The 53,485-nt window shown below is 71.4% G+C and carries 62 protein-coding genes (1 of these 62 cut by a window edge); 27 read left to right on the top strand and 35 right to left on the bottom strand.

Annotated elements, in window-relative coordinates; translation table 11 throughout:
- Nucleotides 1-659 carry the 3' portion of an SUKH-4 family immunity protein gene (locus ACWC5C_RS11345; RefSeq protein ID WP_450875209.1) on the top strand. 2,857 nt of this gene lie to the left of the window's left edge, so the window shows 659 of its 3,516 coding nt (coding positions 2,858-3,516); its start codon lies beyond the left edge, outside the window; the stop codon is at nt 657-659.
- A 212-nt stretch (nt 660-871) separates the two neighbouring features.
- Nucleotides 872-1,783, top strand: a complete 912-nt coding sequence (locus ACWC5C_RS11340; RefSeq protein WP_450875208.1) for a cellulose-binding protein — start codon at nt 872-874, stop codon at nt 1,781-1,783.
- 19 nt (nt 1,784-1,802) lie between these two features.
- Here ACWC5C_RS11340 and ACWC5C_RS11335 read toward each other — a convergent pair whose 3' ends face one another.
- On the bottom strand, nt 1,803-3,434 hold the full coding sequence (locus tag ACWC5C_RS11335; RefSeq protein WP_450875207.1) for an MFS transporter: 1,632 nt from the start codon (nt 3,432-3,434) through the stop codon (nt 1,803-1,805).
- 336 nt (nt 3,435-3,770) lie between these two features.
- On the opposite strand from ACWC5C_RS11335, the gene ACWC5C_RS11330 reads away from it, so the two are divergent.
- Both ACWC5C_RS11330 and ACWC5C_RS11325 read left to right on the top strand, forming a co-directional pair.
- Nucleotides 3,771-4,559 carry an ABC transporter ATP-binding protein gene (locus ACWC5C_RS11330; RefSeq protein ID WP_385448374.1) on the top strand — a complete coding sequence of 263 codons (789 nt, stop codon included), beginning with the start codon at nt 3,771-3,773 and terminating at the stop codon, nt 4,557-4,559.
- Entirely contained in the window at nt 4,556-7,135 is a 2,580-nt protein-coding gene (locus ACWC5C_RS11325) for an ABC transporter permease (protein ID WP_450875206.1), read from the top strand. Before ACWC5C_RS11330 ends, ACWC5C_RS11325 begins: the two co-directional genes overlap by 4 nt.
- A 129-nt stretch (nt 7,136-7,264) precedes the next feature.
- Here ACWC5C_RS11325 and ACWC5C_RS11320 read toward each other — a convergent pair whose 3' ends face one another.
- Nucleotides 7,265-7,681 (bottom strand): NUDIX hydrolase, encoded by a 417-nt coding sequence (locus ACWC5C_RS11320; protein ID WP_450875205.1) that lies wholly within the window; start codon nt 7,679-7,681, stop codon nt 7,265-7,267.
- 93 nt (nt 7,682-7,774) lie between these two features.
- On the opposite strand from ACWC5C_RS11320, the gene ACWC5C_RS11315 reads away from it, so the two are divergent.
- Nucleotides 7,775-8,764, top strand: a complete 990-nt coding sequence (locus ACWC5C_RS11315; protein ID WP_450875204.1) for an aldo/keto reductase — start codon at nt 7,775-7,777, stop codon at nt 8,762-8,764.
- On the opposite strand, the gene ACWC5C_RS11310 is transcribed toward ACWC5C_RS11315, so the two are convergent.
- Both ACWC5C_RS11310 and ACWC5C_RS11305 read right to left on the bottom strand, forming a co-directional pair.
- Nucleotides 8,754-9,386 (bottom strand): hypothetical protein, encoded by a 633-nt coding sequence (locus ACWC5C_RS11310; protein ID WP_450875203.1) that lies wholly within the window; start codon nt 9,384-9,386, stop codon nt 8,754-8,756. The genes ACWC5C_RS11315 and ACWC5C_RS11310 overlap by 11 nt on opposite strands.
- Nucleotides 9,387-9,395: 9 nt before the next feature.
- Nucleotides 9,396-10,451, bottom strand: a complete 1,056-nt coding sequence (locus ACWC5C_RS11305) for a MerR family transcriptional regulator (RefSeq protein ID WP_450875202.1) — start codon at nt 10,449-10,451, stop codon at nt 9,396-9,398.
- Between the two features lie 112 nt (nt 10,452-10,563).
- On the opposite strand from ACWC5C_RS11305, the gene ACWC5C_RS11300 reads away from it, so the two are divergent.
- Nucleotides 10,564-10,965 carry a VOC family protein gene (locus ACWC5C_RS11300; protein ID WP_450875201.1) on the top strand — a complete coding sequence of 134 codons (402 nt, stop codon included), beginning with the start codon at nt 10,564-10,566 and terminating at the stop codon, nt 10,963-10,965.
- Nucleotides 10,966-11,025: 60 nt separating this feature from the next.
- On the opposite strand, the gene ACWC5C_RS11295 is transcribed toward ACWC5C_RS11300, so the two are convergent.
- Genes ACWC5C_RS11295 through ACWC5C_RS11285 form a run of 3 tightly spaced genes read right to left on the bottom strand, consistent with a single transcriptional unit; the run spans nt 11,026 to nt 12,323 of the window.
- Nucleotides 11,026-11,229, bottom strand: a complete 204-nt coding sequence (locus ACWC5C_RS11295; RefSeq protein WP_450875200.1) for a DUF397 domain-containing protein — start codon at nt 11,227-11,229, stop codon at nt 11,026-11,028.
- 13 nt (nt 11,230-11,242) lie between these two features.
- Nucleotides 11,243-11,455 carry a DUF397 domain-containing protein gene (locus ACWC5C_RS11290; RefSeq protein WP_450875199.1) on the bottom strand — a complete coding sequence of 71 codons (213 nt, stop codon included), beginning with the start codon at nt 11,453-11,455 and terminating at the stop codon, nt 11,243-11,245.
- Between the two features lie 13 nt (nt 11,456-11,468).
- A complete protein-coding gene (locus tag ACWC5C_RS11285) occupies nt 11,469-12,323 on the bottom strand; it encodes a helix-turn-helix domain-containing protein (protein ID WP_450875198.1) in 855 nt (284 codons plus the stop codon).
- Nucleotides 12,324-12,489: 166 nt separating this feature from the next.
- Here ACWC5C_RS11285 and ACWC5C_RS11280 point away from each other — a divergent pair, with 166 nt between their 5' ends.
- Complete coding sequence (locus ACWC5C_RS11280; protein ID WP_450875197.1) at nt 12,490-12,825, top strand: hypothetical protein; 336 nt, start codon at nt 12,490-12,492, stop codon at nt 12,823-12,825.
- Between the two features lie 4 nt (nt 12,826-12,829).
- On the opposite strand, the gene ACWC5C_RS11275 is transcribed toward ACWC5C_RS11280, so the two are convergent.
- From ACWC5C_RS11275 to gvpO, 8 genes are all read right to left on the bottom strand, one after another.
- Nucleotides 12,830-13,108: a gas vesicle protein K gene (locus ACWC5C_RS11275; RefSeq protein ID WP_450875196.1), complete on the bottom strand. Its 279-nt coding sequence runs from the start codon at nt 13,106-13,108 to the stop codon at nt 12,830-12,832.
- On the bottom strand, nt 13,105-13,329 hold the full coding sequence (locus tag ACWC5C_RS11270; protein WP_055548419.1) for a gas vesicle protein: 225 nt from the start codon (nt 13,327-13,329) through the stop codon (nt 13,105-13,107). The genes ACWC5C_RS11275 and ACWC5C_RS11270 overlap by 4 nt, the downstream gene beginning before the upstream one ends.
- Nucleotides 13,326-14,117 carry a GvpL/GvpF family gas vesicle protein gene (locus ACWC5C_RS11265; protein WP_450875195.1) on the bottom strand — a complete coding sequence of 264 codons (792 nt, stop codon included), beginning with the start codon at nt 14,115-14,117 and terminating at the stop codon, nt 13,326-13,328. Before ACWC5C_RS11265 ends, ACWC5C_RS11270 begins: the two co-directional genes overlap by 4 nt.
- Before the next feature lie 106 nt (nt 14,118-14,223).
- Complete coding sequence (locus ACWC5C_RS11260) at nt 14,224-14,574, bottom strand: gas vesicle protein (protein ID WP_450875194.1); 351 nt, start codon at nt 14,572-14,574, stop codon at nt 14,224-14,226.
- Nucleotides 14,567-14,803 (bottom strand): gas vesicle protein GvpG, encoded by a 237-nt coding sequence (locus ACWC5C_RS11255; RefSeq protein ID WP_385447334.1) that lies wholly within the window; start codon nt 14,801-14,803, stop codon nt 14,567-14,569. The genes ACWC5C_RS11260 and ACWC5C_RS11255 overlap by 8 nt, the downstream gene beginning before the upstream one ends.
- Nucleotides 14,791-15,543, bottom strand: a complete 753-nt coding sequence (locus ACWC5C_RS11250; protein WP_450875193.1) for a GvpL/GvpF family gas vesicle protein — start codon at nt 15,541-15,543, stop codon at nt 14,791-14,793. Before ACWC5C_RS11250 ends, ACWC5C_RS11255 begins: the two co-directional genes overlap by 13 nt.
- Before the next feature lie 3 nt (nt 15,544-15,546).
- On the bottom strand, nt 15,547-16,032 hold the full coding sequence (gvpJ, locus tag ACWC5C_RS11245; protein WP_450875192.1) for a gas vesicle protein GvpJ: 486 nt from the start codon (nt 16,030-16,032) through the stop codon (nt 15,547-15,549).
- Between the two features lie 30 nt (nt 16,033-16,062).
- Entirely contained in the window at nt 16,063-16,413 is a 351-nt protein-coding gene (gene gvpO / locus ACWC5C_RS11240; protein WP_450875191.1) for a gas vesicle protein GvpO, read from the bottom strand.
- A gap of 220 nt (nt 16,414-16,633) precedes the next feature.
- Between gvpO and mfd the strand changes: the two genes are divergently transcribed.
- The 3 genes from mfd to ACWC5C_RS11225 all read left to right on the top strand — a co-directional run bounded on the left by mfd (nt 16,634) and on the right by ACWC5C_RS11225 (nt 20,921).
- Nucleotides 16,634-20,170: a transcription-repair coupling factor gene (gene mfd / locus ACWC5C_RS11235; protein ID WP_450875190.1), complete on the top strand. Its 3,537-nt coding sequence runs from the start codon at nt 16,634-16,636 to the stop codon at nt 20,168-20,170.
- An 80-nt stretch (nt 20,171-20,250) separates the two neighbouring features.
- Entirely contained in the window at nt 20,251-20,529 is a 279-nt protein-coding gene (locus ACWC5C_RS11230) for a hypothetical protein (RefSeq protein ID WP_450875189.1), read from the top strand.
- Nucleotides 20,526-20,921 carry a type II toxin-antitoxin system VapC family toxin gene (locus ACWC5C_RS11225; protein WP_450875188.1) on the top strand — a complete coding sequence of 132 codons (396 nt, stop codon included), beginning with the start codon at nt 20,526-20,528 and terminating at the stop codon, nt 20,919-20,921. Before ACWC5C_RS11230 ends, ACWC5C_RS11225 begins: the two co-directional genes overlap by 4 nt.
- Here the strand turns inward: ACWC5C_RS11225 and ACWC5C_RS11220 are convergent.
- Both ACWC5C_RS11220 and ACWC5C_RS11215 read right to left on the bottom strand, forming a co-directional pair.
- On the bottom strand, nt 20,911-21,063 hold the full coding sequence (locus ACWC5C_RS11220; RefSeq protein ID WP_450875187.1) for a hypothetical protein: 153 nt from the start codon (nt 21,061-21,063) through the stop codon (nt 20,911-20,913). The genes ACWC5C_RS11225 and ACWC5C_RS11220 overlap by 11 nt on opposite strands.
- A 452-nt stretch (nt 21,064-21,515) precedes the next feature.
- A complete protein-coding gene (locus ACWC5C_RS11215) occupies nt 21,516-23,018 on the bottom strand; it encodes a helix-turn-helix domain-containing protein (protein WP_450875186.1) in 1,503 nt (500 codons plus the stop codon).
- Nucleotides 23,019-23,087: 69 nt separating this feature from the next.
- Between ACWC5C_RS11215 and ACWC5C_RS11210 the strand changes: the two genes are divergently transcribed.
- Complete coding sequence (locus ACWC5C_RS11210) at nt 23,088-23,441, top strand: hypothetical protein (protein ID WP_450875185.1); 354 nt, start codon at nt 23,088-23,090, stop codon at nt 23,439-23,441.
- Nucleotides 23,442-23,501: 60 nt separating this feature from the next.
- Here the strand turns inward: ACWC5C_RS11210 and ACWC5C_RS11205 are convergent, their stop codons facing one another.
- The gene (locus ACWC5C_RS11205; protein ID WP_450875184.1) at nt 23,502-25,316 is read right to left on the bottom strand and encodes a gamma-glutamyltransferase family protein; all 1,815 of its coding nucleotides are present in this window, start codon (nt 25,314-25,316) and stop codon (nt 23,502-23,504) included.
- A gap of 559 nt (nt 25,317-25,875) precedes the next feature.
- Between ACWC5C_RS11205 and ACWC5C_RS11200 the strand changes: the two genes are divergently transcribed.
- A complete protein-coding gene (locus tag ACWC5C_RS11200) occupies nt 25,876-26,262 on the top strand; it encodes a helix-turn-helix domain-containing protein (protein WP_450875183.1) in 387 nt (128 codons plus the stop codon).
- On the opposite strand, the gene ACWC5C_RS11195 is transcribed toward ACWC5C_RS11200, so the two are convergent.
- Nucleotides 26,259-27,146, bottom strand: coding sequence for an alpha/beta fold hydrolase (locus ACWC5C_RS11195; protein WP_450875182.1), 888 nt, complete (start codon nt 27,144-27,146; stop codon nt 26,259-26,261). The genes ACWC5C_RS11200 and ACWC5C_RS11195 overlap by 4 nt on opposite strands.
- Before the next feature lie 34 nt (nt 27,147-27,180).
- Nucleotides 27,181-28,422, bottom strand: coding sequence for an MFS transporter (locus ACWC5C_RS11190; RefSeq protein WP_450875181.1), 1,242 nt, complete (start codon nt 28,420-28,422; stop codon nt 27,181-27,183).
- 88 nt (nt 28,423-28,510) lie between these two features.
- On the opposite strand from ACWC5C_RS11190, the gene ACWC5C_RS11185 reads away from it, so the two are divergent.
- The gene (locus tag ACWC5C_RS11185) at nt 28,511-29,506 is read left to right on the top strand and encodes an AraC family transcriptional regulator (protein ID WP_450875180.1); all 996 of its coding nucleotides are present in this window, start codon (nt 28,511-28,513) and stop codon (nt 29,504-29,506) included.
- Nucleotides 29,507-29,517: 11 nt separating this feature from the next.
- On the opposite strand, the gene ACWC5C_RS11180 is transcribed toward ACWC5C_RS11185, so the two are convergent.
- From ACWC5C_RS11180 to ACWC5C_RS11160, 5 genes are all read right to left on the bottom strand, one after another.
- Nucleotides 29,518-30,123, bottom strand: a complete 606-nt coding sequence (locus ACWC5C_RS11180) for a ClpP family protease (protein WP_450875179.1) — start codon at nt 30,121-30,123, stop codon at nt 29,518-29,520.
- Between the two features lie 4 nt (nt 30,124-30,127).
- A complete protein-coding gene (locus tag ACWC5C_RS11175) occupies nt 30,128-30,769 on the bottom strand; it encodes an ATP-dependent Clp protease proteolytic subunit (RefSeq protein ID WP_450875178.1) in 642 nt (213 codons plus the stop codon).
- A gap of 139 nt (nt 30,770-30,908) precedes the next feature.
- The gene (locus tag ACWC5C_RS11170) at nt 30,909-31,700 is read right to left on the bottom strand and encodes an endo alpha-1,4 polygalactosaminidase (protein ID WP_450875177.1); all 792 of its coding nucleotides are present in this window, start codon (nt 31,698-31,700) and stop codon (nt 30,909-30,911) included.
- 55 nt (nt 31,701-31,755) lie between these two features.
- Nucleotides 31,756-32,658 (bottom strand): phosphorothioated DNA-binding restriction endonuclease, encoded by a 903-nt coding sequence (locus ACWC5C_RS11165; protein ID WP_450875176.1) that lies wholly within the window; start codon nt 32,656-32,658, stop codon nt 31,756-31,758.
- Between the two features lie 38 nt (nt 32,659-32,696).
- Nucleotides 32,697-33,833, bottom strand: a complete 1,137-nt coding sequence (locus ACWC5C_RS11160) for a substrate-binding domain-containing protein (RefSeq protein ID WP_450875175.1) — start codon at nt 33,831-33,833, stop codon at nt 32,697-32,699.
- 383 nt (nt 33,834-34,216) lie between these two features.
- Between ACWC5C_RS11160 and ACWC5C_RS11155 the strand changes: the two genes are divergently transcribed.
- Genes ACWC5C_RS11155 through ACWC5C_RS11140 form a run of 4 tightly spaced genes read left to right on the top strand, consistent with a single transcriptional unit; the run spans nt 34,217 to nt 38,348 of the window.
- On the top strand, nt 34,217-36,829 hold the full coding sequence (locus ACWC5C_RS11155) for an ATP-binding protein (RefSeq protein WP_450875548.1): 2,613 nt from the start codon (nt 34,217-34,219) through the stop codon (nt 36,827-36,829).
- On the top strand, nt 36,810-37,286 hold the full coding sequence (locus tag ACWC5C_RS11150) for a roadblock/LC7 domain-containing protein (protein WP_385447300.1): 477 nt from the start codon (nt 36,810-36,812) through the stop codon (nt 37,284-37,286). The genes ACWC5C_RS11155 and ACWC5C_RS11150 overlap by 20 nt, the downstream gene beginning before the upstream one ends.
- A gap of 32 nt (nt 37,287-37,318) precedes the next feature.
- Complete coding sequence (locus tag ACWC5C_RS11145) at nt 37,319-37,780, top strand: DUF742 domain-containing protein (RefSeq protein WP_450875174.1); 462 nt, start codon at nt 37,319-37,321, stop codon at nt 37,778-37,780.
- A complete protein-coding gene (locus tag ACWC5C_RS11140) occupies nt 37,728-38,348 on the top strand; it encodes a GTP-binding protein (RefSeq protein ID WP_450875173.1) in 621 nt (206 codons plus the stop codon). The genes ACWC5C_RS11145 and ACWC5C_RS11140 overlap by 53 nt, the downstream gene beginning before the upstream one ends.
- Before the next feature lie 10 nt (nt 38,349-38,358).
- Here the strand turns inward: ACWC5C_RS11140 and ACWC5C_RS11135 are convergent, their stop codons facing one another.
- Entirely contained in the window at nt 38,359-39,579 is a 1,221-nt protein-coding gene (locus ACWC5C_RS11135) for an MFS transporter (RefSeq protein WP_450875172.1), read from the bottom strand.
- 99 nt (nt 39,580-39,678) lie between these two features.
- Here ACWC5C_RS11135 and ACWC5C_RS11130 point away from each other — a divergent pair, with 99 nt between their 5' ends.
- From ACWC5C_RS11130 to ACWC5C_RS11115, 4 genes are all read left to right on the top strand, one after another.
- Complete coding sequence (locus ACWC5C_RS11130) at nt 39,679-40,059, top strand: ArsR/SmtB family transcription factor (protein WP_450875171.1); 381 nt, start codon at nt 39,679-39,681, stop codon at nt 40,057-40,059.
- Nucleotides 40,060-40,122: 63 nt separating this feature from the next.
- Nucleotides 40,123-40,863, top strand: a complete 741-nt coding sequence (locus ACWC5C_RS11125) for an MBL fold metallo-hydrolase (RefSeq protein WP_450875170.1) — start codon at nt 40,123-40,125, stop codon at nt 40,861-40,863.
- Nucleotides 40,860-41,378: an NUDIX domain-containing protein gene (locus tag ACWC5C_RS11120; RefSeq protein ID WP_450875169.1), complete on the top strand. Its 519-nt coding sequence runs from the start codon at nt 40,860-40,862 to the stop codon at nt 41,376-41,378. Before ACWC5C_RS11125 ends, ACWC5C_RS11120 begins: the two co-directional genes overlap by 4 nt.
- Before the next feature lie 132 nt (nt 41,379-41,510).
- Nucleotides 41,511-41,969 carry a DUF3515 domain-containing protein gene (locus tag ACWC5C_RS11115; protein ID WP_450875168.1) on the top strand — a complete coding sequence of 153 codons (459 nt, stop codon included), beginning with the start codon at nt 41,511-41,513 and terminating at the stop codon, nt 41,967-41,969.
- Between the two features lie 6 nt (nt 41,970-41,975).
- Here the strand turns inward: ACWC5C_RS11115 and ACWC5C_RS11110 are convergent, their stop codons facing one another.
- Nucleotides 41,976-42,647, bottom strand: a complete 672-nt coding sequence (locus ACWC5C_RS11110) for a TetR/AcrR family transcriptional regulator (protein WP_450875167.1) — start codon at nt 42,645-42,647, stop codon at nt 41,976-41,978.
- A 98-nt stretch (nt 42,648-42,745) separates the two neighbouring features.
- Between ACWC5C_RS11110 and ACWC5C_RS11105 the strand changes: the two genes are divergently transcribed.
- Nucleotides 42,746-43,153 (top strand): cupin domain-containing protein, encoded by a 408-nt coding sequence (locus ACWC5C_RS11105; RefSeq protein WP_450875166.1) that lies wholly within the window; start codon nt 42,746-42,748, stop codon nt 43,151-43,153.
- A 2-nt stretch (nt 43,154-43,155) separates the two neighbouring features.
- On the opposite strand, the gene ACWC5C_RS11100 is transcribed toward ACWC5C_RS11105, so the two are convergent.
- A complete protein-coding gene (locus ACWC5C_RS11100) occupies nt 43,156-44,097 on the bottom strand; it encodes an aldo/keto reductase (RefSeq protein WP_450875165.1) in 942 nt (313 codons plus the stop codon).
- Nucleotides 44,098-44,143: 46 nt separating this feature from the next.
- On the opposite strand from ACWC5C_RS11100, the gene pdxR reads away from it, so the two are divergent.
- Nucleotides 44,144-45,622, top strand: coding sequence for a MocR-like pyridoxine biosynthesis transcription factor PdxR (gene pdxR, locus ACWC5C_RS11095; RefSeq protein ID WP_450875164.1), 1,479 nt, complete (start codon nt 44,144-44,146; stop codon nt 45,620-45,622).
- A 236-nt stretch (nt 45,623-45,858) separates the two neighbouring features.
- Here pdxR and ACWC5C_RS11090 read toward each other — a convergent pair whose 3' ends face one another.
- On the bottom strand, nt 45,859-46,131 hold the full coding sequence (locus ACWC5C_RS11090; protein ID WP_450875163.1) for a hypothetical protein: 273 nt from the start codon (nt 46,129-46,131) through the stop codon (nt 45,859-45,861).
- Nucleotides 46,128-46,475: a hypothetical protein gene (locus ACWC5C_RS11085; protein WP_450875162.1), complete on the bottom strand. Its 348-nt coding sequence runs from the start codon at nt 46,473-46,475 to the stop codon at nt 46,128-46,130. The genes ACWC5C_RS11090 and ACWC5C_RS11085 overlap by 4 nt, the downstream gene beginning before the upstream one ends.
- Nucleotides 46,476-46,929: 454 nt before the next feature.
- Between ACWC5C_RS11085 and ACWC5C_RS11080 the strand changes: the two genes are divergently transcribed.
- Nucleotides 46,930-48,117, top strand: a complete 1,188-nt coding sequence (locus tag ACWC5C_RS11080; RefSeq protein WP_450875161.1) for a sporulation protein — start codon at nt 46,930-46,932, stop codon at nt 48,115-48,117.
- Between the two features lie 6 nt (nt 48,118-48,123).
- On the opposite strand, the gene ACWC5C_RS11075 is transcribed toward ACWC5C_RS11080, so the two are convergent.
- Nucleotides 48,124-49,038 carry a phosphotransferase enzyme family protein gene (locus ACWC5C_RS11075; RefSeq protein WP_450875160.1) on the bottom strand — a complete coding sequence of 305 codons (915 nt, stop codon included), beginning with the start codon at nt 49,036-49,038 and terminating at the stop codon, nt 48,124-48,126.
- Nucleotides 49,039-49,122: 84 nt separating this feature from the next.
- Nucleotides 49,123-49,476 (bottom strand): hypothetical protein, encoded by a 354-nt coding sequence (locus ACWC5C_RS11070; RefSeq protein WP_450875547.1) that lies wholly within the window; start codon nt 49,474-49,476, stop codon nt 49,123-49,125.
- 392 nt (nt 49,477-49,868) lie between these two features.
- Between ACWC5C_RS11070 and ACWC5C_RS11065 the strand changes: the two genes are divergently transcribed.
- The 3 genes from ACWC5C_RS11065 (at nt 49,869) to ACWC5C_RS11055 (ending at nt 52,551) form a co-directional block, all read left to right on the top strand.
- On the top strand, nt 49,869-50,003 hold the full coding sequence (locus ACWC5C_RS11065) for a hypothetical protein (protein ID WP_450875159.1): 135 nt from the start codon (nt 49,869-49,871) through the stop codon (nt 50,001-50,003).
- Between the two features lie 821 nt (nt 50,004-50,824).
- A complete protein-coding gene (locus tag ACWC5C_RS11060) occupies nt 50,825-51,631 on the top strand; it encodes an SDR family oxidoreductase (protein ID WP_450875158.1) in 807 nt (268 codons plus the stop codon).
- A gap of 26 nt (nt 51,632-51,657) precedes the next feature.
- Nucleotides 51,658-52,551, top strand: a complete 894-nt coding sequence (locus ACWC5C_RS11055) for a helix-turn-helix transcriptional regulator (RefSeq protein ID WP_450875157.1) — start codon at nt 51,658-51,660, stop codon at nt 52,549-52,551.
- 85 nt (nt 52,552-52,636) lie between these two features.
- On the opposite strand, the gene ACWC5C_RS11050 is transcribed toward ACWC5C_RS11055, so the two are convergent.
- From ACWC5C_RS11050 to ACWC5C_RS11040, 3 genes are all read right to left on the bottom strand, one after another.
- Nucleotides 52,637-52,849, bottom strand: coding sequence for a hypothetical protein (locus tag ACWC5C_RS11050; RefSeq protein ID WP_450875156.1), 213 nt, complete (start codon nt 52,847-52,849; stop codon nt 52,637-52,639).
- Nucleotides 52,849-53,208 (bottom strand): hypothetical protein, encoded by a 360-nt coding sequence (locus ACWC5C_RS11045; protein ID WP_450875155.1) that lies wholly within the window; start codon nt 53,206-53,208, stop codon nt 52,849-52,851. Before ACWC5C_RS11045 ends, ACWC5C_RS11050 begins: the two co-directional genes overlap by 1 nt.
- Nucleotides 53,209-53,289: 81 nt before the next feature.
- Nucleotides 53,290-53,485: N-acetyltransferase family protein (locus tag ACWC5C_RS11040; RefSeq protein ID WP_450875154.1), on the bottom strand; the 196-nt coding region annotated here is incomplete at its 5' end.

Raw genomic sequence — 53,485 nt, 5'->3', positions numbered from 1 at the left:
GCGAGCTGCACCAGGTGGCCGACGGTCCGGCCCGCCCGGCGCCCAACCGGGTGCCGCTGCCGCACCCCAGCCAGGTGCAGCCGATCCCGCCGGTGCCGCCGGAGGGGCTGGCGCACGAGCTGGGCCAGGCGTTCGGGCCGCAGGCCATCGTCCGGTTCGACCAGCGCGCGGTGTCGCGGCAGGGCGTACCGGACGTGGTGGCGCAGACCCTCGTATGGGCGGGGCTCCCGGCGGACTTCGGCCCGTTCTTCTGGGCTCAGGCGCAGCAGGGCCGCCCGGTGCCGACGCTCGCCGAACTGGCGGCGGAGCGCGGCGTACAGCCCGCGGCCGACGCGGGGTCGTACCTGGTGATGGGCAACGACTTCGGCCGCCAGCTGTGCGTGCAGTACGGCACGGCGCACATCGTGGCCGTGCCGCTGGAGGCGGCGCCGCAGCCGGTGCCCGCGCAGTTCGTCAACACCGGTCTGCCGGAGTTCGTGCGCTGCATGGGGCTGCTGGGCCGGATGTGGCGGCTGCGGTACGGGCTGACGCCGGACCAGGCGGGCCGCTGGACGGTCGACTTCCAGGCGCAGCTCGCCGCCCTGGACCCGGCGGCGCTGTCCGCGCCGGACAACTGGTGGGCGGTGCTGCTGGAGCAGATGTGGGACGGTCTGCTCTGAACCCATCCCGCATGAATTCCGCCGGAGCGCGCTGAGCGCGTGCCCCATCGAGGCGCCTGACCCCCGTGACGGGGGCGGGCGCCTTGTCGTTGTGGTACCCGGGCGGGCCCCGGCCGGGGAGATGGGCGGAGTGTCGCGTTATGGGCGATAAGACCCTATCCATCAAGATGTGCGCCGGAGCGCGTTGCCTACCGGACAAAGGGGTTCCAAGGATGGGCGCATCGGTGTCACGTCATGGCTTCACCATCGGCGGACGGGGCCGCGGCTACCGCCCCGCGCAGGTCGACCGCTATGTGGCGGAGCTGTCCGAGGCGCGGGACGCGGCGTGGGAGCGCGCCGCGCGCCTCACCGTTCTCGCCAACGAGCTGGCCGCCGACGCCGAACGGCTGCGCGAGGTGATCGCTCAGTTGGCCCCGCAGACGTACGAATCGCTGGGTGACCGCGCGCAGCTGATCCTCATGGCGGCCGAGGAGGAAGTCGGCTGCCTGCGGGCCGCGGCCGAGGCGGCGGCGCAGGAGGAGTGGGAGGCCGCGCAGGGCGCCGCCCGGCTCGTCCGGGATGCCGCCCGCGACGAGGGCGAACGGGTGCGGGAGGCCGCCGAGGCGTCGGCGCGCAGCACCCTGGAGGCGGCCCAGGCGCAGGTGGAGGAGTTGCGCGCGGCCTCGCGCCGGGACGTCAAGGAGTGGCGCGGCGAGGCGCTGGCGGCGCTGAAGGACATGCGCGGTCGTACCGCCGCGCTCCTCGCCGAGCAGGAGCGCGAGCAGGCGGACCGGTGGGAGGCGGCTGGTCATGAGCTGGTCGAGCGCGACGCGGCGATGACCGCGCGGCTGGTCCAGATGGAGGAACACGCCCAGGCGAGGCTGGCGGACGCCAAGCGGGAGTACGCGATGGCGGATCAGGCGGCGCGGCTGCGGCAGGAGGACGCCCAGGCGCAGTCGGCGGAGATCATCGCGCAGGCCCGGGCCCGGGAGGAGCGGCTGGCCCGGGAGACGGAGCGGACGCTGCGCGAACACGTGGAGCGGCGCGAGGAGCTGAAGGCGCACCTGGAGCACGTACGCGGCAGCCTGGCGGCCCTGACGGGCAAGCCGGTCGTGGAGGACGCGGCTCCGCACCCCGAGAACTGACCCCTGCCGCGCAGCGGGTTCAGCTCTCCCGGGCGGGGTTCGCCGTCAGCTGGTCGGCGGCGGACCCCGTTCCCGTACCACCCTCAGGCCCCGCCTCGGCGCGGACCGGGAAGCGGCGCGGGGCGAGGAACAGCAGGACCAGGAGGGCGAGCACCGCGGCTCCGGCGGCGCCCAGGTAGACGCGGTCGACGGCGGTGTCCACGGCGCGCCGCAGATAGTCGGCGGCCTCGGCGGTGAGCGCGCCGGGGCTGTCGAGGGCGTGGGAGACCGAGTCGAGGTCACCGGGGAGGCCGTCGCGGATGCCGGACGGGGCGGCGGCGAGCCGGGTGGCGAGGGTCGCGTTGGCGACGGCGCCGAACAGGGCCGCGCCGATGGACTGGCCGACCTGGCGGCAGAAGAGGATCGAGGCGGTCGCGGTGCCGCGCTCGTCCCAATCGACGGACGACTGCACGCCGATGATCAGCGGAAGCTGGAAGAGCCCGAGGGCGGCGCCCAGCAGCAGCATGATCAGCGCGGGCTGCCAGGCGGCGCCGGGGTAGGGGAGGAGGGGGAAGGCGGCCAGGATGAGCGCGGCGGCGCCGATGCCGATGATGGAGCAGTTCCGGAAGCCGACGCGGTTGTAGACGCGGCTGCTGAGCGCGGCCGAGATGGGCCAGCTCAGGGTCATCACGGACAGTACGAACCCGGCGGGTATCGGCCCGAGTCCCAGCACCGACTGGGCGTAGGTGGGCAGGAAGACGGTCGGGGCGATCATGAGCAGGCCGAGCGCGCCGAGCGCGAGGTTGACCGCCGAGATGGTCCGCCGCCGCCACACCCACCCCGGGATGATGGGCTCGGCCGCGCGCCGTTCGATCCATACGGTCAGGGCCGCGCACGCGGCGCTCGCCGCGAACAGCGCGAGGGAGGGCGCGGAGAGCCACGCCCAGGCCACGCCGCCCTGGACGAGCGCGGTCAGCAGCAGCCCGCCGCAGCCGAAGATGGCCAGGGCACCCGCCCAGTCGATACGCGGCCGGGTCGCCCGGGGCCGTACCGGCTCGTGCAGGTGACGCACGATGAGGAGCAGGGCGAGCGCCCCGACCGGCAGGTTGATGAGGAAGATCCAGCGCCAGTCGGCGTATCCGGCGAGCACACCGCCGAGGGCCGGGCCCGTCACCGCGGACAGCGCCCAAACGGAGGACAGCCGGGCCTGGATCTTGGGGCGTTCCTTGAGCGGATACAGATCGGCGGCGACCACCTGGATGGTGCCCTGGAGCGCCCCGCCGCCCAGCCCCTGGACGACGCGGAAGGCGATGAGGGAGGCCATGTCCCAGGCCCCGGCGCACAGCAGCGATCCGATGAGGAAGACGATGGTGCCCGCCACCAGGATGGGCTTGCGGCCGAAGGTGTCGGAGAGCTTCCCGTACACCGGCAGGGTCACGGTGACGGCGAGCAGATAGCCGGAGAACAGCCAGGAGAAGACCGAGAAGCCGCCGAGATCGCCGACGATCTGCGGAACGGCCGTCGAGATGATGGTGGAGTCGAGCGCGGTCAGCGCCATGCCCAGCATCAGCGCGGCGACGACGGGGCGGCGGCCGCGGGGAGTGGGGTTCTCCCGGGGAGGGGAATTCTCGGGGACGGGGGATATGCCAGACCCTTCTGCGGTGCCGCCCACCGTGACGCACTCCCTCCGCCGGTCGCGCGCGCCGACTCTGGTGTCCAGTTCTTGTACGACCCACCATTCCATGCGGCCTCGGGGCAGGGGAAGAACGCATCAGGGCTGTTGAGGCGGCGGACCCCCGCCTTCCGCCCCGTCCGGGTTCAGGGTCGGCCCCGAGACGTGCTCCACCCCGAGGCCTACTCCCCTAGGGGATGGGGTGCCTTTCCTCCTACCCGGGGTTCGTCCCGGGGAAGGACGAGCCGGGGCGTACCGCTCCTTACTGTTGTTACCGCCGGTCGGATACGTACGATCATCTCGGATCCGACATAGACGAAAAAAGAGGAGCACACCGTGACAACGGCCGTATCGATTCCCAAGACCGGGGGCAGCGGAGGACATACGGCCGTCGCCGCCCGGGCACGCCAGGTGGTCAAGGCCTACGGCTCCGGCGAGACCCGCGTGGTCGCGCTGGACCACGTCGACGTGGACATCGCCCGCAGCCAGTTCACCGCGATCATGGGCCCGTCCGGCTCCGGCAAGTCGACGCTGATGCACTGCCTCGCGGGTCTGGACACCGTGTCCTCGGGGCAGATCTTCATCGACGAGACCGAGATCACCGGGCTCAAGGACAAGAAGCTGACGCAGCTGCGCCGGGACCGGATCGGCTTCATCTTCCAGGCGTTCAACCTGCTGCCGACGCTCAACGCGATCGAGAACATCACGCTGCCGATGGACATCGCGGGCCGCAAGCCCGACCGGGGCTGGCTGGACCGGGTGGTGCAGACCGTGGGCCTGAGCGACCGGCTGAGGCACCGTCCGAACCAGCTGTCCGGCGGTCAGCAGCAGCGCGTCGCGGTGGCCCGCGCCCTGGCCGCCCGCCCCGAGATCATCTTCGGTGACGAGCCGACCGGGAACCTGGACTCCCGGGCCGGTGCCGAGGTGCTGGGCTTCCTCAAGCGGTCCGTGGACGAGCTGGGCCAGACGATCGTGATGGTCACCCACGACCCGGTCGCCGCCTCGTACGCCGACCGGGTGCTGTACCTGGCCGACGGCCGGATCGTGGACGAGATGCACCACCCCACCGCGGAGCTGGTCCTTGAACGGATGAAGAGCTTCGACGCGCGCGGACGGGTGTCATGACCGTCCTCAAGACCTCCCTGCGCAACTTCGTCGCCCACAAGGGACGGATGGCGCTGTCCGCGATCGCCGTCCTGCTGTCCGTGGCGTTCGTCTGCGGCACGCTCGTCTTCACCGACACCACCAACGCCACGTTCGACAAGCTCTTCGCGAGCACCGCGTCCGACGTCACGGTCAGCCCGAAGGGCGCCAGCGACAACGACACCCGGCAGGGCCGCATCCGTACCCTGCCCGGGGCGGACCTGGCGAAGCTGAAGCAGGTCGACGGCGTCAAGTCGGTGACCGGCGACGTCACCAGCCAGTCGGTCACCGTGACCGGCCCGAACGGCAAGAACATCGGCCCGAGTTCCGGCGCCCCGACCATCGGCACCAACTGGGACACCACCGAGCACCGTTCGGTGAAGATCACCTCCGGTCACGCGCCGCGCGGCCCCACCGAGGTGATGGTCGACGCCGACACCGCCAAGAACAAGAAGCTCAAGCTCGGCGACGAGCTGCGGACCATCGCCATCCCCGGCGAGTTCCGCGCGAAGATCGTCGGCATCGCCACGTTCCAGGTGACCAACCCCGGCGCCACCATCGTCTACCTGGACACCGCCACCGCGCAGCGCCAGCTGCTCGGCGCGCCCGGCGCGTACTCCAGCTACGCGATCACCGCCCAGCCCGGAGTCGGCAACGACCAGCTCAAGAAGGCCGTCGTCGCGGACCTCGGCGCCGGTCACAAGGTGCAGACGAAGGCCGAGGCCAGCAAGGAAGCCGAGAGCGACATCGGCTCGTTCCTGGACGTCATGAAGTACGCGATGCTCGGCTTCGCCGGGATCGCCGTCCTGGTCGGCATCTTCCTCATCGTCAACACCTTCTCCATGCTGGTCGCCCAGCGCACCCGCGAGATCGGCCTGATGCGCGCCATCGGGTCCAGCCGCAAGCAGATCAACCGGTCGGTGCTGATCGAGGCGCTGCTGCTCGGCGTCGTCGGCTCGATCCTCGGCGTCCTCGGCGGCGTCGGGCTCGCGGTCGGCCTGATCAAGATCATGGGCAACGCGGGTCTGCATCTGAGCACCGACCAGCTGACGGTGAAGCCGACCACGCCCATCATCGGCCTCACCATCGGCATCATCGTCACCGTCATCGCCGCGTACATCCCCGCCCGCCGGGCCGGGAAGATCTCCCCGATGGCGGCCCTGCGCGACGCGGGCACCCCGGCCGACGCCCGCGCCGGACGGATCCGGGGCGCGATCGGCACCCTGCTCACCGCGGGCGGCGCGGCGGCCCTGGTCCTCGCGGGCACCGCGGACAAGGCGGTCGACGGCTCGCTGTTCCTGGGCCTCGGCGTGGTGCTGACCCTCATCGGCTTCATCGTCATCGGCCCGCTGCTGGCCGGTCTGGTGGTCCGGGCCCTGGCCACCGTCGTCCTGCGGATCTTCGGCCCGGTCGGACGGCTGGCCGAGCGCAACGCGCTGCGCAACCCGCGCCGCACCGGCGCCACCGGCGCGGCCCTGATGATCGGCCTCGCGCTGGTCGCCTGTCTGTCGGTCGTGGGCTCCTCGATGGTCGCCTCGGCCACCGATGAGCTGGACAAGTCGGTGGGCGCGGACTTCATCGTCCAGTCCATGACGGGCCAGCCGATCACCAAGGGGATCGAGCAGGCGGTGCACGGCGTGCCGGGCCTCAAGCACGTCAGCGACGCCAAGCAGATCGCGGACGCCAAGATCACCCTGCCGGACGGCAAGAAGGTCACCGAGGACCTGACCGCGGCCGACCCGACGTACGCCGACGACGTGCGCACCCCGGTCGTCGCGGGCACCCTGGCCGACGCGTACGGCAAGAACGCCATCTCGGTGCCCGAGAGCTTCGCCAAGGACCACAAGGTGAAGCAGGGCGACACCCTGACCGTCGACTTCAAGGACGTCGAGCCCGCCAAGCCCGCCAAGCTCACCATCGCGGCGATCACCTCGGACGACGTCAGCCTCGACAAGGGCGCGCTGTACGTCAGCATCGCCACCGTCGAGCGCTATGTCCCCGCCAAGCTGATCCCGGCGGACGCGATCATGCTGGCGCAGGCCAAGGACGGCCAGGAGGACGCGGCGTACGCGTCCCTCAAGTCGAAGCTCCAGCCCTATCCGTCGGTCCAGGTGAAGGACCAGACCGACTACAAGGAGGAGATCAAGGACCAGGTCGGTGAGCTGCTCAACCTGGTCTACGGACTGCTGGCGCTCGCGATCATCGTCGCCATCCTGGGCGTGGTGAACACCCTCGCCCTGTCGGTCGTCGAACGGACCCGGGAAATCGGCCTGATGCGCGCCATCGGCCTCTCCCGGCGCCAGATGCGCCGCATGATCCGGCTGGAGTCCGTCGTCATCGCCCTGTTCGGCGCGCTGCTGGGCCTCGGGCTCGGCATGGGCTGGGGTGCGACGGCACAGAAGCTGCTCGCGCTGGAGGGCCTGAAGGTCCTGGAGATCCCCTGGCCGACCATCATCACGGTCTTCATCGGCTCGGCCGTGGTGGGCCTGATCGCGGCCCTGATCCCGGCGTTCCGGGCGGCGCGGATGAACATTCTGAACGCCATCGCCACCGACTGAGTCCGGGGCGGGGGCTATCGGGACGGGTTTTCGAGACGGCTGCCCCTTCTTTGGGGGGAGGGGCAGCCTTTACGGGGTAACGGGCCCGGCCCGGTGCGCGACGGGGGTGCGCACCGGGCCGTTCTCGTTTTACGCCGCTGCCAGCGCGCCCCCTTCGCGGAGCCGAGGCACCACATGGTTACGGATGGCCGCCGCGAGCCGGACGTCGCTCTCGTCGCCCGATATCCAGCGCATATGCGCCAGTTCGGCCGCCGGGTGGGGCACCTTGTCGATCCGCGCCTCGAACACCGTCAGCCGCATCGGCACCCGCTCCAGGACGGCCACCCCCTCGACCTCGGCCAGCAGCCGGGGCTCCAGCGGGACCACGCCCAGCTCCTCGTCCAGCTCCCGGGCCAGGGTCTCCAGCGGGCTCTCGCCCGGGTCGGGCTTGCCGCCGGGCAGATAGAAGACCTCGGGCGCCGCCTTCTTGCTCACCACCAGCAGCCGCCCCCGCTGCACGATCGCGGCCGCCACCACGGCCATGGACCCTTCGTCCTCGTATCCCATGCGGGCGATTCTGGCAGCGTTGACTTCGCAGCGTTGACTTGGAGAGCGCTCCAACTCCTAGCGTGATCGTCACGACCACGAAGGAGGCATCCGATGTCCGAACTGCCCACCCGCCACCTGGGCCAACTCACCGTCGCCGCACAGGGCCTGGGGCTCATGGGGATGAGCCACGGCTACGGCGAGTCGGACGACGCGCAGTCGATCGCGACCATCCACCGCGCCCTCGACCTCGGCGTCACCCTGCTGGACACCTCCGACTTCTACGGCTTCGGCCACAACGAGGAACTGCTCGGCCGGGCCGTGGCCGGGAGCCGCCGCGAGCGCGCGGTCGTGGCCACCAAGTTCGGCTTCGCCAACCGGCTGGGCGACCCCACCGCGATCCGGGGCGACGCCGCGTATGTCCGCCAGGCCTGCGACGCGTCGCTGCGCCGCCTCGGCCTCGACCACATCGACCTCTACTACCAGCACCGCGTCGACCCCGAGGTCCCGATCGAGGAGACCGTCGGCGCGATGGCCGAGCTGGTCCAGGCGGGCAAGGTGCGCCACCTCGGGCTGTCCGAGGCGAGCGCGGCGACCATCCGCCGAGCCCACGCGGTGCACCCCATCGCGGCGCTGCAGAGCGAATGGTCGCTGTGGACCCGGGACCTGGAGCACGAGACCGCCCCGGTCTGCCGCGAACTCGGCATCGGCCTCGTCCCGTTCTCCCCGCTCGGCCGAGGCTTCCTGACCGGCCGCTACACCTCGGTCGAGGGCCTGCCGGAGACCGACCTGCGCCGCACCCAGCCCCGGTTCGCGGACGGCAACCTCGAACAGAACCTGGCCATCGTCGACAAGCTCAACGAACTGGCGGAGGAGAAGGGCGTCACCGCCGGTCAGCTCGCCCTCGCGTGGGTGCAGCACCGGGGCGACGATGTGGTGCCGATCCCGGGCACCCGCCGCGAAAAGTACCTGGAGGAGAACCTCGCCGCCGCCACCATCGAGCTGTCGGCCGCCGACCTGGCCGCGATCGACGCCGCCGCCCCGGCCGACCAGGTGGCCGGAACCCGCTACGACGAGAAGAGCCTCGCCTTCGTCAACCGCTGACCATCTCGCGGATCACCGCGCCCAGCGCATCCTGCGCCCCGTCCGGCAGCCAGCGGGCGGCGTGCACCATGCGCAGCGCGGTGACCAGCCGTGTGTGGTCCTCGTCCGTGCCGAGGTCGCCCAGATACGGCGGCAGGATCACCCCGAGCGCCCGCAACTCGGCCCGGGCACACAGCCGCTCCACCAGCGCGGCGAGCGGCCCGCTTTTACGGGTCGTAAGCAGCTCGTCGGCGACACCGAAGCGGATCCCGTCCGCGTACGGCCCGGCCGGTACGTCGCCGATGTGCGCGGCGGCGCGTACGAAGTGCTCGCGCGCCCGGTCCACGTCCCCCAGCGCCCGGTAGGCCGAGCCCATGTTCACGTGCAGCGAGGCGTAGAACCCGCGCACCCGGTCGTCCCCGACCGCGTCCGCGCGGTCCAGGCACTCCTGGTTCCAGCGCAGCGTCTCCTCGGGGGTGGGCTGGTGCCGGGCCAGGTAGTGCGCGGCGATGCACTTCTCGTAATCGTCGTCGGCGGCGTCCCACGCTTCCTGGAACCGGGCGCGCGCGTGATCGCCCCGCCCCTCGCCCTCGGCGGCCATGCCTTGCGCGCACAGCCGGACCACGGGGTTGTCGGGATCCACTGGGTCCTCCTAGTGACTACGGACAGGCATGACCAGGGTGGTAAAACTCCCCTGATCGGCGGAGCGGACGACCACGGGCGCACTGCCCGAGGCAACCTCCAGCAACACATCGGGCCCGACGCCCGCCTCCAGCGCGGCCAGCAGAACGGCGGGATCGAAGGCGATGCGCAGCGGCGCCCCGGTGCAGAGAGCGGCCAGCGCGGGGCCGCCCTCGACCGTCAGCTCGCCGTCACCGGTCCGCAGCACGACCGATCCGTCGCCGACGCCGCCCGCCACCGCCGCGCACAGTGCCGCCCGGTCGGCGATGACCCGGTGCCGCGCGTCCGCGAGCCCGTCCAGGACCATGCGATACGCGGGGAACACCTCGTCCGCGACGGGCAGCGCCCGCTCCTCACCTCCGCCCTGTACGCGCACCTCGGCCCCCTCCACCTCGATCGCGACCTCTGCCAGCCCGCGCGCCCAGCCCGCGACCTCCCGCAGCTCCTCGATGCCGACCGGCAGCCCGCACGGCTCGCCACTGATCGCGAGCGGCCGCAGCGCGCGTACGGAGAGCCGGTAGCGGTCGGTGGCCACGAGCCGCAGCTCCTGGTCGGCCAGTTCGAGCAGTACGCGGCCCAGCACCGGGAACTCCTCCCGCACCGCGCCCGCCGCGACCGCCGAGCCCACCTGCCGTACCGCGCCCGCCAGCTCGGCGCCGCCGACCCGGGCCTGCCCGCAAGGCATCTCGCCCGGCAACGCGCGCAGCACGTCCTCGATCGCCGCCCGGGCAGCTGCCGCCGTCTCCGTACTCCGCCGCAGGTGATCCCGCAGCACCTCCCGGGCCTCCTCGGGCGGCCCGTCCAGCACGGCCGTCGCCTCGACCAGCGGCAGCCCGGCGTCCCGTAGCCGCCGCAGCAGGGTGGCGCGGGGTGCCTGCTCCGGGGCGTAGTACCGGTATCCGGTGGCCGCGTCCACCCGGGCGGGCCGCAGTACGGCGCAGTCGTCGTAGAACCGCAGCGCGCTCGGCGCCAGGCCAACCCGGCGGGCGAAGGTGCCGATGCCCATCAGGGGCTCGTCGTCGTCCATGGCCGTCATGCTGGGCCTTCAAGCGGCTCGAAGGTCAATCGGCGCGGACCGATGAGTTCCGCGACGCGCCCCGGTCATAACGGCATAACCCATCACCACCAGGGAGGCCACCATGACCGCTACCGACGCGAAGGGCACCCGGCTCACGGAGATCGGCCGGGTCGCCATCACCGTCGCCGACCAGGACCGGGCGCTCGATTTCTACGTCAACACCCTCGGCTTCGAGAAGCGCGCCGACATCCCCTACGGCGACACGTACCGCTGGATCGAGGTGGCCCCGGCAGGCGCCCCGACCGGCCTCGCGCTCGTCCTCCCACGCGAGGGCCAGCGGGCGTCGGCGTACGAGACCGGCCTGATCCTCACGTCCGAAGACATCGACGCCGACCACGCGACCCTGCGCGCCCGCGGCGTCGACACCGACCCGGAAGTCCAGCGCTGGGGCGCCCCGGTCCCGCCGATGTTCAGCTTCCGCGATCAGGACGGCAACTCCCTGATGGTCGTCCAGAACGGCTGAGCCCCACCCCGCCGGGAGCCGGTCCGCACACGGGGGCGGACCGGCTCCCGGGTGCGGTGCTCAGCCGCGACCGAGATGGTCGAAGGCGCCTGCCTTGGCGGCGCGTATGAAGGCGCCGAAGGCGGCGGGCCGGGTGGCGAGGACGGTGTCGGGTACGTCGCTCTCGCGCAGTCGGAGGGTGCCGTCGCGGTCGCCGCGTACGTAGACGCAGTTGGCCGCGTTCGGGCTGTAGGAGGACTTGCGCCAGTTGTATGTGGTGGCCATGCGCGCTCCTTGGTCAGGTCGCGTCGGCTGGGCGGGCGAGGGAGTCGAACCTGCCTGCCTTTGCCGCGCGTATGAAGGTGCCGAAGGTGGTGGGGCGGGTGGCGAGGATGGTGTCGGGTGCGTCGCTCTCGCGGAGTTGGAGCGTGCCGTCGCGGTCGTTGCGTACGTAGACGCAGTTGCCTGCGTTGCCGCTGTACGAGGACTTCTGCCAGGTGTAAGTGGGCACAGCCGTACCTTAATCAGAGGCTCTGCGCGATAGAGCGGATCATGTCGCGGGACTTGGCAGGCTCCAGCGCGAGGGATTCCATGCGGTCCAGTGTGCTGCGGTAGCGGGTCAGCTGGGGTGGGGTGTCCAGGTACTCGGAGCCGTGGTCGGTATCGAGTTGCACTGTGTCCAGCGTCGGTACTTCTCCGCACAGGTAGATGATCCCCTGGCCGGAGTTGGGGAACGCGCCTGCCCCGAAGGGGATCACCAGCAGGGTGACGTGCTCCTTCTCGCTCATGGTGAGCAGGTACTCCAACTGCGCGCGGGTCACGCTCGCGCCGCCGAACTCCATGCGTAGGGCGGCCTCGTGGATGGTCGCGGTCAGCGGGGTCGGCTGCTCCCCATAGAGAACGGCCTGCCGCTTGATCCGGTGCGATACCCGGTGCTCGACCTCATGCGGAGCGAGTGGCGGTTCGACCGCGCTGATGATCGCGTGGGCGTGGTCACGGGTCTGGAGAAGACCGGGCATGTGAATGACGGACGCCACCCGCATCGCCTGGGCGTGGTGCTCCAACTCGGCCATGTCGAGCATGCTCGGCGGCAGGATGTCGCGGTACTCGTCCCACCAGCCACGGGTCCGACCGCCCGTCATTCCGGCGAGCGCTTCGATCAGCGCCGGGTCCGTGCAGCCGTACGCGCGGGCCATCGCCCGAACGCGGTCCGCGCTGACGGCGTAGGCGCCGGACTCGATGCTGCTGACGCGTGACTGCGACGAACCGAGGAGCGCGCCCGCCTGCGTGGCGTTGAGGTCGGCCCGTTCGCGGAGGCGGCGCAGTTCGGCGCCGAGTCGTCGTTGCCGGATGGTCGGCGGAAGCTTGGTCCGGGCCATCGCGCGTTCCCCTCGCTCACATGGCTGCGCCGTCACCCACACGAGGGGTGTTATGGCGTATCCCATCGATTCTGTTGGCCGCATCATAGCCGCGACCTATGGTGTAACTCATGCGCCAGGTCAGGGCGTTGTTCTGTTCAACTCCTCCTCGTGACAGGAGACATCGATGGCCACGGTATCCCCGCAGAATCCCCACTCAGAGCCGTTCGATTTCGACGGAGAAGTGCGCTCTCTCGTCCTCGACACCGCACCCCGACTCTTCGCCGTCGTCCAGGAATTCGCTCTGGACGACGGCTGGCGGGACGCCGAGGTCGCGGCGTGGGGGATGGCGTACGAGGACGGGCACGCGGATGTGACCAGCGTCGACGGGCGGCGGCGGTTCAGCTTGCCCTCGCCCGACCGCGCCATGCGGCACTTCGGGCGGGTGGACGGCGTCACGGCGCGGCTGGTGTGGCTCACGCCGTCGCGCGCGGCCACCTTCGACGCGGCCGAGGCGGCCTGACCCGCTAGTCACGGGGGAGCAGGGTGCCGAGCGGGCCCAGGTCGAGGTTGAGGTCTTCCATCGTCAGGCCGTGCTGGTCGCACAGCTCCGTCATCCGGTCGTCCAGGTGCATCAGCGTCGTGCCGATGCGGTCGATCTGGTCGTCGGTGAGGCCGCCCGTGTCGATGCGGCGCAGGGCCTGGCGTTCCATCAGCTGGCGGAGGAGTTCGACCACCGTCAGGACGAGGGCGACCAGGTCGCGGCCCATCGCCTCGGTGTCGAGGTCGACGCGGGTGTCGGTCACAGCGGGCCGCCGTCGGTCCAGGGGGCGGGGACGCGTTCGTTGACGGAGGAGAGCAGGGCGTGCAGGGAGAGCCGGATGAGGGGGACCTCGGCGATGGCGATGACGAGGTCGCCGCTGACGACGACCCCGGTGGCGAGTACGCGGTCGAGGAGGTCGACGAGGGGGACGCCGATGGGGCCGTGGGCCTCGGCGGGGACGGTGCCCCAGGCGGCGGTGGTCATCGGGCGGCCCCGGCCCCGGTGTCGGTGAAGGTCTCGGTGAAGGAGTACGGGGCCCAGGGGCCCGACAGCTCGATCTCGATCGCGGGCTCGTCGCCGCGCAGGGAGGCGAGCGCGGCGCGGAGTTCGCGGGCGCGGGTGGTGTCGAGGAGGTAGGCCGCGTTGAGGATGTGGGCGCGGTGGGGGCCGGTGACCTCGGGGCCGTGGGGGCGTAGCCGCCGGGTGGCCACGGCGAGGCTCTGGACGGCGGCGTTCACGCGCTCGGCGGCCTGGAGGGCGGCGTTCTGGCGCTGTTCGCGGCCCTGGTGGCGGTTGCGTACGCGGTCGAGGTAGGCGCGGCCGGTGCGGGGGGCGGGGTCGGGTGTGGGGGTGGTGGGTGCGGTCGGGGGCCCGGTGGGCGCGTAGACCTTGACGCCCCATTCGGCGCGGCCCGCGAGCCGGTCGAGGGCGGCGAGGAAGGCCGCCTCCTGCTCGCGCAGCGCCTCGCGGACCCGGGCGTCGCCACGGTAGAGGGTGGCGAGGGGGAGGGGGACGGTCGCGGTGACGGACGAGACGGCCGTGATCACCTCATGGTGGGCGCGGGCGCACCGTTCGAGTTCGGCGCGGTCGGACAGCCGCCGCCGCAGGGCCTCTTCGGCGTAGTCGGAGGCCGGTACGTCCTGGACGACGGCGGTGAGCGGACCTGCGGGCAGCGTACGGACGGGGCTGCCCGGGCCGAGCCCGGCCAGCCCCGTCGGCGCGGGACCGCCGTGGGGGCGGCAGACGGCGTACGCGTAGGTGAGGACGGTCATCGGCCGTTGCCCCTTTGGGGGATGGGGGACGGTTCGGCGGACTCGGCCAGCGGCCCCCTGAGCCGTGCGTTCTCCTCCGCCAAGGCGGTGTAGGTGAGGGTGGCGGTCATGCGTCGTCGCCTCCCGCTGGGGCCGCGGCGGTCAGTTCGCCTGACTCGACGGCCTCCAGCCGCTCCCGCAGCCTCGCGTTCTCCTCCGCCAGGGCGTCCCGCCTCGCGCGGGAGGAGAGGGCCGGGTCGGTCTCCCACCAGTCGATACCGGCCTTGCGGGCGGTGTCCACGGACGCGACGAACAACCGCAGCCGGATGGTGAGGAGTTCGATGTCCAGGAGGTCGATCTTGATGTCCCCGGCGATGACGATGCCCTTGTCGAGGACGCGTTCCAGGATCTCCGCGAGGTCGGACGTCGGCGGGCCGGTGGTCGGGGGTGGGGTGCAGAGGAGATCGTGGTCAGTCACGGCGGGCTCCCCGTTCCAGCAGGTCCAGCAGGCGGTCTTCTTCGCGGTCGAAGTCGTCGGGGGTGATGGCTCCGGACTCCAGGGCCTCGTTCAGGGCGGCGAGCCGGGCGCGGATCACGGACGGGTGGCACATCTCCCGCTCGGCCGCGTCCCGCAGGCAGTCCGCGACCCACACCACACCCCGCACCGGCGCCAGCGGGAGGAGCGCGATCTCGCTCAGCACGCCCATGCGGGCTCCACGAAGCTGTAGCAGGGGAGCGGCCCGGTCAGCCGCAGCTCGACGTGGCCGCCGTGCTCGGCCGCCAGGCGTTCCACCACGCCGCGGAAGCGCCGCATCTCGTCGCGGGCGAGGAGGAACGAGGCGTTGAGCACGCACCCCGGCACCTCCGGCCCCGCGACCCGCTCGTCCGCGACCTCCGACAGCGCGGCCAGCACCGCGGCGGCGGTGGCCGTGGCGCGGCGGGTCAGCCCGCGGGCCACGGCCTCGCCGAGCCGCAGGCTGGTCTCGTAGCCCGGGTTGCGGCGGGCGGCCGTGCGCAGCCGGGCGACCTCGGGGTCTTCCTGTACGAGTGACCGCAGATCGCCCTGCGCGGGGACGGCCTTGAGGTTCATCTCGACCCGGCCGTCGACCCGGTGGAGGGCGGCGAGGCAGTCGCCGTGCGAGGACTCCAGCTGGCGTCGCACCACGTCCTCATCCGGCGCGACCATGCCGAAGCGCATGGGCAGGACCGGGCCGTCGGCGGCGAGGGCGAGTGCCAGTTCCTGGTGGGCGAGGAGGTCGCGCCGCTTGGCGCGCAGGCCCGCCGGGGCGTCGCTGACGACGGCGGCCAGCTCACCGGCGCGCAGCGTACGCAGCGGCGCGGGGTGGGCGCCGACGCCGGTGCGGTCGGGCGGCAGGACGCGGCGGGCGTGGACGACGCCGTAGACGTACACGCTGCGGGGCGCTGCGGGCGCGGCGGGCGCGGTCATGGGTCAGCTCTCCTCGGGCTCGGCGCGGCGGCGCGTGCGGGCGGGTGCGGCGCTGCCGGTGCGGCGCGAACGCGGGCGGGGCTCCTCGTCCGGTTCGGGCCCGTCGTCCTCATCGCCGCCAACCGCCCGCTTGACCTTGTCCTCCACGGCGCCGACCGCCTTCTTGACCTTCCGCTTGCCGAGGCCCTGAGCGACGGCCCCCGCCGCGCTGCCGCCGCCCCCGCCCCCGCCGAACAGCTCGGGGACGGTGCGGCTGGTGCGGTCGTGTTCGAGGTCGACGCGGTTGCAGGCCTCCGCGAAGCGCAGATACGTGTCCACGCTCGCGACCACGACCCGGGCGTCGATCTTCAGGATCTCGATGCCGACCAGGGAGACCCTGATGAACACGTCGATCACCATGCCGCGGTCGAGGATCAGCTCCATGACGTCGTACAGGGTGCCCGCCCGCGGAACGCAGACGACTTCCTCGGTGTAGGTGGTGGGTGCCATGGCGGAGAGGTCCTTTCAGCGGGGGTGCCCTCAGCAGTCGTCGGCCGCACCGCGCCGGTAGCGGCGGACCCTCCGGTACTCGCGCAGCTCGCCCCGCTGGTCGAGGTCCACCTCGTACGTGGCCAGCAGGCTCGTCGTATCGGGGATGCGGGCGACCTCCAGCACGTCCACGCTCACCCGCCAGCCGTCCTCGGTCCGGCGCACCGCCGACACCCCTTCGGTGGGGTGGGTGATCAGGGCGCCGAGCCGTTCGCAGGCGTGCCCGGCCGCCTGCTCGGCCCCGGCCCCGGCCCCGGCCCCGGACCCGGGCTCGCGCTCCCGTTCCCGCGTCCTGCCACGGCTGGTCTCGGCGCCGGACGCGCGCCGCTCTCGCTCTGCCATGTGCATCAGTCTGTTCACAGCCCGTGCCCACCCGCGCGCTGAGCTGGGCCGGACGTGGGCGTGGCGTACCGCGCCCGCAGGAATCCCGGGAGTCCCGTATGACCGGACAAACCGCTCCCGGCGGAGGATGTCGGCGCGGGGCCGTACTCTGGAAGACCCCCGGCCCGTGTGACGTGTCGGGTGGTTCGCGTTGTCCGCCTCCGGGATGGAATTGCCCTTTATGAGCCTCACCGGTCTGCTCGACGCCGTCGTACGGGACCCCGCGCTCGCCGAGGCGGTGCGCGGTGCCGCCGATGGAAACCGCCCTCATGTGGATCTGGTCGGCCCGCCCGCCGCCCGGCCCTTCGCCGTCGCCGCGCTGGCGCGCTCCGCCGGGCGGCCTGTGCTCGCGGTGACCGCCACCGGCCGGGAGGCTGAGGATCTGGCGGCCGCGCTGCGGTCGCTGCTGCCGCCGGACGGGGTGGTGGAGTATCCGTCGTGGGAGACGCTGCCGCATGAGCGGCTGTCGCCTCGGTCGGACACGGTGGGCCGTCGGCTCGCCGTGCTGCGCAGGCTCGCGCATCCGAGCCCGGACGATCCGGCCGCGGGGCCGGTGTCGGTCGTGGTGGCGCCGGTGCGTTCGGTGCTGCAGCCGCAGGTCAAGGGGCTCGGCGAGCTGGAGCCGGTGAGTCTGCGGGCTGGCGGGAGCGCCGATCTGGGGGAGGTCGTGGACGGGCTCGCGGCCGCCGCGTACTCCCGGGTGGAGCTGGTCGAGAAGCGCGGCGAGTTCGCCGTGCGCGGCGGCATCCTGGATGTCTTCCCGCCGACGGAGGAGCATCCGCTGCGGATCGAGTTCTGGGGCGACGATGTCGAGGAGATCCGTTACTTCAAGGTCGCGGACCAGCGGTCCCTGGAGGTCGCCGAGCACGGGCTGTGGGCCCCGCCCTGCCGTGAGCTGCTGCTGACCGACGACGTACGGGAGCGGGCCGCCGCCCTCGCGGAGGCGCACCCGGAGCTGGGCGAGCTGCTGGGCAAGATCGCCGAGGGGATCGCGGTCGAGGGCATGGAGTCCCTGGCCCCGGTGCTGGTCGACGACATGGAGCTGCTGCTGGACGTGATGCCCGGGGGCAGCATGGCGATGGTGTGCGACCCGGAGCGGGTGCGCACCCGGGCGGCGGACCTGGTGGCCACGTCGCAGGAGTTCCTGCAGGCGTCGTGGGCGGCCACCGCAGGGGGAGGCGAGGCGCCGATCGACGTGGGCGCGGCCTCGCTGTGGGGGCTGGCGGATGTCCGGGACCGGGCGCGCGAGCTGGACATGATGTGGTGGTCGGTGAGCCCGTTCGCGGCCGACGAGGACCTTGACGACGACACCCTGAAGCTCGGCATGCACGCCCCCGAGTCGTACCGGGGCGACACCGCCCGCGCGCTGGCCGACACCAAGGGCTGGCTCGCCGAGGGCTGGCGCGCGGTGTACGTCACCGAGGCGCACGGCCCGGCGTCCCGGACCGTCGAGGTGCTGAGCGGCGAGGGGATCGCGGCGCGGCTCGACGCGGACCTCGGCGACATCAAGCCGTCCGTGGTGCACGTGGCGTGCGGTTCGATCGACTTCGGCTTCGTCGACCCGGGCCTCAAGCTGGCCGTCCTCACCGAGACCGACCTGTCCGGGCAGAAGGCGGCGGGCAAGGAGGGCGCGCGGATGCCCGCGCGCCGCCGTAAGACGATCGACCCGCTCACCCTGGAGGCGGGCGACTTCATCGTCCACGAGCAGCACGGCGTCGGCCGCTACATCGAGATGGTGCAGCGCACCGTGCAGGGCGCGACCCGCGAGTATCTGGTGGTCGAGTACGCCCCGGCCAAGCGCGGTCAGCCCGGCGACCGGCTCTACATCCCGACCGACCAGCTGGAGCAGATCACCAAGTACGTGGGCGGCGAGGCCCCCACGCTGCACCGGCTCGGCGGCGCCGACTGGACGAAGACCAAGGCGCGCGCCAAGAAGGCCGTCAAGGAGATCGCGGCCGACCTGATCAAGCTGTACTCGGCCCGGATGGCCGCCCCCGGCCACGCCTTCGGCCCCGATACGCCCTGGCAGCGCGAGCTGGAGGACGCGTTCCCGTACGCGGAGACGCCCGACCAGCTCACCACCATCGGCGAGGTCAAGGAGGACATGGAGAAGTCGGTCCCGATGGACCGGCTGATCTGCGGCGACGTCGGCTACGGCAAGACCGAGATCGCGGTGCGCGCCGCGTTCAAGGCGGTCCAGGACGGCAAGCAGGTCGCGGTCCTGGTGCCGACGACGCTCCTCGTCCAGCAGCACATGGGCACCTTCACCGAGCGCTATGGGCAGTTCCCGGTCGTGGTCAAGGCGCTGTCCCGGTTCCAGACGGACACCGAGGCGAAGGCTGTCCTGGAGGGGCTGCGGGAGGGCTCGGTGGACATCGTCATCGGCACCCACCGGCTGTTCTCCTCCGAGACCAAGTTCAAGAACCTGGGCCTGGTCATCGTGGACGAGGAGCAGCGCTTCGGCGTCGAGCACAAGGAGCAGCTGAAGAAGCTCCGGGCCAACGTGGACGTGCTGACCATGTCCGCGACGCCCATCCCGCGCACCCTGGAGATGGCGGTCACCGGCATCCGCGAGATGTCCACGATCACCACCCCGCCGGAGGAGCGCCACCCGGTGCTGACCTTCGTCGGGCCGTACGAGCAGAAGCAGATCGGCGCGGCCATCCGCCGTGAGCTGCTGCGCGAGGGCCAGGTCTTCTACATCCACAACCGGGTCGAGTCCATCGACCGGGCCACCGCCCGGCTCCGCGAGATCGTCCCCGAGGCCCGCATCGCCACCGCCCACGGGCAGATGTCGGAGGGCGCGCTGGAGCAGGTCGTGGTCGACTTCTGGGAGAAGAAGTTCGACGTCCTGGTCTCCACGACGATCGTCGAGTCCGGCATCGACATCTCCAACGCCAACACCCTCATCGTGGAGCGGGGCGACAACTTCGGCCTCTCCCAGCTGCACCAGCTGCGCGGCCGGGTCGGGCGGGGCCGCGAGCGCGGCTACGCGTACTTCCTCTACCCGCCCGAGAAGCCGCTCACCGAGACCGCCCACGAGCGGCTGGCCACCATCGCCCAGCACACCGAGATGGGCGCGGGCATGTACGTGGCGATGAAGGACCTGGAGATCCGCGGCGCGGGCAACCTGCTCGGCGGCGAGCAGTCAGGGCACATCGCGGGCGTCGGCTTCGACCTGTACGTACGGATGGTCGGCGAGGCCGTCGCCGACTACCGGGCCACGCTGGAGGCGGACGGCGGCGAGGTGGAGGAAGCGCCGCTGGAGGTCAAGATCGAGCTTCCGGTCGACGCGCACGTCCCGCACGACTACGCGCCGGGCGAGCGGCTGCGGCTCCAGGCGTACCGGGCCATCGCCTCGGCCAACGGTGAGGACGACATCCGGGCCGTCCGCGAGGAGCTGACCGACCGCTACGGGCCGCTGCCCGAGCCGGTGGAGAACCTCCTCCTGGTCGCGGGCCTGCGGCTGCTGGCCCGCTCCTGCGGCGTCGCCGACATCACGCTCCAGGGCTCCAACATCCGCTTCGGTCCTGTGGAGCTGCGGGAGTCGCAGGAGCTGCGGCTGAAGCGGCTCCATCCGCGAGCGATCCTCAAGCCCGCCACCCAGCAGGTCCTGGTCCCCCGCCCCGCGACGGCCCGCATCGGCGGAAAGCCGGTGGTCGGGCGGGAGCTGCTGGCGTGGACGGGCGAGTTCCTGACGACGATTCTGGGGTCGTGACGGTGACCCCTGGGCCGTGACGGTCGCGTTCCCCGGGAACCGGCTTGCCCGTGGAGCCACCGTGCATGGAAAATGCATGCATGGTGGCTCTGCAGATTCGGGATGTGCCGGACGAGGTCCGCGACATACTGGCCGACCGGGCGCGCCAGCTCGGCCAGTCGCTCCAGGGATATCTCCTGGAGCTGGTCAAGAGCGAGGCGGAACGGGCGGGCAACGTCGCGTTGCTGCAGCGGTTCGAAGACCGCGACGACGGTGCCGCGAGCACTATGGCGGACACCGTGCGCGAGCGGGACGCGGAGCGTGCCGCGCGTGATGCCGGGCTCGGCCTCCCGCCGGACGGGCCGGGTGCGGCCACGTGATCATCGTGGACGCGAGCGCGCTCACCGAGGCGCTCACGGGGGATGGGGCCGCCGGGAAGGCGGCCCGCGCGCGGCTGGCAGAGGACCCGCACTGGGCCGCGCCCTGCCATCTCGTCATGGAGACCTTCCGCGCCGTACGCGGCCGGCTCCTCGGCGGGAAGATCAGCCAGGCCCGCGCCGAGGACGCCGTGGCGGCCCTGACGGGAGCGTCGATCGAGGCGATCGGCATCCACCCGCTGCTCATACGGATGTGGGAGCTGCGCGGCAACGTCTCCGGCTACGACGCCGCGTACATCGCCGCCGCCGAGGCGTACCGGGCGCCGCTGGTCACCGGCGACGCCCGGCTGAGCCGCTGCACGGTGGCGCGCTGCGCGATCGAGGTCATCGGCTGAGGCCCAGGACATGAGCCTCCTGGGCCAGGCGGGCCGCCTCCTTGCGCGCCGTCCACTCCGCCTCGTCGACCTCGGGATGTGCCTCGCGGCGAGCCTGCTCGGCTCGCCGCTTGACCTCGCTCCATGAGGTGAAGCCCGTCATTCCGCCTCCTTCTGGATGCGGATCTCGGTCCGCCCCGCCGAGCCGGGGCGCAACTCCTTGCGGTTGTGTAACCGGCTGCCGTGGCCCACGTAAGCACTCGTTCGCACGAGCGCAGGGGGCTCTTGGGCGGTACGTCACCCGAACGTGGCTCATGCGGGGGACAGGGCCGGACGCCACGCGACACCCCCGTGGTCGCGCGGCGTCCGTCCCCGGATCGGAAGAGGCCGGGGCGGCCGCGGAGTGGTGGGCCCGGCGGGCCGGGCCGGATGGCGGAGCCGTGCGCTGGAGGGGAATCCGCGGGTACGGCTCTGAGGGGAGGCGGGGTGGGTTCCGGAGCGGCCGCCGGGCTCAAGGAGGACAGTAGGCGCGGGCGGCCGGGGCGGCGAGGAACGAAGTGCACAGTGACACCCCCGTTCGGTTGCCGTTCGAACGGTGACCCGTGAGCGGTCGGCTCAGAGGTCGCCCAGCGCCCGCATCGCCAGCCACAGTTCATGCTTCGCGCTCGGCGCGCTCAGCAGCGAACGGCCGAGCGCGTCCTCGGCCCTGACCAGCCGCTTCCGGGTCCCGGGCAGGGAGATCCCGAGGGCGGAGGCGGTCGCGGGCAGCCGGGCGTCGGCGCGCAGCCAGGCCCGTACCGTCTCGGGACCGGCCGTCAGCTTCGCCTGCTCCAGCGGCCGCAGCTGGGCCCGCGCCCAGACCGCGGCGGTGGGCGCGGACAGCAGCCCGTCGAGGGTGGCCGGGTGCCCGGCCGGGGCCGTGCCGCGCGGCGCCTGGTGCAGCCGCAGCGCGAGCCAGGCGGCCGACTGGGCGGCCAGGCTGTGGCTGACGTCCACGCCGAGCAGCCCGTCGAGGTGGCGCATCCGCGCCGCCAGCGTATTGCGGTGGATCTTGAGATGGCGGCTGGCCGCGCTGCCGAAGCTGAGCCACGAGCCGAGGGTGCCGAGCAGCTCGGCTGGGCCGGGGTCGGCGCGGCGGGTCGGCGCGTACTCCAGGCACGGCCCCAGCAGCTCGCCCGCCCAGGCGTGCCCCTCCGGGCTCGCCAGCACCGTCACATCACTGTGCCCGCCGAAACCGGCGGACCGCTGCGGGGCGTTACGGGCCACCGCCAGGGCGTGGAACGCCTGTTCGTAGCCGACCGGGGTGTCCCGCAGCGGGATCTCCGCGCTCACCCCGACCCGGCACTCCGGCTCCTGCCGGATGATCAGCCGGTCCAGCGGCTCGCCGTCCGCCGAGCCGTCCGCCGCGACCCGCTCGCCCTGGGACGGGACCAGCGCGATGAGGTGGTTGGGCCGCACCGGACACGGCACGACCCACGCCCGGCCGTGCCCCACGCCGTGGATCCGCTCCGCGATCTCGTACCGCCGGTCGATCGGGCACTCGATCACATACACCTGGACCACGGCGGGCAGCGCCGGGCGCAGCGCGGCGGCGATGCGCTGCGCCGCGGGCAGGCTGCCGACCATGAGCAAATGCAGCACCGCCTCCCGGCTGTGCGCCTCGGCCGACTCGACGCGGCGCCGCGCCCGTTCGGCCTCCTCGACGCGCCAGCACAGGCCGAGGGTGCGGGACGCGTCGGCGAGCAGCACCTCGCAGCGCGCCGCGGTGGGCGCGACGATCGCCAGGTACGGCGCCGGGCCCTGGGACTCCGCCGACCCGAGCGACACCAGGTGCACCGGGCGCGCCTCGCCCCCGCCGAGCACCCCGGACGGCGCGCCACGGCGGTGCAGCGCGACGGCCGCCTCGGCGGCCAGCCGCCGCAGCGACGCGGGCGGCGGCGGGTCGTCCGCCGTGGCCAGCACGGAGCCGTCGGCGCCGACGAGCAGGGCGGGGCCCCCGGTGCGCCGGGTGAGCCACCCGAGCATGGCCCGTACCGCTCCGCGCCGGGCGGAGAGCCGGGCGAGGGCGAGTACGTCGTCGGCGCGTTCGGCTCGCGCGTCGGAGGGCGAAGCGGGCATGAACCGCACCTTAGTGCCCCTGGTCCGGCCCCGGTGAGGCCCCTTTTGGCGGCCGCTAGGGTCTTTGGCGTGACCGCCGTCATCGCCGCCATGATCACCGCCGTCGTCGGTGTCCTCGGCACGCTCTTCGCGCCCCTGCCGCACCAGCGGTTGACGGTACGTCAGCGCGCGGAGGAGGTCCGGCGCGACTACCGGGACCGCTACGCCGAGGCCCAGATGATCGTTCCGGAACGGGTCCTCACCGCGTCCCGCGACCTGAACACGGTCCTCGCCGGTATCGACGCGATGGCCAAGCGCATCGACCGGGGGCTGCCGAGGGAGGGGGAGACCGCCGGGGTCGCCCTGCTCCAACTGAAGGACGCCGAACCCCGGCTGTCGGCGATGCGGCGCGTGATGCGCGAGGACCTGGGACTCACGGACTGAGGCCGCCAAACTCCGCGCGGCGGACGCCCCCGGGTACGGAGCGGGCCACGGCGGGGCGGCTCAGCGGCCCATCGCGTAGCCCTGGGCGCCGCGGGGGTTGGCACCGGCCAGCAGGACGCCCGTCTCCGGGTCGCGGGCCACCGCGCACAGCCGCCCCTCCGACCACGGCCCGCCCACCACCACGTCGTGGCCGCGCCGCCGCAGCTCCGCCACCGCGGGTTCGCCGATCCGCGACTCCACGACCACCCGGCCCGCCGTCATCGCGCGGGGGTGGAAGGAGCCGGGGAAGCTCTCCTGGTGCCAGTTGGGGGCGTCGATCGCGCCCTGGAGGTCGAGCCCGGAGCGTACGGCCGCGCCGCGCAGCGCGACGTTCACGAAGAAGTGCAGCGCCCACTGGTCCTGCTGGTCGCCGCCAGGGGTGCCGAAGGCGAGGACCGGGGTGTCGCCGCGCAGCGCGAGCGACGGGCTGAGGGTGGTGCGGGGGCGGCGGCCGGGGGTCAGGGAGTTGGGCAGGCCGGGGTCCAGCCAGGCCATCTGGAGCCGGGTGCCGAGCGGGAAGCCGAGCGCGGGCACGACGGGGTTGGACTGCAGCCAGCCGCCGCTGGGGGTGGCGGCGACCATGTTGCCCCAGCGGTCGACGATGTCGAGGTGGCAGGTGTCGCCCCGCGTCACACCGTCCCCGCCGACCGTCGGCTCCCCGCTCCCGGGCGCGGCGACCGGCCCGGTGGCGCCGGACGCCGCGCGGGCGGCGGCTGCTAGGGCCTGCTGGCTCAGCCGGGGCGCGCGGCCGCCGGGGTGCCCCGGGCGCAGCTCGTACGAGGCGTGCTCGCCCACCAGCGCGCGCCGCGCGTCGTTGTACGGGCGGGAGAGCAGATCGGCGAGCGGTACGTCCGCGTCGGCGTCCCCGTACCAGGCCTCCCGGTCGGCCATGGCCAGCTTGCTGCCCTCGATGAGGGCGTGCAGCTGGTCGGGCCCACCCGGATCCTCCGCGCCCAGACCCTCCGGCAGCAGGGCGAGTTGCTGCAGGAAGGCCGGCCCCTGGCTCCAGGGCCCGGCCTTGCAGACCGTCCAGCCGTTCCAGGTGTACCGGACGGGGTCCTCGTACGTGGCCTCGAACCCGGCCAGGTCGTCGCCGGTGAGCGTGCCCGCGTGGCGTTCCCCGGAGGAGTCCATGGCGGGGCGGGCCGCGGCGGCGGCCAGTTCCTCGGCGATGAAGCCCTCGCGCCACACCCGGCGGGCCGCCTCGATCTGCGCCTCCCGCCCCGGACCGGCCGCCTCCGCCTCGGCGACGAGCCGCCGCCAGGTGGCGGCGAGCGCGGGGTTGGTGAGCAGCCGCCCGGCGGCGGGCGACCGGCCGCCCGGCAGATACAGCGCGGCGGAGGCCGTCCACTCCGTCTCGAACAGCTCCCGTACGGTCTCGACCGTCTCGCCGATCCGCTCGACCGCGGGGTGGCCGTGCTCGGCGTACCCGATCGCGTACCGCAGTACGTCGGCGAGGCGCCGCGTCCCGTGGTCGCGCAGCAGCAGCATCCAGGCGTCGAACGCGCCGGGCACGGCCGCGGCCAGCGGGCCGGTGCCGGGCACCAGGTCGAGGCCGAGCCCGGTGTAGTGGCCGATGGTGGCCCCGGCGGGCGCCGGGCCCTGCCCGCACAGCACGGTGGGCGGGGAGCCCGCCGGGGCGAGGATGACCGGCACCTCACCGGCGGGCCCGTTGAGGTGCGGCTCGACGACGTGCAGCACGAACCCGGCGGCGACGGCCGCGTCGAAGGCGTTGCCGCCGTCCTCCAGGACGGCCATGGCGGACTGCGAGGCCAGCCAGTGCGTGGACGACACCATGCCGTACGTGCCCTGGAGGGTGGGCCGGGTGGTGAACATGCAGCTCCCTGAGGGTGGGCGGCCGAGGTGCGGCCAGCATCGCCCACGACCCGCACACGGGTCCATGGCGCGATGCCCCGCCGCGCGGGTGTTGCCCCAGGCCCGCGTAGGCCAGCGGGCCCGGGCACCGCGCGGGGCACCCCGGCCGCGGCGAGCACGGCGGTGCGTGCCGGGACTCGACGCCGGGCAGCTCCTCGGCGGGTACGCGGGTCCCGTCGCGTGGGCCAGCGGGCCCAGCGCCTGGCGGGGCAGCCCGGTCCGCCGAGCGCGGTGGTGCGCGCTGGGCGTCCCCGTCGGGCAGCCCCCGACGGCGACGCGGGTCCCGTCCGGGGCGGTGTCGCACGCGCGGGTGCCGAGCCGGGGTCGCGGGCCTCAGCGCTGAGGGCGGTGTGGCGGTGCCGCACGCGCGGGGCGCCGGGCTGCGTGGGGTTCAGCGCCCGCTCCGGGGGATCGGCTAGGGCGGCGGGGCGGCCGCAGGTGCCCGCCCCCCGGGCCGGATTTCGCCGCAGGCAGAGCGGAGGTGGCTGACGGGCGGGCGGGGCGCTTCTACGCTGAGGGGATGAGCAGCCACGAGCCGAAGCCCGCGCGCGTCATCCCCCTGCGGCCCGTCCCCGCGGACCGGGAACCCCTCTGGCGCGACGTCGTCGGGGACGTGCTGCGCCGGGAGCGGCTGGCGCAGCGGCGCACGCTCAAGGACGTCGCCGAGGCGGCGCGGATCTCGATGCCGTACCTCTCCGAGCTGGAGCGGGGCCGCAAGGAGGCTTCGTCGGAAGTCCTCGCGGCCGCCGCCCGCGCCCTCGGGCTGGGGCTGGCCGATCTGCTCGCGCTGGCCCAGCGCGACATCATCCGGCTGACGGGGGCGCGGTCGGTCAGGACCGCGACCGCCGCCCCGCAGGCGCGGCTGACGTCACATCAGGGCGAAGCCCGTCTGCGGCTCGCCGCTTAGCCCCAGCGCTTCACGAAGTCGATCGCCGCGGCGTCGACCGCCTCGGGGTGCGAGGCGCTCAGGAAGTGCTGGCCGCCGTCGATGATTTCGAGGCGCGCCTCGGGGGAGCGGGTGAACAGCCCGATCTCCTCCTGGGCGTTCGCCACGGAGTACACCTGGTCCGCGGTGCCGTGCAGCCACAGGACGGGGCAGCGGACCTCGTCGAGCCTGCCGTGGAGCCCGTCGCGGTCGCGCAGGTTCACCGTGCTCAGGCGCAGCCGGTGGCGCCCGGCGTCACCGGCGTAGTTGGCGCGGTAGGCAGCGATCCACAGCTCGCGCTCCTCGGCCGAGATGCCGCCGAGGGCCGCGTCGAACACGTCGTCCACGAACTGGTCCGGCACGACCCAGTCCTCGCCGACCGGCTCGGCGAAGGCGTCGACGATCGGCGTGTTGAACGCGACGCCGTCCCAGCACCCCAGGTCGCGGCTGCGCTGGCTCTCGTAGTCCATCGACGTGCCGAGCGCCATGACGCCCTTCACGACGTCCGGCGCGAGCAGCGCCATGCGGACCGCCACCCAGCCGCCCTGCGAGGTGCCCAGCACGAAGGCCTCGCGGATCCCGAGGGCCTCCAGGACCTGGAGGTTCGCGATCGCGCTGTCCCAGAAGGTGAAGTGCGGGTACGTGGCCCTGGTGCGGCCGTGCCCGTAGGGCTCCAGGGCGAGCAGGTTGACCGCGGACCCGAGCGCCGGGTCGGCGAACTGCGGCCGGTACAGGTCGGCCGAGGTGGTGTACGAGTTGATGAGGACCAGCGTCGGGAGCGCGGGGTCGTACGGCTTGGCGAAGGTGTATCCGACGGTCGAACCGCCCAGGTGGGGTATCTCGACGGTCTGATCGATCCTGCTCATGAATTACTCCTCGGGAAATGTAAGAATCGCCGCATCAGTTCATCGCTTGCTGCCGGGGCGCTTTGACCCGCAAAACGATCAGCAACGCGGAGGCTAGCAACACGGCGCCGGACACGGTGAATACGGCGAGGACGCCGCCCATACCGAACATCACGCCGCCCGCGGCAGCCCCGCCCGCGATAGCGGACTGCACACCCACCACCACGAGCCCGCCCGCGCTTTCCGCTTGGTCGGGCACCATACGAGTGGCCCAGTTCGACCAGGCCACCGACACGCCGCCAAAGGCCAGGCCCCAGAGGACCACCAGAGCCACGTACCCGACGCGCCCGGCGGGAAGGAGCGCCAGGCCCAGGGCCGCGACGCCCATCAGGGCCGGTGTCAGGACCAACGTCAGGCGCAGGCTGATTTCCAGCAGCCATCCGGCCACCAGCGTGCCCACGAGGTTCGCCACGCCGAAGAAGAACAACAGCAGCGCCAGCGCGTCGACATCGACTTTCACCACGTTCTCCAGAGCGGGCCGGATATAGGTGAACAGCGCGTAGTGGCCAATGTGCACGAGCAGCATCCCCACAATGCCCACCCCGAAGCCCGGGCGTCGCAGCACCTCCCACAATGTGCTCAGCCGTGCCGAGGCCTGGGGCGCCATCCGGGGCAGCGCGAACAACTGGAACACCAGCGTCACCACCCCGAGCCCGGCCGCCGCCAGGAAGGTGCTGCGCCAACCGGCCAGGTCGCCGAGGTAACTGCCCAGTGGCACCGCCACGATGGTCGCCACCGCGATGCCACTGAAGATGATCGATACCGCACGCGGCACCAGCGCCGGGGGCACCAGCCGCATCGCCACCGCTGCCGCCATGCTCCAGAAGCCACCGAGCGCGACGCCCAGCAGGATCCGCATCAGCATCAGCACGGCCATGTTGGAGGCCACGGCCACCAGCAGATTGGAGACGATCAGCAGGACGGTGAAGCCGAGCAATACGATCCGCCGGTCGATCCTCCGGGTCAGGCTCGCCGTCAGCAGCCCGGAAATCATCGCCGCGGCCGCCGTGACCGTCACCGCCTGCCCCGCCACGGCTTTCGACACTCCAAGGTCGGCGGCCATCGGAGTCAACAGGCTGGTCGGCAGATATTCCGCCGTCAGCAATCCGAACACACCCACTGCCAGCGAGAACACCGCCGCCCACGACGATGAGACCGGTGCGGGGGATATCAGTTCCTCTTCGGCCGCTGCGCCGGGGTCGGCGTCGCGCACGGTGGCGCACACATCGCTGCTCAACTGTTTACTGCTCCTGAGTCGCATGAGAGGTTCAAGTCAAGGCTGCACGCGAAATTCAGGATGAGCTATGACAGGAAGTCCGCAATCTTTGACCGAGCGTCCGGACGGAGGGGGTGCGGGGCAGTTCGCCCTGTCGTCCGACCTCATCAGCGAGCTGCTGACCAGCATGCGGCTGCGCGGCGTTCGGTACCGTCGCGTCCACGTCGGCCCGCGGTTCGGCCTCACCTTCGACGCCAAGCCCGGACGGGCCGCTTTCCACTTCCTCGCCGTCGGCTCCGCCGTCCTGCGCACCGAGGACGGAACGATCCATGAACTCTCGGCCGGAAATGCCGTATTCATGCCCCACGGCGGGCAGCATCAGCTGCTCTCCGGTCCGGATATTCCGGTCCGGGGCATCGACAGTTTCGACGGGATTCCCCTCGGCGACGCGGTGTCCGACGTGGATACCTGCCCGAGTACCGACCCGAATCCCAGCGCGGTCTTTTTCAACGGCTCCATGGAGTTCGACCTCGGCGGAATGCAGGGCCTCGGCCAGCTGATGCCCGATGTCATGCTGGTCGACGCCGAGGGGCAGCGTTACCCCGGGCTCATGCCGATCCTTAACTCCATGAAGCGCGAGGTCTGCTCCGCGCGCGTGGGCTTCGCCGGGATCCTCGCCCGGCTGGCCGAAGTGGCGGCGGCCATGATCGTGCGGGGCTGGATCGAATGCGGCTGCGACAACAGCTCCGGCCTCGTGGCCGCGCTGCGCGACCCCCGCCTGGCCTGCGCCATCCTGGCCCTGCACCGGCAGCCCGGGCATCACTGGACGGTGGCGGAGCTGGCAGCGGAATGCAATGTCTCCCGCTCGGTCTTCGCGGACCGATTCCACACCACGATCGGCATGCCGCCGCTCCGTTACGCCACGGAGCTGCGGATGCTCCTGGCCAGCCAGTGGCTGGCCCAGGACACCCTCCCCGTCCAGTCCGTGGCGCAGCGCCTCGGCTACACCTCGCAGGCCTCGTTCACTCGCGCCTTCAAACGCGTCACCGGTCAGCCGCCCGGCGCCAGCAGGGACACCGCGCGTTCGCGAGCCACGGCCGGCTGATGCGTCAGGCGTCAGGCGGCGCGGGCCAGCCGCCTCGACAGCACCTCGTCGGCCAGTCCGTACGCCACCGCCTCCCGCGCCGTGAACACCTTGTCGCGGTCCATGTCCGCGCGCAGCGTCGCCACGTCGTGCGGGGTGTGGCGGGACAGCACCTCCTCGACCTGGGAGCGGATGCGCAGCATCTCCTTGGCCTGGAGGCTGAGGTCCGACACCGTGCCGCGCGCCCCGCCGGTCGCGGGCTGGCCGAGCAGCACCCGGGAGTGTTCGAGGACGAACCGCCGCCCGGGATCGCCCCCGGCCAGCAGCACCGCCGCGGTCGAGGCCGCCTGGCCGACGCAGAACGTCGAGATGGGCGCGGTCACGAAGGTCATCGTGTCGTAGATCGCCATGAGCGAGGTGTACGAGCCGCCCGGGGAGTTGAGGTAGATCGCGATCTCCTGCTCCGGGCTGGAGGACTCCAGGTGGAGCAGTTGCGCGATGACGACGTTGGCGACGCCGTCGTCGATCTCCGTGCCCAGGAAGATGATGCGCTCCGACAGCAGCCTGCTGTAGATGTCGTACGCGCGCTCGCCCTGCGTGGTGCGCTCGACCACGGTCGGAATCGTGTACTGGCTCATGTCCTCAGATCCCCATCCGTCGTCGCGGGGCGCCCGGCCGCACGTCGCTCAGCGACTCCACGATGTGGTCGACCATCCCGTATTCCCTGGCCTGTTCGGGGGTGAAGAAGCGGTCCCGGTCGCCGTCGCGGGAGATCGTCTCCCGGGTCTGGCCGGTGTGCTCGGCGATGATGCGCTCGATGGCCTGCTTGGTGAACTCCAGGTTCTCGGCCTGGATCTCGATGTCGGCGGTCGTCCCGCCGATGCCCGCCGACGGCTGGTGCATCATGATCCGCGCGTTGGGCAGCGCGTACCGCTTGCCCGCCGTCCCGACCGTGAGCAGGAACTGCCCCATGCTCGCCGCGAAGCCCATGGCGAGGGTCGCGACGTCGTTGGGGATGAGCCGCATCGTGTCGTAGATCGCCAGCCCGGCCGTCACCGAGCCGCCGGGGCTGTTGATGTAGAGGCTGATGTCGGTGCGCGGGTCCTCCGCCGACAGCAGGAGCAGCTGGGCGCAGACCCGGTTCGCGGAGACCTCGTCGACCTGTGTGCCGAGGAAGACGATCCGCTGGGTGAGGAGCTGCGCGGCCAGGTGGTCGTCGAAGCGTGAGGGCGGCGTATCGCCGTCCTCGGCGCGCGGGCCGTCGAGGGACAGGGGTGCTCGCATCGGGCCTCCCAGGGGTGACCGTGGTGACCCGCGGCGGACTTCGCCGCGGTCACTTCACTGTCGGCCCCGGGGCGCCGCCGTGGGAGGTTTCTCTGCCCGCGGCAGATCTGCCGCGGGCAGATCCGCCGTCAGCAGACCGTCAGCAGACGTCGCGGACGTACGCGTCGTCGTCCGGGGTGGATACGTCCACGTCGCGGCGTACGACGGACAGCCGGTCGGCGAACCCGTCGCAGGCCTTCGCCATCCCCTTGTCCTCGTACTCGACCACGACCACCCGGTCCCGATACGGCTTCGCGAACGCCTCGCACTCGTCATAGCGGCCGCACTCCTCGACGACGGCGAAGTCCAGCCCGGTCCGCGCGCGGCGCGGGGCGAGCGGGCCGGTGTTCTTCTGCGCGATCGCGAGCCCCAGCTCGTGGGCGCGCCGCGAGAGCAGGGAGACGTACGCCGTGGCCTGGTCGGCGGTCAGCAGGTCGGGCCAGCGGGTGAAGGTGTCGAGGTTGTCGGGCTCGACGGCGTCGTACCCCTTGTCGGCGCACTCCTCGAACCACGCCCCGACCCTCTTGGCCGCCTCCTCGCGCTTCGCCGCCGTGGTGATGTCGAGCACCGACTCCCCGTCCCAGTCGGGGTCCTCCACGACCTCGCCCTTGGCGTCGTGCAACAGCAGCCGGGACGGCCACTTCTCGCCCGGCTGGGTCTGGAAGGCGTTGACGTAACAGACGTTGTAGACGCCGGGCGCAGGTGTGTCCGCGCGGTCGCGGGCCACGATCTCGACGCCCTGGGGTGGTTCGTAGGCGCCACCGATCTGGTAGTCCCAGTCGGCGCCCTTGGGCGGCAGCTTGACCTCGGGCTTTTCGGCGGAGGACCCGCACGAGGGCAGCGTCGCGAGGGCGAGAAGGACGAGGGATAACGCGACGGTGGTGCGGTGCATGGGCACGATTCTCTCAAGCCCGAACATTCCCGATACGCCGGGCCGTTCACACCGTTCACCCCCGCTGGGCCACCACCCGCGGCTTGCCCCGGAAGACCTGCTCCGTATGCCAGTCGACGTTCCCCGCCGCGACCGGGGCGCTGCCGCCCTGCGGCCCGATGAGCGAACGGTCCACCAGGTCGAGCACCTGCGTCCGGGCGGCCTCACCGCGACCGGTGAACTCCCGGGAGACGATGACGCGTCGGCCGCCGTCCAGCCCCAGCACCCCCCGGTCGAACAGCTTGTGGTGCAGGGAGCACAGGCACAGCGCGTTGGAGAGGTCGTCCGCGCCCCGGAAGGCCCACCACCGTACGTGCGCGGCCTCCAGCCCCACCGGCACCCGCCCGACCGCCCCGTCGAACCCGCAGAACGCGCACCGGTACTCGTACGCGACCAGCACCTCCCGCCGCAGCTCGGCCGCGCGCCGCCGGTCGCGCACGGTCACGGTCGCCCGTACCGCGCCCTCCGCCTCCAGATCGAGCCCGACGGCGGTGGCGATGTCGGCGTGGAGCGAGGGCGGGAAGTGGGTGTCCAGGAGGACGTGCGCCAGCCGCCCCAGCAACTCCGGCTCCGCCGACAGCGCGGACCGCAACCCCGGCACCAGCCGCCCCTCCGCGCCGCTGGCCCGCAACGGCCCCACCCCCGAACCGGGACTGGCCCCGCCGTCTGCCGTACGCACCTCCCACACCCCGTCGTTGGTGAGGTGGTGGAACGGATACGAGGGCGAGGTGTCGTTGGGCGGCCCGTAGTCCCGCAGCAGGTCCTTCAGGTCCCGCTCGACGTCCGAGTAGCGGAGCGCCTGGTCGGGGCCCTGCTGGAACCGACCCAGGGCGTACAGCATCAGCAGCGGCTTGTGCGGTGCGCGCGCCCCCTTGCTGCTCCACTGCCGCAGATTGCCGACCCGTTCGATCCAGTCCATGCGTCGGACCGTAGTACGGGGCGCGTGGACGGGGCCGCTCACCGGCCCCAGATCTGGCGGTACGCCTGGCGGTAACCCTCGGAGTCCCAGGACAGGGCGCCGCCGCTGTTGGCGGCCGTGGTGATGTGGACGGGGGCGACGTAGCCGCTGGCGGGCCGGTCCGCGAAGGCGCGGTTGAACTCGTCGACGATCTGCCAGCCCTGCTCGGACAGCGGCTCGGGCACCGTGGCGGCCTGGTACTGCTTGGAGTTGATGCGCTCGAAGGCCGACGGGTCGCCGTCACCGGCGCCGATGGCGGACGGGGCGCCCGCGCCGTCCTTGCCCGCGGCGCGCAGGGCGGGGGCGGTGTGGCCGAAGTACAGGTCGTTGATGGCGGCGGAGTACGTCCACTTGTCGCCGAAGCGGGAGAGCAGCGAGCGGACCGCCCCGATGGCGCGGCGGTTGGCGTCGGGGATGGGGATGTTCTGGTAGCTCAGCAGCTTGACGTCGGAGCAGGTGGCCAGCTCCTTCTTGATCAGGTCCGACTTGCGCTTCGCGAAGGGCAGCGTGGCGTCGGTGAACAGCACGACCCCCGCGCGGCCGTCCGACCGGGCGATCATCCAGTCGGCGCTGATCTTCGCGACGTCCTCGACCCGGGAGGTGATGTTGCTGAAGAGTTCCGGCTGTTCGCTGGGGCCGGGGGCGTCCGTGGCGTGCCAGCCGATCAGCGGAATGCCCGCCGCCTTGGCCGCCTTGGCCTCGTTCGCGGCGATCTCGGGGTCGAAGCCGCCGATGACGATGCCGTCCGGCTTGAGGTCGAGGGCCCGCTTGAACGCGGACCGGATGCCGCTCGGCGTGCCCTGGCCGTTGATGGTGCGGGCCTTCCAGCCGAGGATCTTCGCGGACTCCTGGACGCCCTGGGCGACTCCGGCGACGCCGGGGTTGGTGAGGGTCTGCGCGATGAACACGACGCTCTTGCCGCGCCGGGCGGTCGGCCCGGTGGTGGGGCCCTTCCACGGGGCGTCCACGTCCTCCGCCTTCGCGACCGCCCGCTTGGCCTTGGCGAGGGCGGCGGGGCAGCCGGGCTCGGCGGGGCGCGGATGCGTGGCGGCGGTGCCGGATCCGGGTTCGCAGCCGGTGGTGGCCACGGCCAGGAACGCGGCGGCTGTCAGGACCGACTTGCGGGTGGCGTGCACGGGTCTCCTCGCGGGGGCACAGGAAGGTTCGGGGCCGGGGGTGGGCCGGGGGTGGGAGGAGACAGGTTACGGGTGGTGGCACCCAGCCGGGCAGCCCCCGGGAGCGAGCGGAAAGCGACGGCGCAATGGCCTAAACCTGACAACCGTGGATCTTCGGTAACCGTTGTCGGCGGATGTCTTGCAAGCGTGCGCACAGACGGTAGTGTTCACGGCCGGTCGGACGTGTGGCGCAATCTAGTCGCTCTGGTCGCTCGCTTACGAGGGCGTACGAGGGCGCTGGACGTCTCCGGCGCCACGCTCCCCGGTCGTCGGCGGTCGGCAGCAACGACACCTCGGTCACCGCTCATGAGCACATCGGCACATCGAAGGAGGCCCGGGTGTCGGTGGACACAGAGGACCCGCCACGCGATCCGGACCCGTCCGGGCCGTCCGGGCCGTCCGGGCCGTCCGGGCGCTCCCCACGGGTTCCCCGGTTCCGTCGCGGGGCGTACGCGCTCCTGCGCGGCGACGCCCTCGACCGGTGGCCGTTCCGGCGCAAGCTCAACGTCCTGGTGATCGTGCCCGTCGTGGTCGTCGGCGTACTGCTGGGCGTCGGCGCGTACGGCCAGGTGCGGCAGGCCCGGGACGCCGACCGGACCGCGCAACTCGTGCGCGACAGCGAGCAGGTCACGCGGCTGATCAACGACATCCAGGCCGAGCACCGGCAGGCGCTGCTGCTGGCCGTGGAGCAGGAGGCGGCCCGGCCCGGCGCGGAGCTGCCGTCCACCCTCGACTACCGCCGCACGCAGCGGGTCACCGACGAGCAGGCCACCGCCGTGCGTTCCGCGTTCGGCGCGGGGCTCACGAAGGATGAGGGGCGGGCCCTGGACTACATCCACGGCCTCGGCGTACTGCGCGACAAGGTCGAGCGGGGCTCGGTCCCCGCCGCCGGTATCGACCCCGCGTACGCCAACGCGGTCGGCTACCTGATCGACGGCATCGGGCTCGACCGCTTCTCCGGCTCCTCCTCGTCCTCGGTGGTCGAACTGCTCGACACGGTGCTGCGCGCCGACGCCGCCCACGCCGCCTTCGAGAGCGGCGTGTTCTCGGCCCAGACCCGGGACGCCAACGCGCTCACCGAGTACACCCGCGCGGCCGGTGCCCACCGCATCTTCCAGGAGCAGACGGAACGGTTCGGCAGGATCGCCGGCCCGGACCAGGTCCTGCGCCTGGACGGCATCGGGCGCAGCGCTGAGGAGAACGGCTTCACCGCCAAGTTCGCGGAGCTGCAGATCGACCCGGGCTCCCTCCAGGGCCAGTCGCCGCAGCAGCTGCGTACGTCGATCGCCGCGGGCACCCGGCAGGCCGAGGACCGCCTCGACGTCACCCGCTCCCTCACCGACCAGATCGCCGCCCACGCCGACAGCCTCTCCCGGGACGCCCTGCACAAGGCGGTGGCCCTGCTCGGCCTCGCCGTCCTCGGGTTCGCGGCCTGGCTCGGCTTCTCCTTCATGGTCCGCCGCTCGGTCGTACGCCCCCTCGCGGCCCTGACCGGCGCCGCGCACCAGGTCGTCTCGGTGGCGGGCGAGGAACTGGCCCGCGTGGAGGACGACGAGTCCGCCGACTCTCCCGACAGCGCGCCGCTGCGGCCGAGGCCCATCCCCGTACCCGTGCGCGACGAGATCGGCGACCTGGCCGAGGCGTTCAACCAAGTCCAGGTCACCGCCGCGGCGCTGCTGGAACGGCAGGTGCTCAGCCGCCGCAACGTCGGCGAGATGTTCGGCAACGTCGGCCGCCGGGTCAGCAACCTCACCACGCGCCAGCTCACCCTGATCGACGCCGTCGAACGCGAGGAGACCGCCCCGGACGTCCTGGAACGGCTCTACCGCATCGACCACATCGCCGTACGCCTCCAGCGCAACGCCGACAGCCTGATGCTGCTCGCCGGAATCCGGGAAGCCGAGCTGGACGCCCAGCCGACCGCCCTCGCCAACGTCATCCGGGCGAGCCTCGGCCGTATCGAGGGCTTCCAGCGGGTGTCGCTGCGCTCCGAAACCGAGGTCACGGTCGCGCCCGACATCATCGGCGACCTGACGCTGATGGTCGCCGAACTGCTGGAGAACGCGGTCGCGTTCTCCCCGTCCGACACCCCCGTCGAGGTCGTCGTCCGGCCAGGCACCGACATCACGGCGGACGGCGGCGCGCTGATCGAGGTCATCGACCACGGGCTGGGCATGGGCGCGGAACGCCTCGAAGAGGAGAACGCCCGGCTCATCCGCCGCGAACGGCTCGACCTCGTCCCCACCAAGGTGCTCGGCCTGTTCGTCGTCGGCAGCCTCGCCCGGCGCTGGGGCGTCCGGGTCACGCTGGGGCGTACGCCGGGCGGCGGGGTCACCGCGACGGTGTGGATTCCGGACGCGCTGCTGATGGCGGCGGGTGCGGGGGATGGCGCGGGGGCGCCGTCACCGGTGATCACGGAGCTGGCCCGTACCCCGGCGGGGTCCGCGCCGGTCGCGCCGGTCCGGGCCACGCCGCTGCCCGTACGGACGCCTGCTACGACGTCCCCGCTGGCGCCCGCCCCCGAACAGGGCTCGGCGGAGCCCGCGGAGCCCGGCGGGTTGCCCCGGCGGATCCCGAACCGCAAGGGCGCGGAGCGACCGCCCCAGGCGACCCCGGCGGACGCTTCCGCCGCACAGGAATCACCCAGCACACCGGAACCATCCGCTGACCAGCGCTCGTCGTCCCCCACGTCCACGTCCACGTCCACATCCCGCCCGCTGCGACGGCGAGTACGGGGCGCGACGCTCGACAAGACGACCCCCTCGGGCTCGTCCGACCGGGGCAACGGGGACGTCCGCGCCCCCGTCGACGCCGATGCCGTCCGGTCGGAGCTTGACGAGTTCGAGGCCGCCGTACGCAGGGCACAGCAGGACAGTGCCACCACCCCGACCGAACCCACGCCATTGCCGCATCAGCAACCCCGGAAGGAGTCGGGCAGTGACCACGCCGACAGGTAAGAGCGGTCCCGCTGGGCAGGAACCCACCGATCTGCGAGCAGCCGCGGCCGACTTCACCTGGCTGCTCGACCGGTTCGCGACCCACACCGCCGGTGTCGTGGACGCCATCGCCGTGTCCTCCGACGGCCTGCTGATCGCCGTATCCGAGCTGCGCGAACAGGCCGACTCCGAGCGGCTCGCCGCGATCGTCTCCGGCGTCACGAGCCTGGCCGCCGGAGCCTCCGGCAACTACGGCCTGGGCGGCCTCAACAAGGTCATCATCGACCTGGAGGGCGGCCATGTGCTGGTCTCGGCCATCGGCTGCGGCGCGGTCCTCGGCGTGGTGACGTCGAAGGAGGCGAAGCTGGGCAACATCGCCTACGAGATGACTCTCTTCGCCAACCGGGCCGGGGCCGCGCTCACCCCCCAGCTCGTACTGGAGCTGAAGAAGAGCGCTGGCACCCCCTCCATCATCTGACGCGTTGCGGGCATGCAGAAGGGGGGCGTGTGATGGCCACAGATGAACCAGAGCCGCACGAGCCGGACGGCGCGGCCATGAACCCGAGCCCGGACCCGGATTCGGAACCCGCCCCCCGCGCCTCCGCGATCCGGCCGTTCCTGCTGACCGCGGGCCGGGTCGCGGGCGGCGGCGGCACCGCGCCCCCGCTCCCGGTCGAGGCCCAGGTTGTGGCGACGTCGGACGGGCTCTCCGCCCTGCGCACGCTCACCTTCGAACACCGCGACCTCGTCGCCGCCTGCCGACGTCCGCAGTCGGTGGCGGAACTGTCCGCCCGCCTCCGGCTGCACCTCAACGTGGTCCGGGTCCTGGCGGAGGACCTGTGCACCGCCGGACACCTGGCGGTCCACGTGCCGGACGCCAGGACAGTCCAGGACATCTCCGTACTGCGAAGGGTTATCGATGGTCTCCGTGCCGTCCCCGACTCACGGGGCACACTCCGCGACAGCAGCTGAGCCCGAACGACCTCCGCTGCCCGTCAAGCTGGTCATCGCGGGCGGCTTCGGAGTCGGCAAGACCACGGCCGTGGGCGCCATCTCCGAGATCCGCCCGCTGACCACGGAGGCCGCCATCACGGAGGTCGCGGCGGGCGTGGACGACCTCACCCACACCCCCGGCAAGACCACCACCACGGTCGCCATGGACTTCGGCGTCATCACCATCGACCCGACCCTCAAGCTCTATCTGTTCGGCACGCCGGGCCAGGACCGGTTCGGCTTCATGTGGGACGACGTGGTCGAAGGCGCCCTCGGCGGCCTCGTCATCGTGGACACCCGCCGCCTGGACGACTGCTACGCGGCCGTCGACTACTTCGAGCACAAGGACATCCCCTTCGCCGTCGCGGTCAACGCCTTCGACGGCGAGGTCGAGCACGACCTGGACGAGGTCCGCTGGGCCCTGGACGTCTCCGAGCACATCCCCCTCACCGTCTTCGACGCCCGCGAGACGGGCTCGGTACGCGACGCCCTCCTCGTCGTCCTCGAAGTGGCCCTGACCAGAGCCAAATCCGCCGAACCGGCCTGACCCCTCGTCGTCACTCCCGCCCACGGCTGCTGACGACGACCACGGCGCCCCCGGCGACGGCGAGGCCCATCAGGACCAGGCCGAAGAGGGTCGCCCCGTCGGTCAGCCCCACGGCGTCGCTGAGGTAGCCCGCCGATACCGGCAGCAGACCGGCCGGAACGTAACCGCCCACATTGAGCGCCGCGTTGGCCTCCGCCAACCGCCGTGGCGGAACGGTGGAGTTGAGCAGGGAGAGGCCGCCGAGCTGGCCCATGCCCTGCCCTGCCCCGGCCAGCAGGGCGGACGCGATGAGCGCGGGGATCCATGACGTACGTACGGCGACGATGAGCGCGACCATGCTCAGGGTGGTGCTGACCGCTCCGGCGGCCAGCATCGTGCGCCGGGGCAGCTTCTGGACCGCGAACTGCACCCCGGTCGCGGCGAGGAACATCGCGAACGCCATGGCTCCGGCGACGGTCCGGCTGGTCGTGTTCAGCAGGTCGGCCAGCAGCGAGGGACCGAGCGAGAGCACGAAGGACGTCGCGGTGATGCCGGGCGCGAACACCGCGATACCCAGGGTGAGCTGTGGACCATTGCCGTGCGGTACGCCGGGCACGCGCACCCACTTCCCCTGCGCCGGGGGTGCCGCGGGGCGCCGTACGGGCATGCGCAGCACGGCGAGGATCGCGGTGCTCAGCAGCGCGGCCTCGACGACGAAGACGGTGACCGTCGGCGCGGGAAGGGCCTCGGAGAGGATTCCGGCGAGGAGCGGCCCCAGCCCGGCCCCGAAGACCATGGCGCACGAGGCCAGCAGCGCCGCGAGCCGCTTGCGGTCCGGCCCGGCCACGTCCGTCACGGCCGCCATGCCCGCCGAGACGATGGCACCGACCGCGATGCCGGTGAACAGCCGGGCGGCGACCAGCGCGGCCACGGTGTGCGCGGTGGCGAAGATCAGGCAGGCCGCCACGGCGAGGGCGAGCGCGGGCAGCAGTACGGGCTTGCGCCCGAGTCGGTCGGACAGGATGCCGGAGACGAGCAGGGAGCCGAGCAGACCCACGATGTAGAAGGCGAAGACCACCGTCAGGGTGCCCTGCGAGAACCCGATGTCCCGCTGCCACAGCACATACAGCGGCGTCGCGGCGTTGGACAGCACGAAGACGGCGGTCACCGGCCACGCGGCGAGCCACACCCACCAGGTGGGCGCCGCCGGGGCGCCCGTGGCCTCCCCGGGCACCGTTCGACTTTCCGGCATGGTGAAACCGCCCTTCCATCAGTACGAGATAAGTCGAACATAGCATGCAGTACGATTGGACTCGTACAGTCGATGTGGGGTACGAGGAGCTGACTGTGTATGTCGACGACGGTGGGTCCGCCCCCTGCCATCAAGGTGCTGCCGGAACCCGCGGCGCTGCCCGAACCGCTGCCGGAACCGGCGGTCGAAGGCCTGCGCCTGGAAACGGTGCTGGGCGCGCTGAGCGACCCGCTGCGCCTGCTCATCGTGCGCAAACTCCTCCTGGAGTCCGAGCAGTTCGACCACTCTTGCGGCTGGTTCGGGATCGACCGGCCCAAGTCCTCCCTCACCCACCACTTCAAGGCGCTGCGGGAGGCGGGTGTCACCAGGCAGCGGCAGTACGGCCTGGAGCGCCGCAGCCACGTACGCGTCGCCGACCTCAACGACCGTTTCCCCGGACTCCTGGACCTGGTGGCGGCATGGACGCCGGACGCTCCGTAACCCCTTCAAGCCGGTCGTAAAACACCTGCTCACCGCCGGGGAACGGCGCTAGGGTCCCGTGTCATGCGACTGACCGTTCTCGGCGGCTGCGGGGCCTGGCCCACCGCGGACCAGGCATGCAGCGGCTACCTCGTGGAGCACGCGGGATTCCGCCTGCTGATCGACCCCGGCTACGCCACGCTGCCGCGCCTCCTCCTGCACGGCACCGTCGACGCGGTCGACGCCGTGCTGATCAGCCACGGCCACCCCGACCACTGCGCCGACCTCAACCCCCTGTTACGCGCCCGGGGCCTGAGCGACGACCCGCCGCCGCCCCTGCCCGTCTACGCCCCGCACGGAGCGGTCGACGCCGTGCTCGCCCTCGACAAGCCGAGCATGCTCGCCGGGGCGTACCGCCTCCACGAGTTCACGCCCGGCGACCGGTTCGACATCGGCCCCTACACCGCCGACACCTGGCTCCTGCCGCACTTCGTCCCCAACGCGGGCATCCGGCTCAGCACGCCCGGCGCCGTACTCGCCTACACCGGCGACACCGGCCCCAGCCCCGACATCCCGCGCCTCGCCCAGGGCGCCGACCTGTTCCTGTCGGAGGCCACGTACGTCCACCAGGTCCCGACCGGCGACGCCCCGTACCTGCTGACAGCCCGCCTGGCCGGTCAATACGCCCACCAGGCAGGCGCCGCCCGCCTCATGCTCACCCACCTCTGGCCGGGCACACCCCCCGAAGCCGCCCAAGCAGCGGCGGCGGAGACTTTCAATCCCCCCATAGCCATAGCCACCCCCGGCCTCGTCACCCGCCTATGACCACCCGTCCCCAGCCGGGCACCGGCGCATGGGACGCCTGCCTGGCGGAAGGGAACGCCAAGCAGGCGCGCAAGCGCGTGTCGGCCGACGTGCTCTTGCGTGATGCCGCCGGGCGTGTGCTGGTGGTCAATCCGACGTACAAGGAAGCGTGGGATCTCCCTGGCGGGATGGCCGAGGCGAACGAGTCACCCGCGGATGCGGCGAGGCGTGAGCTGAGCGAAGAGCTGGGCCTCGCCGTCGAGCTGCGTGGGCTCCTGTGTGTCGACTGGGTCGCGCCGCACGGCCCCTGGGACGACCAGCTCGCGTTCGTCTTCGACGGAGGCACGCTCTCGGCCGATCAGGCTCGCTGTCTGTACCCGCGCGACCACGAACTCTCGGCCTGTGAGTTCATTGCCCCGGACGACGCCCTGGCCATGCTCCCGCCACGGACCCGCCGACGAGCCGCCCAGGCACTCCGCGCCCTGGCCGAGCGGCGGCCCGCGTATCTGGAGAGCGGCGAACACCCCGCTCCCTGACAGAGGGACCCGCGATCCCCGGCCCGGGCCGGTGTGGGGCGTGGCGGTAGGGTGCGGGCGAGGGTGTCGATGGGATAAGTGGGGCCGATGCGGTTCAGGTCATGGAGTAAAAGGGCCCGCCTCATCGCCGGGGTGTGTGTCGCGGCGGGAATCGCGGGCGCGGTCGCCTCGTATTTCCTGTTCTTTTCGAAGGTTTCCGTAGAGCCCGGCCCCTTTGCCGATAATCCGCGGTGTTCGAAGGTCATTTCCCGGGCGCCCGAAACCGTTCTCTCGAAATCCCGGGACGACGTCACCGGGGACGGCGCCGCCGCCTGGGGAGACGGATCGGTCGTGCTGCGCTGCGGCGTCACACCGCTGGCTCCGACGACCAACCTGTGCGTGACCGTCAACGGCGTCGACTGGGTGCTGGACGAGGAGCGCGCGAAGAAGGACGGGGTGCAGGTCCTCACGACATACGGCCGCGACCCCGCGGTCGAAGTGACCGTCGAGGGGGACGGATCCAAGGCCGGAGACGCCATGGTCGACCTGAACCGGGCGGTCCGCAGCATTCCCCAGAAGTCGAAATGCCTCGCCTTGGGCGACACACTCTAAGCGAATTCAGCGGGTGCCCAGAAGGCCGTCCACCAAGGCGCTGAGCCCGTCCAAGTAGGTGTCCTCGGCGGTCAGGGCCGCCCAGTCCTCCGCGACGTGCGCCAGTCGCGGAAGCTCGTCCGGGTCGAGATCGGTGAAGACCTGCTCCCGGTAGGTCGTACGGCCGTCGTCCGCGCGGCGCCGGGCCGCTGTCGCGCGGACGACGATCTCTCCGGCCGTGTAGTACCAGATCGCGCGATAGCCCTGCACGGCCCGCTCGGGGGTCAGGCCGCCTTCGACCAGGCCGTCGACGATCTGCTCGACGTACCACAGCGCGGACGCGGACATCAGGTCGTCGGCGGTCAGCACCTCCACGATCCAGGGGCAGGCGGCGAGCGCCTCATGGATCGCGGCGGCGGCGACGACGATCCGCTCGCGGGGGTCGGCGATGGGGGGCTCGGGGCGGCGCAGGGTCCGCGCGGCGTGGTCGTCCAGCAGCAGGAGGAGCAGTTCTTCCTTGTTGCGGACGTGGTGGTAGAGCGCCATCGGAGTGCTGCCGATCTCCGTGGCGAGCCGCCGCATGGTCAGCCGGTCCACGCCGTCCTCGTCCACGATCCTGCGCGCCGTCGCGACGACCTCCTCGCGGGAGATACGGGGAGGTCGGCCACGGGTTTTGCGCGGTGCGGACGGTTGCGGCATGGACCCATCATCGCTCAGGTGTCGACAGCCGCGGCCCTTCCCCGCTATTTTCCGTACACGTACAGAAAATAGCGCGACCCGACCGGAAGGACACTGTCATGACGACGACCACCCCCACTCCCACTCCCACCCCCATCGACCTGTTCGCCTCAGCGCTGCGCTTCCACCCCGACGGCGATGTCCGCGCCGCCGAGCGGCAGATGAGGGGCAGTGACCCCGACGGCGCCTGGCAGGTCGCCACCTTCCACGTCGAGACCGACGCCGACGTCCACGCCGACCACTGGGAGATGCACCCGGAGGCCGACGAGGCGGTGTGCTGCCTGAGGGGCGGGGCCCGCCTCGCCTTCCGCCCCACCGCGCCGGGCGGCCCCGAGGAGGTGGTGCGGCTGGCGGCGGGCACCGCCGTGGTCGTGCCCCGCGGGCGCTGGCACCGCTTGGAACTCGACGCCCCGAGCGACCTGATGTCGATCACCCTGCGCCACGGCACTCGCCTCGAAAAGCGCTGACGTCACATCGCGGAGTCCAGCCGTTCCCGCTGCTCGGCGCTCAGCTCCAGCGACACCCCCGCGACCGCCTCGTCCAGCTGCTCCACCGTGCTGACGCCGACGATCGGCGTGGCGGCCGGGTTGCCGCCGGTCAGCCACGCCAGCACCACCTGATTGCGGTTCGTGCCGGTCTCGGTGGCGATCTGGTCGAGCGCGGCGAGGCGGCGGGCGGTGCCGGGGTGGTCGTACTCCTCCGGAAGCGGCCGTTCCGGGCGGGTGTAGCGGCCGCTCAGCAGCGGCGTGTACGCCCACAGCTCGACGTCCGGGTGATGCTCCAGGTAGTGCAGCACCTCGTCACCGACCACACCGAACCGGTGCGACACGAGGGGCCGGGTGGCCGGGCGCGGCCGCAGGTACGTGTGGTGCTGCTGCACCGCCGTGAAGCCCGCCCCGCCGTGGTCGCGCGCGATCCGCCGGGCCCGTTCGAGCTGCCAGACCGGGTAGTTGGAGCAGCCGAGGCGGCCGACCGTCCCCGAGGAGACCAGTTCGCCGAACGCGGCGATTGTCTCTTCCAGCGGGGTGGCCTCGTCCGGCTTGTGCGCCCAGTACAGCTCGACGTGGTCCGTACCGAGGCGCCGCAGACTGCCCTCGATCCCGCGCTTGATCGCCTCGGCCGCGAGCCCCTCGGCCGTCTCCGGGAAGCGCCCGGCCTCGGTCGGCTCGCAGCCCACCTTGGTGCTGATCCTGACCCGATCGCGGACGCCCGGTCGGCGCGCGAGCCACCGCCCGAGCACCGTCTCGCTCTGCCCGCCGAAGCCGCTGGGGTCGGCCCAGAACGCGTAACAGTTGGCGGTGTCGATCCACACGCCCCCGGCGTCCACGTACCGGTCCAGGATCTCGAACGACCGACGTTCGTCCTGCGCGGTGCCGAACAGCATGGCGCCCAGCGCCAGTTGAGGATTCATGTCCGTCACGGTAGGCGGACGCGGACCGGCGGTACGCTCCAATCTTGTGGCGATTTCCCAGACCAATTTCGCGTGGGCGACGCTGCTGGAGATCGGCGCGACCGAGCCCGGCCGACGGGGGCGCCGCCTGCGCGATCACCTCGCCCGCGCGCTGCGCACCGCGATCCGCGACGGCAGGCTGACGGAGGGCGCCGCCGTGCCGCCGAGCCGGGCACTCGCCGAGGAACTCGGCTGCTCCCGCTGGGCCGTGACGGAGGCGTACGGGCAGCTCATCGCCGAGGGCTACCTCACCGCCCGGGTGGGTTCCGCGACGCGCGTCTCATGGTCGCCGGACACCACACCCCCTTACTCCCGCGCGCATCCCGCACCGCCACCGCCGCCACCGCCGCCGCCGCCGATCCGCTACGACCTCGCGCCCGGCCTGCCCGACCTGCGGGCGTTCCCGCGCCGCCGCTGGGCGGACGCCGTCCGCGCGGTCACCGGCTCGGCCGTCCACTACGACCTCGGCCTGCCCGACCCCGCCGGGCACCCGACGTTGCGTACCACCGTCGCGCAGTACCTGCGGCGCTCGCGCGGCGCGGACGCGCGGGCCGCGACCGTCACCGTGTGCGCCGGGGTCACCGACGGCCTGCTCCGTACGTGCCGCGCGCTGCGCGCCGAGGGGATCGCCGACCTGGCCGTGGAACACCCGGGCTGGGGGCGGCTGCGCGACGCCGCCACGAGCGCGGGCCTGCGGCTGCACCCGGTGCCCGTGGACCACGACGGCCTCCGCGTCGACGACCTCGTCCGCACCCCGGCCCGGGCCGTCATCGTCGGCGCGGCACACCAGTTCCCCACCGGCACGGTGCTGTCCCCGGCCCGCCGGGCCCGCCTCGTGCGCTGGGCCCGCGACGTGAACGGCTACGTCATCGAGGACGACTACGACGCCGAGTTCCGCTACGACCACCACCCGGCCGCCGTCATGCAGGGAATGGACCCGCGCCGCGTCTTCCTCCTCGGCTCGGTCAGCAAGACGCTGTCCCCGGCCCTGGGCCTGGGCTGGCTGGTCGCGCCCGCCGCGCTGACCCCGGCCCTCGCGGCGGCGAACCCCGTAGCCGCCGCACCCCCCGTACTGGACCAGCTCGCACTCGCCACCTTCATCGACCGAGGCTGGTACGACGCCCACCTCCGCGCCGCCCGACGGCGCTTCCGTGTCCGCCGCGACCTGCTGATCCGCACGCTCGACGCCCAGCTGCCGCAGGCCCGCGTCACGGGCACGGCCGCCGGTCTGCACATCCTGCTGCACCTGCCGGACGACACCGACACCCACGCAACGGTCCACGCCGCGGCCACCGCCGGTCTCCGCCTGGCCGACCTCGACGACTACCGCGTACAGCACTCCGCCGACCGCGCGCTCGTCCTCGGCTACGGCAACATCACCGACCCCGAAATCCCCCCGGCCGTCACCCTGCTGCGCGGTGCGCTGGCGGCGCGTAGCGCCACGGACACCGGAAACAAGGATGCGACGACGGCGTCCCCCGGCTAGAACGGCGGCACGTGGTCTGTGGAGGGCGGACCACGGAGTTCACATGACCTCGGCAGGGCCGCGCAACAACGACCCGCAAGAGGCTGGCCCTCGTTGATCGTCGCGCGCAGCCTGCGGGGCAACGCAGTGCGCTGCTCACCGGGTCCGGCCCGGTGAGCAGCCTGTGCAGCGTGTCGCCGAGACATCCGGCGGAAGCCATTCGGGCATCGAACGTCGGGCGATACCCCGAGCCGACATCAGTACCGGTCTCGACCGCCGGGATAGTGAACCGGCTTGCGGCACTCGGGCGCGTCCGCTCGCGCAGGCTCCGGGCCGAGCGCGAAGCACAGGCCCGCGTGGAGCAGTTCTGACTCGTCCAGCGTCAGAACCAACGGGGCGAGGGCCACCTGCTGCCCGAGTCGGACGACCCGGAGCGTCAGCGCGAGCTGGTCTCCCTCACGGCGTACGCGCAGCCCCACCGGAGCGGGCTCGATGCGCCACTCGGACGCAGCACGACGGTCCGGGCTCATCCCCATGCTCCCCTCGTTTGAGTCGGCCGGGCGTCCTCATCCTCGTCGGCTCCGGGAAGCCGCCTGCCGCGACTGTCCGCCACCCGCAGCGCGTCCCGGAGGGCCTCGACCAGGCGGTTCGCGAGGAAGCGCAGCTCCCCGGCCTCCGCCTTCGGGTTGCCGAGCAGCGCGTCGGCGTGGCCGAGGAGTTCGGTGCCCATGCGGAGCTGCACCGCTTCCATCTCGTCGGCGAGCCGGGACAGATACCCCTTGCCGTCCTCACTGGGGACCAGGAAACACGGCTTCCCGGCAGGCCCATTCCACGGCAGCAAACGCGGCTGTGCGCTCACCGGACCACCAACCATCCCGTTCGTTCGAAGATCCCGCCGATACAGTGATGCATGTCGACCTGCTTTCCTCAGGTTTGGCCACGCCCCGGGGTGCCGCAAGCGCCGCCGGGGTCTTTCCGTTCGCGACAGTCAACGACTCTCTCGGGACGAAAGGCAGCGTTCACGAGGGGGTTCACGTGCACACGAGTGGGTTCGTGGAGTACGCAAAAGGGGTTCGTGCGTGAACCCTCAGGTCTAAACTGCTGTGATCTGCAACACCTCGCGCGGCGTCAGGACGACAGCACAGATGAGCAGAGAGCCGAACCACCGCTTGGCCGCGTTGTTGGACGAGGCCGGAGTATCGAACAAAGGTCTCGCTCGGCGCGTGCGTGATGCGGGGCGGAGACACGGTGCGGACATCAGGACAAGCCATGTCGCCGTCCAGCGCTGGCTGCAAGGTGGCGGTATCCAGCCTCAGACAGCCGCATTCGTGGCCGAAGCGCTCGGTGAGAAGTTGTGTCGCAAGCTCACGCTGTCAGATCTGGGATTCGTGGAGGTGCCGCCGGAGGTGCCGAGGATCGGCACGGGGTACGAAGCCTCCCTGTCCGAAGCTTTGACGATGCTGGACAGTATCGCGCAGCTCGCCCCCGACGACGGGCAGACAAAGGTCTCCCAGTTATCGGAGAGCGACGTAAACTCGGCTGCATTTGCTTGGTTGGTTTCGCGCCCGGATGATCTGTCCAGCGATTCTGCGGCTGCTCGACGCGTCGGTATGCAGGACGTAGCAGCGATGCGCACTGTCACCGACACCTTCACCCAACTGGATTTCCTCTACGGTGGGGGCCACGGACACGCGACGCTTCGGCACTACTTCCAGCACGAAGTCGTTCCTTTACTCAAGGGGAATTTCACCCCAGAAGTCGGCAAGGCGCTGTTCGGTGCGGCAGCCGAAACCTTGTCGGTGCTGGGATGGAGCGCGTACGACAGCGGGCATCACGCCGTGGCGAACAGGTACTTGCTCTCGGCTCTCCGCCTGGCCCAAGCCGCTGGCGACCGGATGCTGGGCGCATGCGTACTCGCCAATCTCAGTCACCAGGCCAACTACCTGGGTCAGGCGTCCCGTGCCGTGCAGCTTGCCCGGGCATCGGTCGAAGGCGGGAAGGGCGGCTCCACGCCACGCGGTATGGCCCTGTTCCTCGCCCATGAGGCGCGAGCGCTGTCAACCGCCCAGGACTACAACGGCGCCGTCCGCGCGATGAACGAGGCGGAGAAGTGTTTCGAGCGAGTGAACACCGCCGACGACCCCAAGTGGCTCTCCTACATGGATGAAGCGGAGCTGGTGGGCGAGTTCTGTCACTGCTTCCGCGACCTCAAGCGAGGTTCCGAGGCCGTGCGCTTCGCAGAGCGTGCCGTAGCGCTCACTGACCCCAAGTATGCGCGCACCTTGGGCTTCGTACGCATGGTCCTGGCCCAGAGTCAACTGCTCAACGGCGACCTGGAGGAAGCGGCCGCGACGGCTACACAGGCCGTAGAGGCCGCTGAGGCGCTTCAATCCGCACGCTTCCAACGCTACGTCGAGAACTTTCAGCGCGAGATCTCTCCCAACGCGGGGATCCCTATCGTTCGGCAGTTCAATGAGCGAGTCCGGGAAGCGATGACGTCCACGGGTGGCGAATGAATAGCGTCAGCCCGGTTGCCAATCGCGGGGTGCGTCGTCGTCGCGCAGTGATGCGATGCGCCGAGCGTACTCGCTCGCCACGTCAGCGCTTTCGTTGACGTTCTGCATGAGCCATGTGGTCATCTTGAACTCTTGGATCGCCCTCAGTGTCGAAAACCCCGGCCACTGCCGCAGATCCCAGGTGTACGCGTCGACGAAGGCCGCGTAGTCGGCGTCACTGGCCCAGCCCATGCTGTCGTATTCCGTTGCTGTGACCATCAGGTCCCATTCCGGGTGGTCGCAGCAGAAGTTCTCAAAGTCGATCAAGATTGGGTTCCCCTTCTGGTCGACCATGAGATTGTCCCCGTGCGCGTCCCCATGCACAGGCCCCTTGGGCAGCTCGAAACGGAGACTTGCCAGCCGTTCACGCAACTCCCTGCCTCTCTTGCGCAGGAACGTGCGATCGTCATCCGGGATTCCGCGCACCTTCTCGATACGCAGATCAGACCGTCCGAAGGCGTCGTACCCCGGAAGGTCGAGACTGTCCGGCCGACGCAACGAGTGAAGTTCCCGAAGGACCGTTCCCAACTCGCCATAGGTCGCCTTGCGTTCGGCTTCCCGAATTACATGCCAGAAGGTCACCGGGAACCCATCCACCATCAGGGGCTGTTCCAGATCCTCTACAACGCGTGCGGCCGGGAACCCCTCCTGTGCCAACCAGCGCGACACCTTGACCTCGTTCCGCACCGAGGGCAGGTAGTCCGCTGTCCGGGCCACTCGCACGATCACAGGGTGCGACGCCAGCCGGAAGAGCGCGTTCTCGCCGAAGCGGATCAGCTTCGCGCCTTCACTCTCAAGGCGCGCTCGTCGGCAGGCAGCAGCCATCAAACGGGCGGCCCCCGCCGACGTGAACCCTGCCCCCCGAGCCCCGGAAGACGGCATGCCCGCACCTACTCCCTCTGATCGCGACGAACCACGCACCGCTCAGCAAACCAGGGTCAGGCGACTGGCACGAGATGAGCGTGCTCACCGCGAGGTGAGGCCGAGCGCGGCGTGCGCGTCGTCCAGAATCTCGCCGATGGCGGACGCGGCGCGTCGAGCCTGTGCCGCGTCGCCGCCCTCCGTGGTGTCCTCCCAGTGACGGAACTCGTTCGCGACATTCGGCTGCCGCTGAATGTGGACGCAGACGGACCACTGCGCGACGAACCGCTGGAGCGGGGCCACGTCGGAAGCTTGGCAGGACTGATCGGCGGCCTGCTCCAGTTCCCGTGCGAAGGCTGGGAGCGCAGCGGGTGCGATCTGGGCGACGGCCTGGCGGAGAGCCGTGACGGTGGCGGGTGGCTGAGGGATGAGTGGCTGCCCAGCGGCGGAGGTGGTCATCGCTGCTCCCATGGGCGAGATCATGATCCCTGGGAGCAGCGTATCGAGCGGGGCCGTAGACCGCTCACAGCTCAAGGAAACGGGGGTCCGGCCAGGTGGTGACCGGATCGCCGGTCGACGAGTAGATCTCCAACAGCGAGAGATACCCGTCCTCCGTGATCACCATGACCCTGGCGTGCTCCGGTCCGACATACCCGGCGTCCACAGCGAGCCCGCTTTCCTGCCCCCGGGGCTGGAGGCGCCGCCGTACGGTCCACGGCCAGGTCGACCGTCGCACAGCCACAACAGCACTGGCCGGCCATCCGCGCTGGGCTTGCCGAACGCGTTGAATAAGCATGCGAGTTGCGGAGTTCAGAATCCTGGAATCAACGGCGGTAGGTCCGCCCGTGTTGATGTTCACGTATGCCTCGACCTTCGCCATGCGGACGGTGATCGACGTGCTGCATTGGCTTTCGCTCAGGCAATTCGAGGCCGTGAACGCCGAGTCCACGGACGAGAGCCGCGCCCACTTCGCGGGACGCAACTGAGATTCTGTGAACTTCGACCTCGTTTCCGCGTGCCATTTGATGGAGGCTGCTTCACTTGCGAACGAAGTGAAGCGGAAGCCGACGCCTCCGTCCAGGTCGGGCGCCGAGTACCCAGCCTTCCCCCTTGCCTCGGCGGGCCCATGGGGAGCGCGCCCCTCTACTTGCGGAGAGCCGGATCTCTTTCACCCCGAAGGGACGTCGCCCGGCCTGGTGAGCCCGGCCGGGCTCGCCGCGTTCTTCTACCCCGTCCAGGGCGAACGGTTGCCGGGTCCCGCAGCAAAACGAGGTTGGAGATCAAGGTACGGGCTTGCGCGTACCAGTGGTAGACGCGCCATTCGAGACTGGCTGCTCAGCGAATTCGCAGGTCAGAGCCCGTGAATGGGCTGCTCCCCGATGGAACAGTGATCGGGGGGCCAGCGGGGGTTGCGGGAACCGTGACCACCTGATCAACGTGCCCGCCCGCCTGGCCCGCTCCACCCGACGCCTCACCCCGCACCTGCCCGAACGCTGGCCCTGGAGCGAGGAATGCCCGAATCCGCAACTCAGCCCCAACACGGCCTGCACGACCCCGAAACGATCAAACGGGAATCAAGCCGGTGGATCCGGGGTGAGTCAGCGCACCAGGCAAAGGGGGCTCTCGTAGTACCTGTATCACCAGGGTCTCCCAGACGTCCCAAACGCCTGTCAACCTGGTTGAGTCGAAAGCGCCGACAACACTCCGTGGACACGCACTGCAGCTTTACCCCCATCAGTTCAATTCAGCTGCCCCGAGTGCGCGACCGTCTCGGCGCATTCTTCCACGACAGAAGGGGCGGAGACCAATGGCGGACAACCAATTCACCACTCACGCAGAACTTTTCGATCTGAGTGGGAAGTGCGCCCTTGTCACTGGCGGTACCAGGGGCATTGGGATGATGATAGCGCGCGGCCTTCTCCAAGCGGGCGCCCGCGTCGTCATCAGCTCACGCAAGGCAGACACGTGCGCGGAGGCACAGCATCTACTGTCCGAATTCGGCGACGTTCAAGCAATCCCCGCCGACCTGTCCAGGCACGACGAGTGTCAGCGCCTCGCTGATCTTGTCAAGGTGGACTCGGAACGCCTGGACATCCTTGTCAACAACGCGGGAGCGATGTGGCGCGAGCCGCTAGCGACGTTCCCGGACGAGGCCTGGGACTCAGTGATCGACCTCAACCTCAAGTCGCCGTTCTGGCTGGTGCAGGCGCTGCTCCCCGCACTTCGCAGGGCGGGCACCGCCGATGATCCCGCGCGGATCATTAACATCGGCAGTATCGCCGCCATCCACGTCGCCCAGTCGCCCAACTACTCGTACGCCAGCAGCAAAGCGGCACTCCATCAACTCACCAGAGTGCTTGCCAGAGAGCTGGGCCCACAGCACGTCACGGTGAACGCGGTAGCACCGGGAGTGTTCCCGTCGCAGATGATGGCGTCCACGCTCGATGCCATCGGCGACACGATCGCGGCGGCGGCCCCTCTGCGCCGGCTCGGCCGCGACGACGACATGGCGGGTATCGCCGTGTTTCTCGCTAGCCGGGCTGGGGCCTACCTCACGGGCACCATCATCCCGGTAGACGGCGGCATCGCGACGACCGCATCGGGTACCCCTTAGGCTGCGGACGGGCTTACGGTGAGGGGATGGCCACGATGGATCTACGCACCGAGATCCGGGAGTTTCTCAGCTCGCGTCGCGCCCGCATCGCACCCGAGCAGGCGGGCCTGCCCGCTTACGGCGGCAACCGTCGGGTCAAAGGTCTGCGCCGCGAGGAGGTAGCGCTACTGGCGGGGGTATCGGTCGACTACTACGTGCGCATGGAGCGCGGCAGCCTCGCCGGTGCCTCCGATGGCGTGCTCGACGCGTTGGCCTCTGCCTTGCAACTCGACGAGGCCGAGCGCGACCACTTGTTCCATCTCGCGCGCCAATCCAGGGCGCCCAGCGGCCCACGCCGGCGTAGGCCTGCCGTGACGGTGCGCTCGACGCTGCAGCAGGTGCTCGACGCGATTTCCGATGCGCCGGCCTGGATCGGTAACAGCCGTTATGACGTGCTCGCCATGAATCAACTCGCTCGCGCGCTGTATTCACCGGTGCTGGCCGACCCGCGACGGCCCGCGAACACAGCGCGGTTCGTCTATCTCAACCCCGAGGCGGCCAGAGATTTCTTTGTCGACTACGACCAAATTGCCCGTGACGCGGCCGCGAAGCTACGCATGGAGGCCGGCCGCAATCCGCACGACGAGGAGCTGATCGCCCTAGTCGGCGAACTGTCAACGTGCAGTGAGCTATTTCGGCAGCGGTGGGCATCTCAGGACGTGCGGCTGCACCGGTCCGGCCGCAAGCGTGTGCGCCATCCGATCGTGGGCCAGCTCGACTTGGACGTCGAGTCCCTGGAACTGCCCGCCGAACCCGGCCTGCACCTCAACGTCTTCACCACCCCCGCGGGCACACCGACCGCTGACAATCTAGCGCTCCTGGCGTCGTGGGCGGCCACCCAACAGACGCTGGCGACCGAGATCGAAGCACACAACGGATAGTCCAACCCCTTCAGCCGTACTGGTCAGCGGACCATGACGTGGGGCAACAATCTGCCGGAAAGTAAACACGGGAGTGAGGCAAAAATCAGTGTGGACACGCGCGTGAACCCTCGCTCGCCACGTCAGCGCTTTCGTTGACGTTCTGCATGAGCCATGTGGTCATCTTGAACTCTTGGATCGCCCTCAGTGTCGAAAACCCCGGCCACTGCCGCAGATCCCAGGTGTACGCGTCGACAAAGGCCGCGTAGCCGGCGTCACTGGCCCAGCCCATGCTGTCGTATTCCGTTGCTGTGACCATCAGGTCCCATTCCGGGTGGTCGCAGCAGCTGCGTGCGCGTCGTCCAGGATCTCGCCGATGGCGGACGCGGCGCGCCGGGCCTGTGCCGCGTCGCCGCCCTCCGCGGTGTCCTCCCAGTGACGGAACTCTTTCGCGAGGCTCGGCTGCCGCTGGATGTGGACGTAGACGGCCCACTGGGCGACGAACTGCTGGAGCGGGGTCACGTCGGAAGCCTGGCAGGACTGATCGGCGGCCTGATCCAGCTCCCGGGTGAAAGCGGGCAGGGCGGCGGGGGCGATCTGCGAGACGGCCTGGCGGAGGGCCGTGACGGTGGCAGGCGGCTGAGAGATGAGTGGCTGTCCGGCGCTGAAGGCGGTCATTGCTGCTCCTATGCGCAGATCCTGATCCCTGCGAGCAGCGTATCCAGCGCAGTACCGGTGCCGCCGCCCGCACAGCACGGCTCAGCCGCCCAGGTCGTGGTACATGACGTGCAGTCCGACCGGGCCGAGCGCCGGATGTCGAAACGCGCCCGGGACGGTGCCGATGAGGGTGAATCCGAGGCGTTCGTACAGTCTGACGGCGGGGGTGTTGGAGGCGGCGACCGCGTTGAACTGCACGCCCGCGTAGCCGCTGGTCGAGGCCCAGTTGAGCAGGTAC

The sequence above is a fragment of the Streptomyces sp. NPDC001700 genome (assembly GCF_053596435.1).
Note: the sequence above shows the minus strand (reverse complement) of the source record. Positions and strands in the feature narration are given on the sequence as shown.

Coding starts and splice junctions, on each gene's coding strand:
- ACWC5C_RS11340 (WP_450875208.1), top strand. CDS start 872: ATGGGCGCATCGGTGTCACGTCATGGCTTCACCATCGGCGGACGGGGC.
- ACWC5C_RS11325 (WP_450875206.1), top strand. CDS start 4,556: ATGACCGTCCTCAAGACCTCCCTGCGCAACTTCGTCGCCCACAAGGGA.
- ACWC5C_RS11320 (WP_450875205.1), bottom strand. CDS start 7,681: ATGGGATACGAGGACGAAGGGTCCATGGCCGTGGTGGCGGCCGCGATC.
- ACWC5C_RS11315 (WP_450875204.1), top strand. CDS start 7,775: ATGTCCGAACTGCCCACCCGCCACCTGGGCCAACTCACCGTCGCCGCA.
- ACWC5C_RS11305 (WP_450875202.1), bottom strand. CDS start 10,451: ATGGACGACGACGAGCCCCTGATGGGCATCGGCACCTTCGCCCGCCGG.
- ACWC5C_RS11300 (WP_450875201.1), top strand. CDS start 10,564: ATGACCGCTACCGACGCGAAGGGCACCCGGCTCACGGAGATCGGCCGG.
- ACWC5C_RS11295 (WP_450875200.1), bottom strand. CDS start 11,229: ATGGCCACCACATACAACTGGCGCAAGTCCTCCTACAGCCCGAACGCG.
- ACWC5C_RS11285 (WP_450875198.1), bottom strand. CDS start 12,323: ATGGCCCGGACCAAGCTTCCGCCGACCATCCGGCAACGACGACTCGGC.
- ACWC5C_RS11280 (WP_450875197.1), top strand. CDS start 12,490: ATGGCCACGGTATCCCCGCAGAATCCCCACTCAGAGCCGTTCGATTTC.
- ACWC5C_RS11270 (WP_055548419.1), bottom strand. CDS start 13,329: ATGACCACCGCCGCCTGGGGCACCGTCCCCGCCGAGGCCCACGGCCCC.
- ACWC5C_RS11265 (WP_450875195.1), bottom strand. CDS start 14,117: ATGACCGTCCTCACCTACGCGTACGCCGTCTGCCGCCCCCACGGCGGT.
- ACWC5C_RS11255 (WP_385447334.1), bottom strand. CDS start 14,803: ATGGGCGTGCTGAGCGAGATCGCGCTCCTCCCGCTGGCGCCGGTGCGG.
- ACWC5C_RS11250 (WP_450875193.1), bottom strand. CDS start 15,543: ATGACCGCGCCCGCCGCGCCCGCAGCGCCCCGCAGCGTGTACGTCTAC.
- gvpJ (WP_450875192.1), bottom strand. CDS start 16,032: ATGGCACCCACCACCTACACCGAGGAAGTCGTCTGCGTTCCGCGGGCG.
- gvpO (WP_450875191.1), bottom strand. CDS start 16,413: ATGGCAGAGCGAGAGCGGCGCGCGTCCGGCGCCGAGACCAGCCGTGGC.
- mfd (WP_450875190.1), top strand. CDS start 16,634: ATGAGCCTCACCGGTCTGCTCGACGCCGTCGTACGGGACCCCGCGCTC.
- ACWC5C_RS11230 (WP_450875189.1), top strand. CDS start 20,251: ATGGTGGCTCTGCAGATTCGGGATGTGCCGGACGAGGTCCGCGACATA.
- ACWC5C_RS11220 (WP_450875187.1), bottom strand. CDS start 21,063: ATGACGGGCTTCACCTCATGGAGCGAGGTCAAGCGGCGAGCCGAGCAG.
- ACWC5C_RS11215 (WP_450875186.1), bottom strand. CDS start 23,018: ATGCCCGCTTCGCCCTCCGACGCGCGAGCCGAACGCGCCGACGACGTA.
- ACWC5C_RS11205 (WP_450875184.1), bottom strand. CDS start 25,316: ATGTTCACCACCCGGCCCACCCTCCAGGGCACGTACGGCATGGTGTCG.
- ACWC5C_RS11200 (WP_450875183.1), top strand. CDS start 25,876: ATGAGCAGCCACGAGCCGAAGCCCGCGCGCGTCATCCCCCTGCGGCCC.
- ACWC5C_RS11195 (WP_450875182.1), bottom strand. CDS start 27,146: ATGAGCAGGATCGATCAGACCGTCGAGATACCCCACCTGGGCGGTTCG.
- ACWC5C_RS11180 (WP_450875179.1), bottom strand. CDS start 30,123: ATGAGCCAGTACACGATTCCGACCGTGGTCGAGCGCACCACGCAGGGC.
- ACWC5C_RS11175 (WP_450875178.1), bottom strand. CDS start 30,769: ATGCGAGCACCCCTGTCCCTCGACGGCCCGCGCGCCGAGGACGGCGAT.
- ACWC5C_RS11170 (WP_450875177.1), bottom strand. CDS start 31,700: ATGCACCGCACCACCGTCGCGTTATCCCTCGTCCTTCTCGCCCTCGCG.
- ACWC5C_RS11165 (WP_450875176.1), bottom strand. CDS start 32,658: ATGGACTGGATCGAACGGGTCGGCAATCTGCGGCAGTGGAGCAGCAAG.
- ACWC5C_RS11145 (WP_450875174.1), top strand. CDS start 37,319: ATGGCCACAGATGAACCAGAGCCGCACGAGCCGGACGGCGCGGCCATG.
- ACWC5C_RS11140 (WP_450875173.1), top strand. CDS start 37,728: ATGGTCTCCGTGCCGTCCCCGACTCACGGGGCACACTCCGCGACAGCA.
- ACWC5C_RS11135 (WP_450875172.1), bottom strand. CDS start 39,579: ATGCCGGAAAGTCGAACGGTGCCCGGGGAGGCCACGGGCGCCCCGGCG.
- ACWC5C_RS11130 (WP_450875171.1), top strand. CDS start 39,679: ATGTCGACGACGGTGGGTCCGCCCCCTGCCATCAAGGTGCTGCCGGAA.
- ACWC5C_RS11125 (WP_450875170.1), top strand. CDS start 40,123: ATGCGACTGACCGTTCTCGGCGGCTGCGGGGCCTGGCCCACCGCGGAC.
- ACWC5C_RS11120 (WP_450875169.1), top strand. CDS start 40,860: ATGACCACCCGTCCCCAGCCGGGCACCGGCGCATGGGACGCCTGCCTG.
- ACWC5C_RS11110 (WP_450875167.1), bottom strand. CDS start 42,647: ATGCCGCAACCGTCCGCACCGCGCAAAACCCGTGGCCGACCTCCCCGT.
- ACWC5C_RS11105 (WP_450875166.1), top strand. CDS start 42,746: ATGACGACGACCACCCCCACTCCCACTCCCACCCCCATCGACCTGTTC.
- ACWC5C_RS11100 (WP_450875165.1), bottom strand. CDS start 44,097: ATGAATCCTCAACTGGCGCTGGGCGCCATGCTGTTCGGCACCGCGCAG.
- ACWC5C_RS11090 (WP_450875163.1), bottom strand. CDS start 46,131: ATGAGCCCGGACCGTCGTGCTGCGTCCGAGTGGCGCATCGAGCCCGCT.
- ACWC5C_RS11085 (WP_450875162.1), bottom strand. CDS start 46,475: ATGGTTGGTGGTCCGGTGAGCGCACAGCCGCGTTTGCTGCCGTGGAAT.
- ACWC5C_RS11075 (WP_450875160.1), bottom strand. CDS start 49,038: ATGCCGTCTTCCGGGGCTCGGGGGGCAGGGTTCACGTCGGCGGGGGCC.
- ACWC5C_RS11070 (WP_450875547.1), bottom strand. CDS start 49,476: ATGACCACCTCCGCCGCTGGGCAGCCACTCATCCCTCAGCCACCCGCC.
- ACWC5C_RS11065 (WP_450875159.1), top strand. CDS start 49,869: ATGTTCACGTATGCCTCGACCTTCGCCATGCGGACGGTGATCGACGTG.
- ACWC5C_RS11060 (WP_450875158.1), top strand. CDS start 50,825: ATGGCGGACAACCAATTCACCACTCACGCAGAACTTTTCGATCTGAGT.
- ACWC5C_RS11055 (WP_450875157.1), top strand. CDS start 51,658: ATGGCCACGATGGATCTACGCACCGAGATCCGGGAGTTTCTCAGCTCG.
- ACWC5C_RS11050 (WP_450875156.1), bottom strand. CDS start 52,849: ATGGTCACAGCAACGGAATACGACAGCATGGGCTGGGCCAGTGACGCC.
- ACWC5C_RS11045 (WP_450875155.1), bottom strand. CDS start 53,208: ATGACCGCCTTCAGCGCCGGACAGCCACTCATCTCTCAGCCGCCTGCC.